Source organism: Caulobacter sp. GW821-FHT10A10, from assembly GCF_059415745.1.
This window is the reverse complement of the sequence record NZ_JBWKNV010000002.1, coordinates 500,426-556,662: the sequence shown is the minus strand read 5'-3', so window position 1 is coordinate 556,662 and position 56,237 is coordinate 500,426. Positions and strand designations below refer to the sequence as shown.

Annotated in this window: 50 protein-coding genes and 1 pseudogene (2 of these 51 running past the window's edge); 29 read left to right on the top strand and 22 right to left on the bottom strand. The window is 69.3% G+C overall.

Annotated elements, in window-relative coordinates; translation table 11 throughout:
* Positions 1-1,499, top strand: partial view of a phospholipase D-like domain-containing protein gene (locus AC07NS_RS07455; RefSeq protein WP_494602512.1) — the 3' portion only. Its footprint begins 10 nt before the window's first position; 1,499 of the gene's 1,509 nt are visible here — the last part of the coding sequence; the start codon falls outside the window, past its left edge; the stop codon is at positions 1,497-1,499.
* Positions 1,500-1,825: 326 nt separating this feature from the next.
* On the opposite strand, the gene AC07NS_RS07450 is transcribed toward AC07NS_RS07455, so the two are convergent.
* The 3 genes from AC07NS_RS07450 to metX all read right to left on the bottom strand — a co-directional run bounded on the left by AC07NS_RS07450 (position 1,826) and on the right by metX (position 4,537).
* Positions 1,826-2,572, bottom strand: coding sequence for an endonuclease/exonuclease/phosphatase family protein (locus AC07NS_RS07450; RefSeq protein WP_492854364.1), 747 nt, complete (start codon positions 2,570-2,572; stop codon positions 1,826-1,828).
* Positions 2,569-3,231, bottom strand: coding sequence for a methionine biosynthesis protein MetW (gene metW / locus AC07NS_RS07445; RefSeq protein WP_494602510.1), 663 nt, complete (start codon positions 3,229-3,231; stop codon positions 2,569-2,571). The genes AC07NS_RS07450 and metW overlap by 4 nt, the downstream gene beginning before the upstream one ends.
* A gap of 148 nt (positions 3,232-3,379) precedes the next feature.
* Positions 3,380-4,537 carry a homoserine O-acetyltransferase MetX gene (gene metX / locus AC07NS_RS07440; protein WP_494602509.1) on the bottom strand — a complete coding sequence of 386 codons (1,158 nt, stop codon included), beginning with the start codon at positions 4,535-4,537 and terminating at the stop codon, positions 3,380-3,382.
* A 135-nt stretch (positions 4,538-4,672) separates the two neighbouring features.
* Here metX and AC07NS_RS07435 point away from each other — a divergent pair, with 135 nt between their 5' ends.
* From AC07NS_RS07435 to AC07NS_RS07415, 5 genes are read left to right on the top strand one after another with little or no spacing between them, the layout of a single operon-like run.
* The gene (locus AC07NS_RS07435) at positions 4,673-5,185 is read left to right on the top strand and encodes a SixA phosphatase family protein (protein WP_110120109.1); all 513 of its coding nucleotides are present in this window, start codon (positions 4,673-4,675) and stop codon (positions 5,183-5,185) included.
* On the top strand, positions 5,182-5,526 hold the full coding sequence (locus tag AC07NS_RS07430) for a DUF952 domain-containing protein (RefSeq protein ID WP_494602508.1): 345 nt from the start codon (positions 5,182-5,184) through the stop codon (positions 5,524-5,526). Before AC07NS_RS07435 ends, AC07NS_RS07430 begins: the two co-directional genes overlap by 4 nt.
* Complete coding sequence (locus AC07NS_RS07425) at positions 5,523-6,590, top strand: quinone-dependent dihydroorotate dehydrogenase (protein ID WP_494602506.1); 1,068 nt, start codon at positions 5,523-5,525, stop codon at positions 6,588-6,590. Before AC07NS_RS07430 ends, AC07NS_RS07425 begins: the two co-directional genes overlap by 4 nt.
* Positions 6,587-7,321, top strand: a complete 735-nt coding sequence (locus tag AC07NS_RS07420; RefSeq protein ID WP_494602505.1) for a TVP38/TMEM64 family protein — start codon at positions 6,587-6,589, stop codon at positions 7,319-7,321. The genes AC07NS_RS07425 and AC07NS_RS07420 overlap by 4 nt, the downstream gene beginning before the upstream one ends.
* A 9-nt stretch (positions 7,322-7,330) precedes the next feature.
* Entirely contained in the window at positions 7,331-8,827 is a 1,497-nt protein-coding gene (locus AC07NS_RS07415) for a sensor histidine kinase (protein ID WP_494602504.1), read from the top strand.
* Between the two features lie 171 nt (positions 8,828-8,998).
* Here AC07NS_RS07415 and AC07NS_RS07410 read toward each other — a convergent pair whose 3' ends face one another.
* Complete coding sequence (locus AC07NS_RS07410; RefSeq protein ID WP_487290005.1) at positions 8,999-9,193, bottom strand: hypothetical protein; 195 nt, start codon at positions 9,191-9,193, stop codon at positions 8,999-9,001.
* 268 nt (positions 9,194-9,461) lie between these two features.
* Here AC07NS_RS07410 and polA point away from each other — a divergent pair, with 268 nt between their 5' ends.
* The 3 genes from polA to AC07NS_RS07395 all read left to right on the top strand — a co-directional run bounded on the left by polA (position 9,462) and on the right by AC07NS_RS07395 (position 15,347).
* Positions 9,462-12,368 carry a DNA polymerase I gene (gene polA, locus AC07NS_RS07405; protein ID WP_494602835.1) on the top strand — a complete coding sequence of 969 codons (2,907 nt, stop codon included), beginning with the start codon at positions 9,462-9,464 and terminating at the stop codon, positions 12,366-12,368.
* Positions 12,369-12,647: 279 nt separating this feature from the next.
* Entirely contained in the window at positions 12,648-14,585 is a 1,938-nt protein-coding gene (locus AC07NS_RS07400; RefSeq protein WP_494602503.1) for a methyl-accepting chemotaxis protein, read from the top strand.
* Between the two features lie 171 nt (positions 14,586-14,756).
* Complete coding sequence (locus tag AC07NS_RS07395; RefSeq protein WP_494602502.1) at positions 14,757-15,347, top strand: hypothetical protein; 591 nt, start codon at positions 14,757-14,759, stop codon at positions 15,345-15,347.
* Positions 15,348-15,354: 7 nt separating this feature from the next.
* Here AC07NS_RS07395 and AC07NS_RS07390 read toward each other — a convergent pair whose 3' ends face one another.
* Positions 15,355-16,056 (bottom strand): LytTR family DNA-binding domain-containing protein, encoded by a 702-nt coding sequence (locus AC07NS_RS07390; RefSeq protein WP_494602500.1) that lies wholly within the window; start codon positions 16,054-16,056, stop codon positions 15,355-15,357.
* Between the two features lie 181 nt (positions 16,057-16,237).
* Here AC07NS_RS07390 and AC07NS_RS07385 point away from each other — a divergent pair, with 181 nt between their 5' ends.
* From AC07NS_RS07385 to AC07NS_RS07355, 7 genes are all read left to right on the top strand, one after another.
* Entirely contained in the window at positions 16,238-16,765 is a 528-nt protein-coding gene (locus AC07NS_RS07385) for a DUF2306 domain-containing protein (protein WP_494602499.1), read from the top strand.
* A 56-nt stretch (positions 16,766-16,821) separates the two neighbouring features.
* The gene (locus tag AC07NS_RS07380; protein WP_494602498.1) at positions 16,822-17,304 is read left to right on the top strand and encodes a DUF2141 domain-containing protein; all 483 of its coding nucleotides are present in this window, start codon (positions 16,822-16,824) and stop codon (positions 17,302-17,304) included.
* Between the two features lie 24 nt (positions 17,305-17,328).
* Positions 17,329-18,780 carry a carotenoid oxygenase family protein gene (locus AC07NS_RS07375; protein ID WP_494602497.1) on the top strand — a complete coding sequence of 484 codons (1,452 nt, stop codon included), beginning with the start codon at positions 17,329-17,331 and terminating at the stop codon, positions 18,778-18,780.
* 91 nt (positions 18,781-18,871) lie between these two features.
* Complete coding sequence (locus AC07NS_RS07370; protein ID WP_494602495.1) at positions 18,872-19,567, top strand: TetR/AcrR family transcriptional regulator; 696 nt, start codon at positions 18,872-18,874, stop codon at positions 19,565-19,567.
* A gap of 325 nt (positions 19,568-19,892) precedes the next feature.
* Positions 19,893-22,094: a TonB-dependent receptor gene (locus AC07NS_RS07365; RefSeq protein ID WP_494602494.1), complete on the top strand. Its 2,202-nt coding sequence runs from the start codon at positions 19,893-19,895 to the stop codon at positions 22,092-22,094.
* Between the two features lie 88 nt (positions 22,095-22,182).
* A complete protein-coding gene (locus AC07NS_RS07360) occupies positions 22,183-23,508 on the top strand; it encodes a spinster family MFS transporter (protein ID WP_494602493.1) in 1,326 nt (441 codons plus the stop codon).
* A 288-nt stretch (positions 23,509-23,796) separates the two neighbouring features.
* Positions 23,797-27,153: a glycosyltransferase gene (locus tag AC07NS_RS07355; RefSeq protein WP_494602491.1), complete on the top strand. Its 3,357-nt coding sequence runs from the start codon at positions 23,797-23,799 to the stop codon at positions 27,151-27,153.
* Positions 27,154-27,364: 211 nt separating this feature from the next.
* Here the strand turns inward: AC07NS_RS07355 and AC07NS_RS07350 are convergent, their stop codons facing one another.
* The gene (locus AC07NS_RS07350) at positions 27,365-29,137 is read right to left on the bottom strand and encodes a methyl-accepting chemotaxis protein (protein ID WP_494602490.1); all 1,773 of its coding nucleotides are present in this window, start codon (positions 29,135-29,137) and stop codon (positions 27,365-27,367) included.
* Between the two features lie 549 nt (positions 29,138-29,686).
* Here AC07NS_RS07350 and sucC point away from each other — a divergent pair.
* The 4 genes from sucC to odhB all read left to right on the top strand — a co-directional run bounded on the left by sucC (position 29,687) and on the right by odhB (position 36,337).
* Complete coding sequence (gene sucC / locus AC07NS_RS07345; protein WP_494602489.1) at positions 29,687-30,886, top strand: ADP-forming succinate--CoA ligase subunit beta; 1,200 nt, start codon at positions 29,687-29,689, stop codon at positions 30,884-30,886.
* A 2-nt stretch (positions 30,887-30,888) separates the two neighbouring features.
* The gene (sucD, locus tag AC07NS_RS07340) at positions 30,889-31,773 is read left to right on the top strand and encodes a succinate--CoA ligase subunit alpha (protein ID WP_494602488.1); all 885 of its coding nucleotides are present in this window, start codon (positions 30,889-30,891) and stop codon (positions 31,771-31,773) included.
* Between the two features lie 271 nt (positions 31,774-32,044).
* Positions 32,045-35,008, top strand: coding sequence for a 2-oxoglutarate dehydrogenase E1 component (locus AC07NS_RS07335; RefSeq protein ID WP_494602487.1), 2,964 nt, complete (start codon positions 32,045-32,047; stop codon positions 35,006-35,008).
* Positions 35,009-35,119: 111 nt separating this feature from the next.
* The gene (gene odhB, locus AC07NS_RS07330; RefSeq protein WP_494602486.1) at positions 35,120-36,337 is read left to right on the top strand and encodes a 2-oxoglutarate dehydrogenase complex dihydrolipoyllysine-residue succinyltransferase; all 1,218 of its coding nucleotides are present in this window, start codon (positions 35,120-35,122) and stop codon (positions 36,335-36,337) included.
* 215 nt (positions 36,338-36,552) lie between these two features.
* Here the strand turns inward: odhB and AC07NS_RS07325 are convergent, their stop codons facing one another.
* The 3 genes from AC07NS_RS07325 to AC07NS_RS07315 are packed head-to-tail and all read right to left on the bottom strand — an operon-like array spanning position 36,553 to position 38,400.
* Positions 36,553-37,395 (bottom strand): aldo/keto reductase, encoded by an 843-nt coding sequence (locus AC07NS_RS07325; protein WP_494602484.1) that lies wholly within the window; start codon positions 37,393-37,395, stop codon positions 36,553-36,555.
* 23 nt (positions 37,396-37,418) lie between these two features.
* A complete protein-coding gene (locus AC07NS_RS07320; RefSeq protein WP_494602482.1) occupies positions 37,419-38,069 on the bottom strand; it encodes a Pr6Pr family membrane protein in 651 nt (216 codons plus the stop codon).
* Positions 38,053-38,400 carry an MmcQ/YjbR family DNA-binding protein gene (locus AC07NS_RS07315; RefSeq protein ID WP_494602480.1) on the bottom strand — a complete coding sequence of 116 codons (348 nt, stop codon included), beginning with the start codon at positions 38,398-38,400 and terminating at the stop codon, positions 38,053-38,055. The genes AC07NS_RS07320 and AC07NS_RS07315 overlap by 17 nt, the downstream gene beginning before the upstream one ends.
* Positions 38,401-38,435: 35 nt before the next feature.
* On the opposite strand from AC07NS_RS07315, the gene AC07NS_RS07310 reads away from it, so the two are divergent.
* The gene (locus AC07NS_RS07310; RefSeq protein WP_494602479.1) at positions 38,436-39,296 is read left to right on the top strand and encodes an NAD-dependent epimerase/dehydratase family protein; all 861 of its coding nucleotides are present in this window, start codon (positions 38,436-38,438) and stop codon (positions 39,294-39,296) included.
* 198 nt (positions 39,297-39,494) lie between these two features.
* Here the strand turns inward: AC07NS_RS07310 and AC07NS_RS07305 are convergent, their stop codons facing one another.
* Positions 39,495-39,752 (bottom strand): hypothetical protein, encoded by a 258-nt coding sequence (locus AC07NS_RS07305; RefSeq protein WP_494602478.1) that lies wholly within the window; start codon positions 39,750-39,752, stop codon positions 39,495-39,497.
* A gap of 93 nt (positions 39,753-39,845) precedes the next feature.
* Positions 39,846-41,306, bottom strand: coding sequence for a catalase (locus tag AC07NS_RS07300; RefSeq protein ID WP_494602477.1), 1,461 nt, complete (start codon positions 41,304-41,306; stop codon positions 39,846-39,848).
* A 172-nt stretch (positions 41,307-41,478) separates the two neighbouring features.
* On the opposite strand from AC07NS_RS07300, the gene ubiA reads away from it, so the two are divergent.
* Entirely contained in the window at positions 41,479-42,405 is a 927-nt protein-coding gene (gene ubiA / locus AC07NS_RS07295) for a 4-hydroxybenzoate octaprenyltransferase (protein WP_494602476.1), read from the top strand.
* A gap of 168 nt (positions 42,406-42,573) precedes the next feature.
* Here the strand turns inward: ubiA and AC07NS_RS07290 are convergent, their stop codons facing one another.
* The gene (locus tag AC07NS_RS07290; protein WP_494602475.1) at positions 42,574-42,915 is read right to left on the bottom strand and encodes a lysozyme inhibitor LprI family protein; all 342 of its coding nucleotides are present in this window, start codon (positions 42,913-42,915) and stop codon (positions 42,574-42,576) included.
* 74 nt (positions 42,916-42,989) lie between these two features.
* Between AC07NS_RS07290 and AC07NS_RS07285 the strand changes: the two genes are divergently transcribed.
* The 7 genes and pseudogenes from AC07NS_RS07285 (at position 42,990) to AC07NS_RS07255 (ending at position 47,370) form a co-directional block, all read left to right on the top strand.
* The gene (locus AC07NS_RS07285; RefSeq protein WP_494602473.1) at positions 42,990-43,937 is read left to right on the top strand and encodes a fatty acid desaturase family protein; all 948 of its coding nucleotides are present in this window, start codon (positions 42,990-42,992) and stop codon (positions 43,935-43,937) included.
* Positions 43,938-43,943: 6 nt separating this feature from the next.
* A pseudogene (locus AC07NS_RS07280) lies at positions 43,944-44,088 on the top strand (hypothetical protein); the annotation flags it as partial.
* 51 nt (positions 44,089-44,139) lie between these two features.
* Positions 44,140-44,799, top strand: a complete 660-nt coding sequence (locus tag AC07NS_RS07275) for a class I SAM-dependent methyltransferase (protein WP_494602472.1) — start codon at positions 44,140-44,142, stop codon at positions 44,797-44,799.
* Between the two features lie 43 nt (positions 44,800-44,842).
* Positions 44,843-45,196, top strand: coding sequence for a VOC family protein (locus AC07NS_RS07270; protein WP_494602471.1), 354 nt, complete (start codon positions 44,843-44,845; stop codon positions 45,194-45,196).
* Positions 45,197-45,435: 239 nt separating this feature from the next.
* A complete protein-coding gene (locus AC07NS_RS07265; protein ID WP_494602470.1) occupies positions 45,436-45,897 on the top strand; it encodes a YkgJ family cysteine cluster protein in 462 nt (153 codons plus the stop codon).
* On the top strand, positions 45,894-46,424 hold the full coding sequence (locus tag AC07NS_RS07260; protein WP_494602468.1) for a YkgJ family cysteine cluster protein: 531 nt from the start codon (positions 45,894-45,896) through the stop codon (positions 46,422-46,424). The genes AC07NS_RS07265 and AC07NS_RS07260 overlap by 4 nt, the downstream gene beginning before the upstream one ends.
* Positions 46,425-46,530: 106 nt before the next feature.
* Positions 46,531-47,370: an SDR family oxidoreductase gene (locus AC07NS_RS07255; protein WP_494602467.1), complete on the top strand. Its 840-nt coding sequence runs from the start codon at positions 46,531-46,533 to the stop codon at positions 47,368-47,370.
* Positions 47,371-47,553: 183 nt separating this feature from the next.
* Here AC07NS_RS07255 and AC07NS_RS07250 read toward each other — a convergent pair whose 3' ends face one another.
* From AC07NS_RS07250 to cyoE, 10 genes are all read right to left on the bottom strand, one after another.
* Positions 47,554-49,221 carry a putative bifunctional diguanylate cyclase/phosphodiesterase gene (locus AC07NS_RS07250; protein WP_487292558.1) on the bottom strand — a complete coding sequence of 556 codons (1,668 nt, stop codon included), beginning with the start codon at positions 49,219-49,221 and terminating at the stop codon, positions 47,554-47,556.
* A 58-nt stretch (positions 49,222-49,279) separates the two neighbouring features.
* The gene (locus AC07NS_RS07245) at positions 49,280-49,858 is read right to left on the bottom strand and encodes a GNAT family N-acetyltransferase (RefSeq protein ID WP_494602466.1); all 579 of its coding nucleotides are present in this window, start codon (positions 49,856-49,858) and stop codon (positions 49,280-49,282) included.
* A gap of 37 nt (positions 49,859-49,895) precedes the next feature.
* Positions 49,896-51,170, bottom strand: a complete 1,275-nt coding sequence (locus tag AC07NS_RS07240) for a M16 family metallopeptidase (RefSeq protein WP_494602465.1) — start codon at positions 51,168-51,170, stop codon at positions 49,896-49,898.
* A gap of 177 nt (positions 51,171-51,347) precedes the next feature.
* Positions 51,348-52,745: a threonine synthase gene (gene thrC / locus AC07NS_RS07235; protein WP_494602464.1), complete on the bottom strand. Its 1,398-nt coding sequence runs from the start codon at positions 52,743-52,745 to the stop codon at positions 51,348-51,350.
* Positions 52,745-53,446 (bottom strand): SURF1 family protein, encoded by a 702-nt coding sequence (locus tag AC07NS_RS07230; protein ID WP_494602462.1) that lies wholly within the window; start codon positions 53,444-53,446, stop codon positions 52,745-52,747. Before AC07NS_RS07230 ends, thrC begins: the two co-directional genes overlap by 1 nt.
* A complete protein-coding gene (locus tag AC07NS_RS07225; protein WP_494602461.1) occupies positions 53,439-53,801 on the bottom strand; it encodes a DUF983 domain-containing protein in 363 nt (120 codons plus the stop codon). The genes AC07NS_RS07230 and AC07NS_RS07225 overlap by 8 nt, the downstream gene beginning before the upstream one ends.
* 327 nt (positions 53,802-54,128) lie before the next feature.
* Entirely contained in the window at positions 54,129-55,004 is an 876-nt protein-coding gene (locus AC07NS_RS07220) for a cytochrome c oxidase subunit 3 (RefSeq protein ID WP_494602460.1), read from the bottom strand.
* Between the two features lie 78 nt (positions 55,005-55,082).
* Complete coding sequence (locus AC07NS_RS07215; protein WP_494602459.1) at positions 55,083-55,724, bottom strand: cytochrome c oxidase assembly protein; 642 nt, start codon at positions 55,722-55,724, stop codon at positions 55,083-55,085.
* Positions 55,705-55,821, bottom strand: a complete 117-nt coding sequence (locus AC07NS_RS07210; protein ID WP_233245330.1) for a cytochrome c oxidase system small membrane protein — start codon at positions 55,819-55,821, stop codon at positions 55,705-55,707. Before AC07NS_RS07210 ends, AC07NS_RS07215 begins: the two co-directional genes overlap by 20 nt.
* A gap of 47 nt (positions 55,822-55,868) precedes the next feature.
* A protein-coding gene (gene cyoE, locus AC07NS_RS07205; protein ID WP_494602458.1) for a heme o synthase crosses the window boundary here: on the bottom strand, positions 55,869-56,237 show its 3' portion. The gene runs 681 nt beyond the window's last position; only the last 369 of its 1,050 coding nucleotides appear in the window; its start codon lies beyond the right edge, outside the window; the stop codon is at positions 55,869-55,871.

Genomic DNA, 56,237 nt, shown 5'->3' with positions numbered 1-56,237 from the left:
CCGAATCCGTCTTCTGTCCCGGCTCGACCTGCTGGCGGGTCGAGACCGCCGACCGTCTGGCGCTGTTCATCGACAACGACGAGGCCTTCGACGCGTTGAAGGCCCTGCTGCTGTCGGCCAAGCACTCGATCTGGATCCTGGCCTGGGTGTTCGATCCGCTCACCCGGCTCGATCCCGACCGGGTGAAGAAGAGCCGCGATCCCGAGCACGCCGACCGCATCGGCCTGTTGCTACGCCGGCAGGCGGCGCTGAACCCGGCGCTGGACGTGCGGGTGCTGGCCTGGGACATGCCGTTCCCGATCGCCGCCTCGCAGCTGTTCGGCCCGCAGCGCGGCGCAGCCTTCTTCGCCGGCTCCAAGGTCAAGTACCGCCTCGACAACACCCTGCCGGCCAGCGCCTGCCATCACCAGAAGGTGGTGGTGGTCGACGGGGTCACGGCCCTGGTCAGCGGCGGCGACATCGGCGTCGATCGCTGGGACACCACCGCCCACCTCGACAACGATCCGCGCCGGCGCCTGCCCACCGGCCATCACTATCCGGCCCGCCACGAAGTCGCCGCCCTGGTCGACGGCCGCACGGCCGAGGCGCTGGGCGAGCTTTTCGCCGAGCGCTGGCGCAAGGCCACCGGCGAGGCCCTCGATCCGCCGCAGCGTCCGGCGATCACGCCCTGGCCCGAAGGCCTGACGCCGCTGCTGCGTCGCGTGCCGGTGGCTATCGCCCGCACCCAGCCGGCCTGGCGCCACGACCCCGAGATCACCGAGTGCCTGCAGCTGCACCTGCAGACCATCCGCACTGCCCAGTGGCTGATCTATGTGGAGAACCAGTACCTGACCTCGCCGATCGTGGTCGAAGCCCTGGCCGAGCGCCTGGCCGAGCCCGACGGCCCCGAGGTGGTGACCATCGGCCCGGCCCGCAGCCCGAGCTATTTCGACCAGGTCACCATGGACAGCGCCCGCACCGCGGCGATCAACCGTCTGCGCGAGGTCGACGTCCACGGCCGCTTCTACGCCTTCAGCGCCCGCACGCCCAAGGGCGCGCCGATCATCGTCCACTCGAAGGTGGCGGTGGCCGACGACCGGGTGCTGCGGCTGGGCTCGGCCAATCTCAACAACCGTTCGATCGGGCTCGACACCGAATGCGACATCGGCTTCGAGGCCCGCGACGAGGACGAGCGCCTGGCCATCGCCGCCTTCCTGGGCCGGCTGGTCGGCCACTTCCTGGGGGTCGAGACCGAGGTGCTGCTGGAGGCCTTCCTGGAATATGGCGGCCTTGGTCCCGCCATCGAGGCCCTGGACGGCAAGACCGGCCCGCGCCGGCTGGAGCCGGTGGGCGTGGTCCCGCTGACGGGCCTCAAGAAGTTCGTCGCCGACTGGAGCCTGGGCGACGCCATCGCCCCCGACGACGCCTGGCGTCCCTGGGGCCGCCGCAAGCGGCTGCGGCACGACCTGGCGCGGCTGACCGCGCCGCCGCCCGAGCCGCCGGAGCATTTGCAATTGTAGACCCCTCTCTCATGGAGAGAGGGAGGGGCCCACGCCGTAGGCGTGGGAGGGTGAGAGGGTACACCCTCGCAGAATTGAGCGCCCAATCATCGTCATCCCGGAAAGCCCGCAGGGCTTATCCGGGACCCAGAGGGACTGGGCTCGACGGTCAGTTCAAACACCCAGCAGACACCGGCACATTGCCGTTGCCCCTAGGTCCCGGGTCTCCGCTTCGCTCCGCCCGGGATGACGGGATGAGGAAGGGGTCGAGGCTTTCCGGCCAAAGGTGAAACCTCTCACCCTCCCACCGCTTCGCGGCGGGCCCCTCTCTCAAAGAGAGAGGGATTTCATCCCTCCTCGATCTCCAGATCCACCACCAGCGGCAGGTGATCCGACGCCACGCGCGCCAGGGCGTCGTAAGGCGAGAAGACGTTCACCGTGCGCAGGCCCTTGGTCAGGAAGACGTGGTCGATGCGCATGAACGGGAAGTTCGAGGGGAAGGTCGCGGTCGGGGCCTTGCCCCAGCCCGAGGCCAGGGTCTGGGCGTCGCGGGCGGCGGCCTTCAGCAGGCGATAGGTGGCCGAATAGGGCGTGGCGTTGAAATCGCCTAGCAGCACGCCCGGGGCGGTCCAGCGGTCGGACGCCATCCAGGCCTCGCCGACCAGGGCGGCGGCCTGGCGCTTCTGCTCCTGGGGCACCAGGCCCAGGTGAGTGTTGATGATCTGCACCGGCTTGCCGCCCACCATGACCTCGACCCACAGCGCCCCGCGCGGCTCCAGCCCCGGCACGGCGCGATAGAACGGCAGCGGGCCGGACTTGATCAGCTTTTCCGGCAGGTGGGTGAGGATGGCGTCGCCATAGAGCTCCTCCTCCACCGTCATGGCCGGGTGGAAGTGGAAGCCCATCTTCAGGAGTTCGGCCAGACGATGGGCCTGATCGACGTTGCCGGTGCGCAGTCGGCCGACGTCGAGTTCCTGCAGGGCCACGACGTCGGGCTCGTGCGCCGAGATCACCTCGGCCACGCGTTCCACGTCGAGCCTGCGGTCGCCGCCCACGCAACGGTGGACGTTGTAGGTCATCAGCCGCAGCTTCATGGGATCAGAAGATCGCCTGAAACGGCGCTAGGTTCCACACGCTGCGCGGGCGCGCCGCGACTGAGCAGGAAGAGGCAGGTCTCCGAGCGCCAGTTCTCCAGGGCCTTGGTCGGGTCGATCGTCCGCGCGGGACCGTTTCCGGCGAAGGCGGCGCTGGAATCCACCCGCACGCCGAGATCCTCGGTCAGGGCCATGAAGTCGGCCAGGGTGCACAGGTGGATGTTCGGCGTCGCCCACCAGGGCGTGGGCAGGGCCTTGGTCTCGGGCATCCGCCCCCGGCTGAGCAGCGACCAGCGCACGCTCCAGTGGCCGAAATTGGGGAACGACACGATCGCCCGGTCGGCGATCCGCAGCAGCTCGTCCAGCACGTGGCGCGGATTGCGGGTGGCCTGCAGGGTCTGGGACAGGATGGCGTAGTCGAAGGTCTTGTCGGGGAAGTGGTCGAGATCCTGGTCGGCGTCGCCCTGCACCACCGACAGCCCCCGCGCCATGCAGGCGGCCACGCCGTGGGCGCTGATCTCCAGCCCCCGGCCGTCGACCTCCTTCTGCTGGGTCAGCAGTTCCAGCAGCGCCCCCTCGCCGCAGCCGACGTCCAGCACCCGCGCGCCGGGGCGCACGAGCCGCAGGATTTCCCGGAAGTCCTCGCGGATGAGGGTCAAAGGAACCTCCCCCTCTGGGGGAGGCGGCCGAAGGCCGGTGGGGGGCCGTTTTCAGCTTCCGAGGCGACGGATCGTCCTTGCGAAACTCCCCCCACCGATCGCTGCGCGATCGCCTCCCCCAGAGGGGGAGGTTCCCGAAGTACAGCCCTCATCGCCCGATCCCCCGTTCCCGCTCCACCGACGCCATGAACCCCGTCAGCGCCGCGTCCATCACCGGCTCGTCCAGCAGGAAGGCGTCGTGGCCCTTGTCGCTGTCGATCTCGGCGAAGGCCGCGCGGCAGCCGGCGGCGGTCAGGGCGCGGACGATGTGGCGGCTCTCCGAGGTCGGATAGAGCCAGTCGCTGGTGAAGCTGAGCACGCAGAACCGCACGTCGCGCGCGGCCTTGAAGGCGTTGGCCAGCACCCCGCCATGCGGCGCGGCCAGGTCGAAATAGTCCATGGCCCGGGTGATGTAGAGGTAGGAGTTGGCGTCGAACCGATCGACGAACGCCGCCCCCTGGTGGCGCAGATAGCTCTCGACCTGGAAGTCGGCGTCGAAGCCCCAGGACAGGCCGTCGCGCTGCAGCTCGCGCCCGAACTTGCGCTGCAGGGCCGGCTCGGAAAGGTAGGTGATGTGGGCGGCCATCCGGGCCACGGCCAGGCCCTTCTCGGGCCGCGCGCCCTGGCTGGCATAGGCCCCGCCGCGCCATTCGGGATCGGCCATGATCGCCTGGCGGCCCACCTCGTGGAAGGCGATGTTCTGGGCCGAGTGCCGCGAGGCCGAGGCCACGATCACGGCGCTGAACATCCGCTGCGGATAGTCGGCCGCCCACTGCTGCACCTGCATGCCGCCCATCGAGCCGCCGACCACCGCCAGCAGGGTGTCGACCCCGAGCGCGTCGATCAGCATGGCCTGGGCCCGCACCATGTCGGCGATGGTCAGGATCGGGAACGACAGGCCCCAAGGCTCGCCCGTCGCCGGATTGATCGAGGCGGGGCCGGTCGAGCCCATGCAGCCGCCGATGACGTTGGAGCAGATGACGAAGTGTCGGGCCGGGTCGATCGGCTTGCCGGGTCCCACCAGCCGCGTCCACCAGCCGGGCTTGCCCGTCGTCGGATTGGCCCCGGCCACGTACTGGTCGCCGGTCAGGGCGTGGCAGATCAGGATGGCGTTGGAGCCGTCCTCGTTCAACGCGCCATAGGTCTGGTAGGCGATCTCCAGGCCGGCGATCTTCGCCCCTGAATCGAGCACCAGCGGACGGTCGGCGGGGAAGCGCCAGACACCGCCGCCGAGCGGCGCGGAAACGTCCAGGTCGAGATCGGCCATGTCGCCTTGGACCGCCTGTCGGCGAAGGTGTCAACCATGCGCTTTGCGCCAGGCTCCCGGCCCCGTATGAGGAGATCGTCGAGACGGCGTTTCTCGCCATTTGCCCCGCTTCGAAACCGCTCTATGGAGGGCGCCATGGACCGTCTGATCCTGATGCGCCACGGCAAGGCCGAGCGGCACGCCGCCCAGGGCGGAGACTTCGAACGCGCTCTGGCCGAGCGCGGCCGCCAGGACGTGGCGCTGATCGCTTCGGCCCTGGCTTCGGAAGGCCTGTCGCCCGATCTCGTGCTGGTCTCGGCCGCCCGCCGCACCCGCGAGACCTGGGACGCCGCCGCCGGCGCGTTTCCCGGCGCGACCGCCGAAATCGACAAGAGCCTCTATCACGCCGAGGCCCAGGAGGTTCTGGCCGCCGTCCGCGAGGCCGACGCGCCCGCCGGCACGGTGATGGTGGTCGGCCACAATCCGGGCCTGCACGACCTTTCCTTGCGCTTGGCCCTGGGCGGCCCTGCCGACGCCGGCGAGCTTTCCAAGCTGCGCGGCCGCTTTCCCACCGCCACGGCGGCGGTCTTCGACATCGACGCGTCCGGCGCCCCGCGGCTGGCGCGCGTCTTCTACGCATCCGAACACGGCGGGCACGGCGGCGAATGACCCTGGTCTACAAGATCCTGCCCAAGGCCCTCTGGGACGAGGCCAAGGCGGCCGGCCGCTTCGACGGCGCCACCATCGACCACGCCGACGGCTTCATCCACCTGTCGGCCGCCGGCCAGGCCCAGGAAACCGCCGCCCTCTATTTCCGCGGCCAGGACGATCTTCTCCTGGTCGGTTTCGACGCCGACGCCCTGGGTGCAGACCTGAAGTGGGAGGCCTCGCGCGGCGGGGCGCTTTTCCCGCACCTGTTCCGCAGCCTCTCGCCGGCCGAAGCCGTTTCGGAAAAGCCGATCCCCCTCGACGCCGACGGCGTGCCGCAACTGGGCGACCTTTCCGCATGAGCCTGCACGACATCGCCTCCCGCGCCCTGCACGTCCTGGACCCCGAAGACGCCCACGGCTGGGCGATCCGCGGCCTGAAGTGGGGTCTCGGCCCCCGCGACGGCGGCGTCGACGACCCGATCCTGGCCACCAGCGTCGCGGGCCTGCAACTGTCGAACTGCGTGGGCCTGGCCGCCGGCTTCGACAAGAACGCCGAGGTTCCCGACGCCATGCTGGCCGCCGGCTTCGGCTTCGTGGAGGCCGGCACGGTCACGCCCCTGGCCCAGGCCGGCAATCCGCGCCCGCGCCTGTTCCGCCTGACCGACGACCAGGCGGTGATCAACCGCATGGGCTTCAACAACGAGGGGCTGGAGCCGTTCGCCGCGCGCCTGAAGGCTCGCAAGCACGCCCATGCCGACCGGCTGGGCGTGTTCGGCGCCAATATCGGGGCCAACAAGGACGCCGACGATCGCATCGGCGACTACGTCACCGGCCTGACCCGCCTGTGGGGCCTGTCGGACTATTTCACGGTCAACATCTCCTCGCCCAACACGCCGGGCCTGCGCGCCTTGCAGACCAAGGCGGCGCTGGAGGAACTGCTGGGCCGGATCGCCGAAGCTCGCGCCGGTCTCGCCAAGGGCGGCGCCGACTATCCAATCTTCCTGAAGGTCGCGCCCGACCTGGAGGACGGCGAGGTCGAGGCCATCGTCGAGACCGTGCTGGCCCAGGGCCTGAACGGGATCATCGTCTCCAACACCACCATCGCCCGCCCCGACAGTCTGAAGTCGGCGCAGAAGGGCGAGGGCGGCGGGCTTTCCGGCGCGCCGCTGCTGGGCGCCTCGACGGCGGTGCTGGCCCAGTTCCACGCCGCCGCCAAGGGCCGCCTGGCGCTGATCGGGGCCGGCGGCATCGCCAGCGGGGCCGACGCCCTGGCCAAGATCAAGGCCGGCGCCTGCGCGGTGCAGCTCTATTCGGCCCTGGTCTATGGCGGCCCGGGCCTGGTGGTCCGCATCAAGAAGGACCTGGCCGCCCGCCTGCGCGCCGAAGGCTTCGCCAGCGTTTCCGAGGCGATCGGGACCGCATGAACCCCGACCAGAGCCTGGCCTGGCTGAGACGCTTCGGACCGCTCGCGGTTCTGGCGATCCTGCTCGCCGCGGCTCTGGGTTCGGGCCTGGCCGGCAAGCTTTCCCTGGAGACCCTGCAGGCCCAGGGCGAGGCCCTGCAAGCCTTCGCCCACGAGCACCCCGTGCGCTGCGGCGCGACCTTCGTGCTGATCTATGTGGCGACCGTGTCGGTGTCGCTGCCCGGAGCGCTGATCCTGTCGCTGAGCAGCGGCTTTCTCTTTGGCCCGCTCGGCGGCGCCCTGGCTCTGGCCGGCGTCACCGGCGGCTCGACCGTGGTCTACGCCGCCTGCCGCACCGCCTTCGGCGACTTCCTGCGGCGCAAACCGGGGGCGCTGCTGACGCGGGTCGAGGAGGGTTTCAAGGCCGACGCCTTCTCCTACCTGCTGACCCTGCGGCTGATCCCGGCCTTTCCGCTGCTGCTGGTCAATGTCGCCTCGGGGCTGATGCGCATCCCGCTGCGCACCTATCTGCTGGCCTCGGTGCTGGGCATGGCCCCCAGCTCGTTCATCTATGCCGGGATCGGTTCGGGCCTGGGCCATCTGTTCGCCGAGGGCAAGCCGGTGACCGTGGCCACCCTGGCCTCGCCGCGCATCTATCTGCCGATCGTCGGCCTGGGCGTGCTGGCGATGATCCCGCCGCTCTGGAAGGCCGCGCGCAGGCGCCGCGTTGCCCCGGCCCCCGACGTGAAGTAACCCAGACACATGGCCGAACCGGTCACGCCGCCCGCCGCACCCGACAAGCCGCCCGGAAGACGCCTTCCGTGGCCCGGCGGCCTGTCGGCGCGCCTGCTGCTCTTGACCGCCCTCTTCGTGTTCCTGGCCGGCGCCTGCATCCTGCCGCCGGCCCTGGCGGACCTCGAAAAGCAGTGGCTGCTCGACCGGGTGCGGGCCGCCGAACTGGCCTCGACCATCGCCGACGCCGATCCCGAGCGCCGGGTCACCGACCAGGTCTCCCAGCGCCTGCTCGACCAGGCCGGCGTGGTCATCGTGGCCCTGCAGGTCGACGGCGCCCGCCGTCTCGTGCTGCCGACCGAGCCGCGCAGCATTGAGCAGCCCTATCTGGTCGACCTGCGCCGCCAGAACTCCGGCTCGTGGCTGGCCGCCCCGTTCTTCACCCTGAAGAGCAAGCCGGGCAGCCTGGTCCGCGTCATGGCCGAGCCGCGCTTCCGCCAGGAGGCCGAGTTCGTCGAGATCGTGCTGCCCGACGCCCCGCTGAAGGCCTATCTGATCTCCAACTTCTGGCGCCTGGCGGGCGTGACCCTGTTCGCGGCGGGCCTGGCCGGGGGCCTGATCTACCTGTCGCTGAACTTCCTGCTGGTGCGGCCGATGCAGCGCATCACCAAGGCCATGGAGCGGTTCCGCGCCGATCCCGAGGATCCCGAGGCCCGGGTCGTGGTCTCGCGCCGCCGCGACGAGATCGGCCGCGCCGAGGCCGAGCTCGACGCCATGCAGACCGACCTGCGCACCGCCCTGCAGGCCAAGGCCCGCCTGGCGGCGCTTGGCGAGGCGGTGGCCAAGATCAATCACGACCTGCGCAACATGCTGACCAGCGCCCAGATGGCGTCGGACCGCCTGGCCGCCCTGGGCGACCCCAAGGTGGCCCAGGCTCTACCGCGCCTGGAGCGGGCCCTCGACCGCGCCATCACCCTGGCCAGCGACGTCATGGCCTACGGCAAGTCCAAGGAGCCGGCCCCGGTGTCGCGCACCGTGGCCCTGCGCGCGGCGCTGGAGATGGCGGCCGAGGACTCCGGCCTGTCGCCCAAGGGCGTGGCGCTGGAGACGGTGATCGACCCGCGCGAGCTGGTGATCGCCGATCCTGACCAGCTGCACCGCATCCTCACCAACCTGCTGCGCAACGCCCGCGAGGCCATCGAGGGCGCGCCCGATCGCGGCGGCAAGGGCCGGGTGTTCGTGGAGCTGCGCCGGGTGGACGGCATGAGCCATCTGCGACTTTCGGACGACGGCCCCGGCGTGCCCGAACGGGCGCGGGCCAACCTCTTCCAGCCGTTCGTCGGCTCCGTGCGCCGCGGCGGCACGGGCCTGGGCCTGGCCATCGCCCGCGAACTGGCCCAGGGCCACGGCGGCGATCTTGCGCTGGTGGAGACGGGGCCTGGCGGCTCGGTGTTCGACCTGACCCTGGCGGGGGTTCCGGAGCCCGCGCCGGTCGAGGAAACGGAAGCGGCGAAGTCGAAGCCTTAGTCTTCGCCCTATTCTCCCGTCATTCCCGCCCTTGTGGCGGGAACCCCTCTATCAGCCGCAAGTGCGATTGAGGCGACGTGCTGAGCACGTCGCTGGCGCCTCACGTGGAAGCGGAACCAGGGCTTCCCGCCACAAGGGCGGGAATGACGGGCGTTTGGAAAGGGCGGAGCCTCAGACCACGTACTGCTTGGGCAGGGGCGCGCCCTGCTCGGCCGGCGCCAAGGGCGCGCGGAGCTCGACCGGTTCGCTGGTCGGATGGTCCGAAACCGGCGGGGGGCTGAAAGTCCCGGTCGCCAGCACGGCGGCGACGACAAGGCTGCAGGTTCCCAGGCCAAGGCCCAGGGCGATGGTCTTCTTCAAGGTCATGGTCAAAAAGGTATCCGCGTCGGGGAGGGCGCTTTTACGTACTGAAACCAAGTCGCAGACATGCCCGTCGGTTCCCGGGCGCGCCATGCGGCACGTGGTCCGCCGGTGAGGCGGACGCGCTTTTGCCTGTAAACTATCCACAGGTCCAGCCTGGGGCGCCTTAAGGGCGATCTCGCCTTATTTGGGCGAACACCGGTTGCAAAGCATCGCCGTGGGCTTTGCGTCAACGCGGTTTCCGGCGCGCCTGGGACCCCTTATGTTCGCCGCCATGACCGACGTCGCCGCGCCCGAATCCGCCCAGACCCGCCCGCTCACCCAGGACGGCCCGACCATGCGCCTGTTCCTGGTGGACGGCTCGGCCTATCTGTTCCGCGCCTATCACGCCCTGCCGCCCCTGACCCGCAAGAGCGACGGCCTGCCCGTCGGCGCGGTGCAGGGCTTCTGCAACATGCTGTGGAAGCTGATGCGCGACATGCAGGGCGACGCGCCCACGCACCTGGCGGTGATCTGGGACCACTCGGAAAAGACGTTCCGCAACAAGCTGTACGATCAGTACAAGGCCCACCGCCCGCCGGCGCCGGAAGACCTGATCCCGCAGTTCCCGCTGGTGCGCGACGCCACCCGGGCCTTCGGCGTGCCCGCCATCGAGCTGCCGGGCTACGAGGCCGACGACCTGATCGCGGCTTACGCCTGCGCGGCCCGCGACGCCGGCGGCGAGGCCGTCATCGTCTCGTCCGACAAGGACCTGATGCAGCTGGTCGGCGACAACGTCTCGATGTTCGACCCCATGAAGGGCGTGCGCATCGGGCGCAACGAGGTGTTCGAGAAGTTCGGCGTCTATCCCGAACAGGTGGTCGATGTGCAGTCGCTGTGCGGCGACAGCGTCGACAACGTACCTGGAGCCCCGGGCATCGGGATCAAGACCGCCGCCCAGCTGATCACCGAATATGGCGACCTCGACTCGCTGCTGGCCCGGGCCGGCGAGATCAAGCAGCCCAAGCGCCGCGAGACCCTGATCAACTTCGCCGACCAGATCCGCCTCTCAAGGGTCCTGGTCACCCTGGACTGCAACACCCCCCTGCCCGAGCCGCTCGACGACCTGGTGGTGCGCGAGCCCGACAAGGCCGTGCTGGCCGACTTCCTCGAGCAGATGGAGTTCCGCACCCTGGCTCGCCGGGTCGGCGACGGCAACGCCGCGGCCGCGCCCCGCACACTGGACGTCCGCCCGTCGGATAAGGCCGTGACCGCGCCGGTCACCACCGTCTCCTACGCCTCGGCCGCCGCCCGCGCCGCGGCCAGCCCGGTGGCCGAGCCGGTCGCCATCGACACCGCCGCTTACGTCTGCGTGCGCGACCTGGCGACGCTTCAGGTCTGGATCGACAAGGCCCGCGCCAAGGGGATCGTCGCCTTCGACACCGAGACCGACGCCCTGTCGTCGGCCAACGCCGGCCTGTGCGGCGTGTCGCTGGCCATCGCGCCGGGCGAGGCCTGCTACATCCCCGTCAGCCACGAGGAGAAGGCCCAGGACGGCGGCCTGGTCTTCGAAGCCCCGGCCAAGCTGGAGCAGATCTCCGAGGAAGACGCCCTGGCCGCGCTGAAGCCGCTGCTGGAAGACCCTTCGGTGCTGAAGGTCGCCCAGAACGCCAAGTACGACATCGCCGTGATGCTGCGCCGGGGGATCAAGGTCGCCCCGATCGAAGACACCATGCTGATCAGCTACGTGCTGGAGGCGGGCCTGCACGGCCACGGCATGGACGAACTGTCGGAGCTGTGGCTGGGCCACAAGCCCATCCCGTTCAAGGAAGTGGCGGGCACGGGCAAGAGCCAGATCAGCTTCAAGCACGTGGCCCTCGACAAGGCGACGGCCTACGCCGCCGAGGACGCCGACGTCACCCTGCGGCTCTACAACGTGCTGCGCCCGCGCCTGGCGGCCGAGGGCCTGCTGACCGTCTACGAGACCCTGGAGCGCCCCCTCCCCGCCGTGCTGGCGACCATGGAGAACGACGGGATCCGCGTCGATCCCGAGACCCTGCGCCGGCTCTCCAACGAGTTCTCGCTGCGCATGGCCGAGTTCGAGGAGCAGGCCCAGAAGCTGGCCGGCCGTCCGTTCAACCTGGGCAGCCCCAAGCAGATCGGCGACGTGCTGTTTGGCGAAATGAACATGAAGGGCGGCAAGAAGACCGCCACCGGCCAGTGGTCGACCGACAGCGACGTGCTGGAAGGCCTGGCGAACGAACACGAGCTGCCGCGCGTGCTGCTCGACTGGCGCCAGCTGTCGAAACTGAAGGGCACCTATACCGAGAACCTGATCGCCGCGATGAGCGAGCGCACGGGCCGGGTGCACACCTCCTATGCGCTTGCGGCGACCACGACGGGCCGCCTGTCGTCGTCGGATCCCAACCTGCAGAACATCCCGGTCCGCACCGAGGAAGGCCGCAAGATCCGCAAGGCCTTCGTGGCCGCACCGGGCAAGGTGCTGATCAGCGCCGACTACAGCCAGATCGAGCTACGCCTGCTGGCCCACATCGGCCAGATCCCGCAGCTGCAGCAGGCCTTCCGCGACGGGCTGGACATCCACGCCATGACGGCCTCGGAGATGTTCGACACCCCGATCGAGGGCATGGACCCGCTGATCCGCCGCCGGGCCAAGGCCATCAACTTCGGCATCGTCTACGGCATCAGCGCCTTTGGTCTCGCCAACCAGCTGGGCATTGGCCAGGGCGAGGCCGGGGCCTACATCAAGACCTATTTCGAGCGCTTCCCCGGCATCCAGGCCTATATGGACGCCACCCGGGCCTTCGTGCGCGAGCACGGCTACGTGACCACGATCTTCGGCCGCAAGATCAACATCCCCGACATCCACGCCAAGTCGGTGGGTCAGCGGCAGTTCTCGGAGCGCGCCGCCATCAACGCCCCGATCCAGGGCGCGGCGGCCGACGTCATGCGCCGGGCCATGGTGCGCATGCCGGGCGCGCTCGAAGAGGCAGGCCTGGAGGCGCGCATGCTTTTGCAAGTTCACGACGAACTGGTCTTCGAGGCTCCCGAGGCCGAAGCCGAGGCCGTCTGCGCGCTCGCCCGCCGGGTGATGGAGGGCGCGGCCGAGCCGGCCGTGGCGCTTTCCATTCCCCTCACGGTGGAGGCGAGAGCCGCCAGCAACTGGGACGAAGCCCACTAAATCAACGCCGCAGGCAAAAAACTTCACTGCGCCTTTGTCGCACGCCCGCTCCGCCCCAGGTGGAGCGGGCGTCGTGTTATCAGTGGTAATCCCTTACGCAGCGCAATCCTGAGTATCCGCAGGTCGAGCCAGCTGCGAATGGCTGACATTTTCAGTCTCCAGGGTGCGACGTTCCGCCACAGTACGGTTAATGTCGTGGAAACCGCGAACTCGCCAGAGCTTCCGTCGTGACATGTGCTCGTGGGCACAGATGTCGGGAATGAACTCTGGAGGCGGGCTGTGCGGTTTGGTGACTTGAAGATTCCCCAGAAGCTGATGGTCGTGTTCGGCGTGATGCTGGCCGCGATCCTGGCGATGGGTGTTACCCTCTACGTCAACCAGGAGGTCTACGAGGCCTCGGTGAAGCAGTCGACGCTGGCCCAGAAGAGTCTGCGCGCCGCCGACACGGCCGCCTTTCGCCTGACCCGCCAGGAAAACTCGCTGCGCGGCTTCCTGCTCTCGGGCGACGACTACTACGTCAAGCGCCTGGAAGAGGCCCACAAGCCGAAGTTCCTCGGCGCGCTGGACGACCTGCGCAAGCTGGCCGGCAGCGACGAGGCCGACCTGAACCGCATCGCCGCCGTCGAGGCCGCCTACGCCAACTACCGCAAGCTGGCCATCGAGCCGGCCGAGCAGCTGGGCGCCGATCCGGCGACCCGCGCCCAGGCCGTCGAACTGGTCAAGCATGACGGCGTCGCCGACAAGGCCGTCGAGCCGGTCGAAGACGCCATCCAGGCCATCACCGACGACGCCGAAGCCGTGGTCACCGCCCAGACCGAAGCCCAGGCCGCCGCCTCGCTGCGCAACACCCTGGTGCTGGCCGTCGGCATCGCCATCGTCCTGGCGGTCGCCATCGCCGGCGGGCTGATGCTGACGGGCGGCATCGCCGCTCCGGTCGCCGCCATGACCACCGCCATGCGCCGCTTGGCCGCCGGCGACAACACCGTCGCCGTGCCCGCCGCCGGCCGCAAGGACGAGATCGGCGAGATGGCCGGCGCCGTCGCCACCTTCAAGGACGCCGCCATCCACAAGCTGCGCTTGGAAGAAGAAGCCGCCGCCGCCGCCGCCCGCACCGAGCGCGAGCGCGCCGAACGCGAAGCCGAGAAGGCCGCCGAGGCCGAGACCGACCGCATCGCCATCCAGGCCCTGGGCTCGGCCCTGGGCGCCATGGCCGACGGCGACCTGACCTACCGCATCGACGCCCACTTCGCGCCCAAGGCCGAGCAGCTGAAGTCCGACTTCAACGCCGCCGCCGGCCGCCTGCAGGACGCCATGCGCGGCATCAACGGCGCCACCGGCGGCATCCGCGCCGGTTCGGAAGAGATCGCCCAGGCCTCCGACGACCTGTCGCGCCGCACCGAGCAGCAAGCTGCCAGCCTGGAAGAGACCGCCGCCGCCCTCGACGAGATCACCGCCACGGTCCGCAAGACCGCCGCCGGCGCCAAGGAAGCCTCCAGCGTGGTCGCCGCCGCCCGCGCCGACGCCGAACGCTCGGGCCAGATCGTCAGCCAGGCCGTCAGCGCCATGGCCGGCATCGAGCAGTCCTCGGGCCAGATCGGCAACATCATCGGCGTGATCGACGAGATCGCCTTCCAGACCAACCTGCTGGCCCTGAACGCGGGCGTCGAAGCCGCTCGCGCCGGTGACGCCGGCAAGGGCTTCGCGGTCGTCGCCCAGGAAGTCCGCGCGCTGGCCCAGCGCTCGGCCGAAGCGGCCAAGGAGATCAAGACCCTGATCTCGACCTCGACCCAGCAGGTCGGTTCGGGCGTGTCCCTGGTCGGCCAGACCGGCGAGGCCCTGCAGCGCATCGTCGACCAGGTCGCCACCATCGACAGCCTGGTCAACGAGATCGCCGCCTCGGCCACCGAGCAGTCGACCGGCCTGCACCAGGTCAACAGCGCCGTGAACCAGATGGACCAGGTCGTTCAGCAGAACGCCGCCATGGTCGAGGAAGCCACCGCCGCCACCCACTCGCTGAAGGGCGAGACCGGCGAGCTGGCCGCCCTGGTCGGCCGCTTCCGAGTGGGCGGTGAAAGCGCCATCCGCGCGCCGGCCGCATCGGCGCCCAGCCCGGTGCACGCCGCCCAGGCCCGCGCCCAGACCTTCGTCCGCCCGGGCCGCTCCGGCGGCGCGGCGACCTCCGCCGCGACCAAGGTCGACGAGTGGGAGGAGTTCTGAGCCGACAGGTTCAGGCATTGACGGAAAGGGCGGCTCGCGAGAGCCGCCCTTTTTGTTTCCGGCCCCTCGCCTCCAGCCATGGTGACCGTGCAGCGACGACTCCGCTTGTCGGCGCTTCCGACGGCCCACGCCGCACTAATGTCCAGGACGACGAATCGGACGGAGCGCCCCGTGATCCCAATCGTGTTCTGGCTGCTGGCCGCCGGCATGCTGGCCGCCGCCGCCTTCGCCGGCGCCCTGCGCGTGTGGCTGCTGGCCCTGATCGCCGCCACCCTGTGCTGGGACAACCTGATCATCGCCGCCGGTTCCTCGATCGGGGCCGGCGAGCTGCTGCGCAACCTGTCGATCCCGCGCTACGTCGCCCACGCCGTGTTGACGCCGATGCTGATCCTGGTGGTGTTCGGCGTGGCCGGACTGCGCCGCCGGCTGTGGGTGTGGGTGCTGACCGCCGCGCTGATCGCCGTCGGCGTCTGGACCGACCTCGTGCACATGAGCCTGGAGGTGCGCGAATACGCCGGCACCCTGCGCTACGCCTACGCCCACGCCAGCCCGCCCATCCCCTCGATCGTGACGGTGGTGGTGCTGATCGGGGTCGGCGCGATCCTCTGGCGACGTGAAAAACTGCCCTGGCTGTGCCTGGGCGCCCTGGCCATGTTCGGCGCGGCCGGCAGCGGGATCTTCTGGCTGGGCAACGCCGGCGAGCTGGCGCTGATCTCGTCGATCGTCCTGACCGCCGCGCTGCTGAAGCGCCGCCAGGCCTGACGAACTGTCAGAACCAGCCGGCCTCGCGCAGGGCCTTGGCGTAGGCGCGGCTGACCGGGACCTCGGCGCCCGAGGCCAGGGTCAGGGTGGCGCGGCCGTCGCCGCGTTTGGCCTCGACCACCGCCTCGCGCGCCACCCACCAGGAGCGGTGGGTCTGGGCCCCTTCGATGCCTTCCAGCTCGGCGACCGCGTCGGACAGGCGCATCAGGATCAGGTCCTCGCCCTTGGAGGTGTGCAGGCGCAGATAGTGGTCCTCGGCGGCGACGGCGTAGAGGGTCGCGCCGCGCAGCTTGACCGGCAGGCGCTCAAGAAAGCGCGGCGGCGGGGCCTCGGGCGCGGCGGCGTGGGTCTCGACCGGCTGGCGGGTGGTGAGGAAGTTCAGGGCCGTGATCGCCGCGGTGATCACCAGCACCGGCAGGAAGAAGCGCGGCAGGGTCGCCGCGTGCGGGACCTGGCCGAACAGCAGGCTCGACACCGCCCAGACATAGACCGTGCCCGGCAGGGCCACGCCCAGGGTGATGACCACCCCGCCGACGAACGGCCGGCGCTCGGTCAGGCCGCTGTTCTGGACGAGGGCGCTGACGCCCGCCCCCGCCGCCGCGCCCGACCAGCACAGCACCAGCCAGTAGGCGATGCGGATTCCCAGCGGCGCGTCGCCGGTGCCGAAGGCGCCGACCACGGCCAGGAACACGCCGGCGATCCCCGCCACCAGAAAGCCGCGCCCGTGCCGGGCGACGAGGGCCGCCGTTCGCGAAGCGTGAACGGCGCCCGGCGGCGATTGGCGAAGCGGGGCCGTCGGCTGGCGTAACGTCGATTGAGGCACGGCCCGGCGGGCTCCTAAAGCGGTCTTCGAAAGCGGCGACGCAAGCCCGCCGCCCACGGAGATCAAGATGTCCGAGACCGCCCTGTCAATGCATGACGCCGACGCCCGCCGCATCCGCCGCCGCGGCGTGGCCGGCGTGCTCGTCGCCACGGCGCTGGCCGCCGCCCCCGTGCTGCTGGCGAGCCGGAGCGGCGCGCACCTGCCCGACCTGTCGCTGGTGCTGGCCGCCCCGACCAAGATCCAGATCCACCTGACCGCGGCCATCAGCGCTCTCGCCATCGGCGTGGTGCTGATGATCGGGGTCAAGGGCTCGGCCCTGCACCGCACGCTCGGTTGGGCCTGGGTGATCGCCATGGCGACCACGGCGATCAGCTCGCTGTTCATCCACGAGATGAACCACGGCGCCATGAGCTGGATTCACCTGCTGTCGGGCTGGACGATCATCGCCCTGCCGATCGCCGTCTACGCCGCTCGTCGCCACAAGGTCAGCCTGCACCGCCGCTTCATGACCGGCCTGTTCGTCGGCGGGCTGATCGTCGCCGGCGGCTTCGCCTTCCTGCCCGGCCGCCTGATGTGGCGCGTGTTCTTCGGCTGAGCGTTGTCGCTCTGACCAATCGCTTTTCATCACCCCTCCAACCAAGGACCCTTCCGATGCGCCTTCTCCCGTTCCTGGCCTGCGCCGCCCTGCTGACCGCTCCCGCCGCCGGCTTGTGCCAGACCGCCGTGCCGGACGCCGGCCCGGCCACCTCCGCTCCCGCCGCCCCCGTCCCCGACGCCGCCAGCCTGGCCGTGACCTTCCCCGACCTGAAGTCGCACGAGGGCGTGCTGATGGTCGCCCTGTTCGACAGCCAGGCGGCCTGGGCCGGCGGCAAGCCCGTACAGGTCACCTTCGTCCCGGCCGCGGCGGCCGAACCCGTCGCCAAGCTCGACGGCCTGGCCGCCGGGACCTACGCCGTCCGGGTGTTCCAGGACCTCGACGGCGACCAGCGCCTGAGCATGAACCCCTTCGGCCTGCCGGTGGAGCCCTACGGCTTCTCGGGCGGCGCCAAGGCCAACATGGGCCCGCCGGCCTTCGCCGCGGCCGCCTTCACCGTCACGCCGGGCGACAACGCCCAGGCCATCGCCCTGCGCTGAAAACCAGAGACAGACGGAAGACCCATGGATCGCCGCGCCTTCCTCCGCGCCGCCGGCCTGACCGGCGCCGCAGCCCTGCTGACCCCCGAGACCGTGTTCGCCGCCGGGGCCGCCGACTGGACCCTAGGCTTCCGCGACGTCGAGGCCGACATCGCTCCGACCCGCCTGGCCAGGGTGCGCGGCAAGGCGCCGGAGGGACTTTCCGGCGCCTTGGTCCGCAACGGTCCGGCCCGCTTCCGCCGGCCGGGCCGGTCCGCCGGCCACTGGTTCGACGGCGACGGCCTGGTGCGGCGCTTTTCGATCGAGGACGGCGAGGCCAGCCTGGCCGCCCGCTTCGTCGACACCCCCAAGCGCCGCGCCGACACGGCCGCCAACGCGGTGATCACCCCGGGCTTCGGCACCAGCGCTGGCCCTGGCGCCGCCCTGGGCGGTCCCGACGACGCCAACGCCGCCAACACCTCGGTGATGATGGCCGGCGGTGAGCTGTGGAGCCTGTGGGAGGCCGGCTCGCCCTGCGCGCTGGACCCCGTGACGCTGGAGACCAAGGGCTTCAAGACCCTGCGGCCAGACCTCAAGGCCATGCCGTTCCTGGCCCATCCGCGCCGCGAGCCGGACGGCCGCATCTGGAACCTGGGCCTGGCCGGCCGGCGCGCCATCGTCTGGCGCCTAGCCTCCGACGGGAGCCTGGAGGACGCCCAGCTGATCGCCCTGCCCCGCGCCAGCTACATCCACGACTTCACGGCCACGGAGCGGCATCTGGTGATCGTGCTGCAGCCCTGGATCCAGGAGCGGCTGGAAATGCCCTACATCTCCAGCATGGCCTGGAAACCCGAGTTGGGAACCCAGGTGCTGGTGCTCGACAAGGCCGACCTGACCAAGCGCCGGGTGTTCGACCTGCCGCCGTTCTTCTTCTTCCACCTGGGCGACGCCTGGGAGGACAAGGACGGAACCATCCGCTTCGACGCCTGCGTCGATGACGATCCGCGCGGCACGGCGGCGGCCGGCGAGCAGCTGCTGCGCGGCGTGCCGTTCAAGGGCGTGGCCCCGCCCAAGCTCGGCTTCGTCACCCTGCGCGCCGACGGCAAGGCCGAGCTGCAGCGGTTCGAGACCGTGGCCGAGTTCCCGCGCTCGGACGAGCGCTTCGCCGGCCAGGGCCGCCGCTTCAGCGTCCACGCGGCGATCGGCGAGGTCGGCAAGCCGGCCTTCCACGGCCTGGCCGTGCGCGACTGGAAGACCGGCCGCGAGACCGCCTTCGACTTCGGCCGTCGGCATCTGGTCGAGGAGATGGTGTTCGTTCCCCGCCCCGGATCCTCGGAAGAGTTCGACGGCTGGCTGGTCGGCACGAGCCTCAATCTCGACGCCCAGGCCACCGAACTGCACGCCTTCGACGCCCGCCGCGTCGCCGACGGACCGCTGGTCACCTGGCGGGCGAACACGGCCTTGCCGCTGGGATTCCACGGGATTTTCACGGCCTGACCGGACGTCCACGGAACGGCGGCGCTCTTGCCAGGGTAGCGAAAGCAGGCCTATCCGGGGACAGCGAAGTTCTCGGAGAGGCCTCCCCGACATGACCGCCGCCAAGCCCCGCGCCCGTTCCGGCGGGCGGGGCCGTCCTTCCAAGGCCACCGGCCTGGACCTGAAGGAGACCATCCTCGACTCCGCCGAGGGGCTGTTCGCGCGCCACGGCTTCCATGGAGTGACCACCCGCCAGGTGGCCGCCGAGGCCGGCGTCGACACCGCCCTGATCCACTACTATTTCGGCGCCAAGCGCGAGCTGTTCGACGCGGTGTTCCTGCGCCGCGCCGAGATCCTCAACCAGGCCCGCAGCGTCTCGATGAACGCCTATGTCGAGACCCACGGCCAGGCCATGACGGTGGAAGGCGTGATCGAAGCCTTCATCGACCCGCTGCTGCGCATCTCGCAGGACGGCGGCCAGGGCTGGAAGAGCTACTTCGCCCTGGTGGCCCAGGTGAACAATACCCCGGCCTGGGGCGGCGAGACCATGGCCCGGTTCTTCGACCCCGTCGTCCACCAACTGGTCGACACGCTGAAGGTCGTCCGTCCCGACGCGGAATATCGCGACCTCTACTGGTGCTACCAGTTCCTGACCGGTTCGATGATGCTGGCCCTGTCGGAGACCGGCCGCATCGACTCCCTGTCCGAAGGCCTGTGCCACTCCAGCGACCTGGAGGCCGTGCGGACCCGTCTGTTCGCCTACTGCGCGGCGGGCTTTGAAGCCGTGGTCGCCAAGCGCAAAGCCTAGCTCCCTTCCCGTTGGCGGATGGGGGAAGGGCCGGGGATGGGGGTGGAGCGGCGGTCCAGGCACGCGCTCGCCGGCCGACGCCGCAACCACCCCCACCCAACCCTCCCCCATCAAGGGGGAGGGCTAAAAACCGTGCTCCTTCGTCCCCGAATTACACTTTTCATCACTTGATGAAAAAACGCTGGCGCAATCTTTCAACCTAGGTGACAGTGCCGTCGAATTCCTGCGGCGGTGAAATCGTGCGGGAAACGCCGGATACGAGGCTGCGTGAGATGGCTCGGTCGGCGAAAGGGACGAAACGCATCTAGGGAAGAGGGGCTTGCCTATGAAAACGATGTGGAAGGCTGCGCTGCTGGCTGGCGCGGCGTGGGGTGCGACCTGCAACCTGGCCGTGGCCCAGGAAAAGCCGGCCGCCGAGCAGGGCATAGGCGTCGAGGAGGTGGTGGTCACCGCCCGCCGGCGCGAGGAAACCCTCAAGGACGTGCCGGTGGCCGTCTCGGCCTTCAGCGCCGACAAGCTGGAAAAGCAGGGCGCGTCGGACATCACCACCCTGCAGCAGACCACCCCCAACATCACCGTCCAGGTGGCCCGGGGCTCGAACTCCACCCTGATCAGCTACATCCGCGGCGTGGGCCAGCAGGATCCCCTGTGGGGCTTCGAGCCGGGCGTCGGCCTCTATATCGACGACGTCTACGTGGCCCGCCCGCAGGGCGCGGTGCTCGACATCTTCGACATCGAGCGCATCGAGGTGCTGCGCGGTCCGCAGGGCACGCTCTACGGCCGCAACACCATCGGCGGCGCCATCAAGTACGTCACCAAGAAGCACGACGACGAGACGGCGCTGAAGCTGAAGGGCACGGTCGGCTCGTACAACCAGCGTGACGGCCTGATCGCCGCCTCGACCCCGCTGGGCGGCGGGCTGTCGGTCGGCGGCGCCTTCGCCGTCTACAAGCGCGACGGCTACGGCAAGAACCTGACCACCGGCGCCGACCAGTACAACAAGGACGTCCAGGCCGGCCGCCTCAGCGTCGAGTACGCGCCGAACGACGACCTGTTCTTCCGCATCGCCTACGACAAGGTGGTCGACGACAGCAACGCCCGCCACGGCCACCGCGAGCTGCCCACTCTGACCGGCGGCTACCAGGTGCTCGACACCTACGACACGCAGGCCGGCCTCGGCGACGACAACCACGTCGAGACCGAAGGCGTCTCGGCGCTGGCCACCTGGAAGGCCAGCGAGCACCTGACCTTCAAGTCAATCACGGCCAACCGCAAGGGCCACACCCAGACCAACATCGACTTCGACGGCACGCCGCTGCCGACGCTGGACGTGCCGGCCACCTACGGCGACCGCCAGTTCTCGCAGGAACTGCAGGCGGTCTACGCCGACGAGACCTTCCAGGGCGTGTTCGGCGTCTACTACATGAACAGCCAGGCCTCGGGCGAGTTCGACACCATCGCCGGCAACCTGGGCGTGGCCATCGCCGCCGCCGGCAAGGTCAACACCCGCAGCTTCGCGGTGTTCACCGACGTCTCGGCCAACTTCACCGACCGCTTCAAGGTCTCGCTGGGCGGCCGCGCCACCCAGGACAAGAAGACCGGCACCGTGGTGCGCCTGTTCTATCTGGGCGCCACCAAGACCCCGTGGCAGGGCGGAACCCAACGGCCGGTGCTGCAGACCCGCACCAACTACACCGCCAGCAAGACCTTCTCGGAATTCACCCCGCGGGTCAGCGCCTCCTACGACTTCAGCGACGACCTGACCGGCTATGTCTCCTATTCCAAGGGCTTCAAGTCCGGCGGCTGGGACATGCGCGGCGACGCCTTCCTGACGCCGCAGACGGTCAACGGCTACGATCCCGAGACCGTCGACGCCTACGAGGCCGGCCTGAAGGGCTACCTCTTCGATCGCCGCCTGTCGTTCGCCTCGGCGGCCTTCCGCTCGAAGTACAAGAACCAGCAGGTCACCACCCAGGTGGCCGTGCCCAGCGGCATCGCCAGCTCGGTCGACAACGCCGGCGCCTCGACCATCTGGGGCCTGGAGTTCGAAGGCACGGCGCGCTTCACGCCCAACCTGTCGAGCACCCTGGCGCTGGGCTACATCAAGGCCAAGTACGACGAGTTCGAGCGCTACGACGCGGTCACCGGCACGATCGTCAACGTCGCCAACCTCTACGGCTTCCAGAACACCCCGGAAAAGACCGCCAACCTCAGCGTCACCTGGACCGGCGCGGTGCTGGACGGCCGCCTGGCCATCACCCCGATGGTCAGCTACCGCGACAAGTACCAGCAGTTCGAGCAGCCCCTGCCGAGCCTCGACCAGAAGGCCTTCACCCTGGTCGACCTCAGCGCCGTGTGGACCGCGCCGGGCGGCCGCTACAAGGTCTCGCTGGTCGGCAAGAACCTGACCGACGAAACCTATCGCATCGGCGGCTACAACTTCGGCGTCGCGACCTATAACAACTCGGTCATCGGCTTCTACGGCCCGCCGCGCAGCGTGTCGGCGAGCCTGGAGTTCAATTTCTAAGTTCTCGGTCGAGATCTGACGGGGCCTGCTGCAACGGGCCCCGTCGTTCTTTTCCGGAAGCGTGCGCGTAGCCAGAGGGGGCGGGGCGATGAGCGAAGCGAACGGCGAGGGCGCCGCGACGAAGGGTAGCCGCTATCGCTACCTGGTGCTGGCGACCCTGATCCTCGTCTACACTCTCAACTTCCTCGACCGGCAGATCCTCGGGATCCTGGCCAAGCCGATCAAGGACGAGTTCGGCCTCACCGACGGCCAGTTCGGCCTGATGGGGGGCCTGGCCTTCGCCCTGCTCTACACCACCCTGGCCATCCCGATCGCCTGGCTGGCCGACCGCGTCAGCCGCGTGTGGATCATGACCGCCGCCCTCACCGTCTGGAGCGGCTTCACCGCCCTGTGCGGGTTCGCCGGCGGGTTCGGACAGCTATTCCTGGCCCGCATGGGCGTGGGCATCGGCGAGGCCGGCGGCGTCGCCCCAGCCTATTCGCTGATCGCCGACTACTTCCCCAAGAGCCAGCGCGCCCGGGCGCTGGCGGCCTACGCCTTCGGCATCCCGCTGGGCTCGGGTCTGGGCACGCTGGTCGGCGGCCTCTTGGCCGCGACCTACGGCTGGCGCACGGCCTTCATCGTCGTCGGGTGCCTGGGCGTGGTGCTGGCTCCGATCTTCCGCGCCATCGTCAAGGACCCGGCGCGCGGCGGGGCCGACCGCGTGGAGGGCGCGCCGCCGGCGCCGCCCGCCCCGGCCATGCCGCTGGGCCAGGCCGCCCGCCTGCTGGCCGCCAAGCCGTCGTTCTGGCTGCTGGCCTTCGGCGCGGCTTCGTCGTCGGTCTGCGGCTACGGCGTCGCCGCCTGGCTGCCCAGCTTCTTCATGCGCAGCCTGGGCCTGACCCTGTCGCAGACGGCCTGGTACTATTCCGGCATCGCCCTGTTCGGCGGGCTGCTGGGCATCTGGCTGGGCGGCGCGGTGGCCGACAGGCTGGGGGCCAAGTCCAAGGCCGGCTATCCGATCACCCCGGCCATCGCCTTCCTGATCTCGGTGCCGTGCTTCCTGCTGGCCATGAACAGCGGCAGCCTGATGGGCGGCCTCGGCGGCAAGGCCTCGCTGGCCGTGGCCTTCGTGATCTTCCTGATCCCCACCGGCCTGAACCTGGCGTGGCTTGGCCCCATCACCGCCGCCGTCCAGCACCTGGGCCCAGCCCCGATGCGCACCACGGCCTCGGCCCTCTTCCTGCTGATCAACAACCTGCTCGGGATCGCCGTCGGCATCTATTATTTCGGCCTGGTCTCCGACCTGCTGAAGCCGACCTTCGGGGCGGAGTCGCTGCGCTGGTCGATCTACAGCGGCATGGGCTTCTACCTGGTGGCGGCCCTGCTGTTCTTCCTGGCCAGCAAGCGCCTGGACAAGGACTGGGTGGACTAGATCCACCACCCGATCCTTCTTCCCGTCATTCCCGCCCTTGTGGCGGGAACCCCTGGTTCCGCTCGCACGTGAGACGCAAGCGGAATGCTCAGCAGTCCGCCCCTCCCGCCCTTGCGGCTGACAAAGGGTTTCCCGCCACAAGGGCGGGAATGACGGGAGCTAGAGGGCCGTTCACAGCCAAAAGGTCGCAGGCGCGTAACGACGGTCCTAGCGCCACCGTTCGGACATGATCCAGGATCATTGCGCCGCCGAAACCGTGTTATTGGCGGGACGGACAGGTTTGGCGCGATGAGCGGCGACGATCGGCATATCTTCCACGACCCCACCGGCAAGCGCCGGCGCAGGTTCACCCTGACGGCGGGGATCGCCCTGTCCGGAGTGGCGGCCGTGGTCGCCGGATTCCTGGCGACCCTGGCCTTCGCGCCGCGCCTGCCGGCGGTAACGCTGAAGGACCCGCACGTGCTGTCGGCCCTGCACGAGGAGACCGTGCACCGCCTCAAGCCCGGCAAGCCGTCGGCCTGGCGCCGCCTGCCCGCCCCCAAGACCCCGGCCGCGATCGGCGCGGCCAAGCCGCTCAGCGTCGGCTTCTATGTGCCGTGGGACGAGGACAGCCGCGAGTCCCTGCGCCGCCACGTCGCCCAGCTGGACGTGGTCTCGCCGCAGTGGGTGGCGCTGAAGGGCCGGACGGGCGACATCACGGCCGATGACGATCCGATCGGCACCGCCCGCATCGCCGCCGCGCCCAACCACCCCACCGTCCTGCCGCTGGTCCACAACTCGGCCGACGCCAAGTTCGACGGCCCGATGGCCGACGCCCTGCTGGCCAGCCCCGCCGCCCGCAAGGCGCTGATCGACAACCTGGCCGCCCTGGCCCAGCGCCGCGGCTTCGGCGGCTACATCTTCGACCTCGAGAACCTGTCGCCCAAGGGCCTGGCCAACTATCCGCTGCTGCTGGACGAGGCCCGCGCGGCCTTCAAGGCCTCGGGCCGCGAGGTCTGGGTCACCGCGCCGTTCGACGAGCAGGGCTGGCCGCTGAAGCGTCTGCAGCAGTCGGCCGACACCATCGTGCTGATGGCCTACGACCAGCACTACGGCGGCGGTGATCCCGGCCCCAACGCAGGGCAGGACTGGTACGAGAGCGAGCTCGACAAGCGCTTCGCCGCGCTCGACCCGGCCCGCACGGTGCTGGCGCTGGGCGCCTACGGCTACGACTGGACGCTGAAGGCCGACGGAACGGCGGCCAGCGGCGACGCGGCCACCTTCCACGAGGCCATCCGCAACGCCCAGGACGCCGGCGCCGACATCCGCATGGACGACGACGCCCTGAACCCCACCTACGGCTACCAGGCCGACAACGGCGACAAGCACGTGGTCTGGTTCCTGGACGCGCCGACCCTGTTCAACCAGGTCAAGGCCAGCGACCCGTTCCGGCCGCGCGGCTATGGCCTGTGGCGCATGGGCGGCGAGGATCCGGGCGTGTGGAGCGTGCTGGGCCAGCCCTACGGCAAGGGGACGACCGGCGCCCTCTCGCACATCCCGTCGGGCCAGAGCGTCGACTTCGACGGCGGCGGCGAGGTGCTGCGCGTCTCGTCCCTGCCCACCCCCGGCAAGCGCTCCCTGGAGACCGACCCCGACACCGGCCTGATCTCGGGCGAGACCTACGACGTCCTGCCCAGCTCCTACGTGATCGAACGCTACGGCCAGCGGCCGGGCCTGGTGGCCCTGACCTTCGACGACGGTCCCGACCCGCGCTGGACGCCGAAGATCCTCGACATCCTGAAGGCCAAGAACGCGCCGGCGACGTTCTTCGTCATCGGCCAGAACATGCAGAAGCATCCGAGCCTGGTGGAGCGCGAGATGCGCGAGGGCCACGACGTCGGCGGCCACACCTGGACCCACCCCAACATCGGCGAGACGCCGCTGCCCCAGACCCAGGTCGAGCTGAACGCCACCCAGCGGCTGTTCGAGGTGGTCACCGGGCGCTCGATGCGCCTGTTTAGGCCGCCGTTCTTCGGCGACGCCGAGCCCTCGACCCCGCGCGAGGTCGACCCGCTCGTCATCGCCCAGACCCTGGGCTACCTGATCGTCGGCCTGCGGATCGACACCGATGACTGGCAGAAGCCGCCGCCCCAGACGATCATCGACCGCGCCCTCGACCGTCTCGACCATCCGGGGAACAACCCCGGCCAGGTGGTGCTGCTGCACGACGCCGGCGGCAACCGCGAGAACACCATCAAGGCCCTGCCAGGCCTGATCGACGGCATCCGCGCCCGCGGCTACCGGCTGGTCACGGTCGGCGAGCTGGCCGGCATGACGCCCGACCAGGTGATGCCGCCGACCACCCGCGATCCGGTCGGCCTGGCGCTGGACCGCCTGGGCTTCGGCTTCTTCCGGGGACTGAACACCCTGCTGACCTGGCTGTTCATCACCGCCATCGCTCTGGGTGTCGCGCGGCTGGTGTTCCTGGCGGCCCTGGCCCTGGTCCACAAGGCGACCGAGCACACGCCGAAGGACCTCGATCCCGCGACCGGTCCGCTGGTCAGCGTGCTGATCCCCTGCTTCAACGAGGAGAAGGTGATCGCCGCCTCGATCGCCCGGATCCTGGAGTCGGACTGGACCAACATCGAGGTGCTGGTCCTCGACGACGGCTCCAAGGATCGCACGGCCCAGGAGGTCCGCGACCACTTCGCCGGCGATCCGCGCGTGACGCTGCTGTCGTTCGAGAACGGCGGCAAGGCGCGTGCCGTGAACCGGGGCCTGGCCGTGGCCAAGGGCGAGTTCGTGGTGGCGCTGGACGCCGACACCCTGTTCCCGAAATCGACGATCGGCCGGCTGGTGCGCTGGTTCGCGGATCCGAAGATCGGCGCGGTGGCCGGCAACGCCATCGTCGGCAACCGCCTCAACATCGTCACCCGCTGGCAGGCCCTGGAATACGTCACCGCCCAGAACCTGGAGCGGCGGGCGCTGGCGGCCCTGGGCGCGGTCACCGTGGTGCCGGGCGCGGTCGGGGCCTGGCGCAAGAGCGTGCTCGACGCCCTGGGCGGCTATCCATCCGACACCCTGGCCGAGGACCAGGACCTGACCATCGCCTGCCAGCGCGCCGGCTGGAAGGTGGCCTTCGATCCGGCCGCCCGCGCCTATACCGAAGCCCCCGACACGGTGGGCGGCCTGCTCAAGCAGCGCTTCCGCTGGTCGTTCGGCACCCTGCAGTGCGTGTGGAAGCATCGCTCGGCGATGTTCAACCCGAAAACCCCGGTGCTGGGCTTCGTGGCCCTGCCGCAGATCTGGCTGTTCCAGATCCTGCTGGCCGTGGCCGCGCCGCTGGTGGATCTGGCCGTGGTCTGGAGCCTGGTCTCGGGCCTTTACGGCGCGGTGGCCCACCCGGTGGAATGGCGTCCCGACGACACGATCCGGGGCCTGCTCTACTGGGCGGTGTTCATCCTCGTGGACCTGTCGGCCGGCGCCCTGGGCATGGCCCTGGAGAAACGCGCCCCCTGGGCCGACCTGCCCTACCTGCCGGTGCAGCGCTTCGGCTACCGCCAGCTGATGTACTACGTGGTGGTCAAGTCGGTGCTGACCGCCGTGCGCGGCGGCCGCGTCGGCTGGGGCAAGCTGGAACGCCGGGCCACGGCGGCGGTGAAGTAAGTGAAGAACCTCCCCCGTTCCCAGTTCCACCTCTCCCATAGGGAGAGGGAGGGGCCCATGCGCAGCATGGGAGGGTGAGGGGTTAGGGACCGTTCCGGACAGGGCAGGGTCGAAGGGGGTGTGACGTTTGACGTCTTACCCCCTCACCCTCCCACGCCTAGCGGCGCGGGCCCCTCCCTCTCCCCATGGGAGAGGTTTCCGAAAAGGCGTCTCAGAACTCCGTCCACTCGTCCGCCGCGACGGCCCCGCCGCCGCTGGCGATCTTGCGCGGGGCCGGGCGCTGCGACTGGCCGGGACGCAAGGCCGGCTGGCGGCGGATCTCGGACGGGGCGACCTGGCCGCCGCCGCTGGTGCTGAACCGCGAGATCAACTGGGCCAGTTCGGCGGCCTCCATCTTCAGGCTGGCCGAGGCCACCGTGGCCTCCTCGACCATGGCCGAGTTGCGCTGGGTCACCTCGTCCATGCGGTTGACGGCGGTGTTGACCTCCGACAGGCCGGTGGCCTGCTCGCGCGAGGACTCGGCGATCTCCAGGATCAGGCCGTCGATGCGGCCGACCTTCTCGACGATGGTCGACAGCGCCTCGCCGGTCTCGCCGACCAGCCGCACGCCGCGGCCGACCTGCGAGGTGCTCTTGGCGATCAGGGCCTTGATCTCCTTGGCCGCCTCGGCCGAGCGCTGGGCCAGGGCCCGCACTTCCGAAGCCACGACCGCGAAGCCCTTGCCGGCCTCGCCAGCGCGAGCGGCTTCGACGCCGGCGTTGAGTGCCAGCAGGTTGGTCTGGAAGGCGATCTCGTCGATCACGCCGATGATGCTGGTGATCTTGCCCGAGCTTTCCTCGATCTCGCCCATGGCCGCGACCGCCTCGCCGACGATCTCGCCCGAGCGGGTGGCGTCGACGCGGGCGGCCGAAGCGACCTGCGAGACCTCGCGCGCGCCCTCGGCGCTGCGGTTGACCGTGGCGGTGATCTGGTCGAGGGCGGCGGCGGCCTCCTCGAGATTGGCGGCCTGGATCTCGGTGCGGCGCGACAGGTCGTCGGCGGCGATCGAGATCTCCTGCGCCCCGGCCCCGACGCTGCGGGTGGCCGACGACACCACGCCCATGGCCCCGTCCAGGGCCGACATGGCGCTGTTGAAGTCGTTGCGCACCTTGTCGAACTGCGGATCGACGGGCTTGCTGATGCGATAGGTCAGGTCGTTGCGGGCCAGGTGATCGAGGCCCTGGGCGATCTCGTTGACCGCGTGCACGCGGCCGGTGACCACGGTGGCGAACTTCACCACCTTGGCGATGCGGCGCTTGTGGTCGAAGATCGGGTTGTACGAGGCCTGGATCCACACCTCGCGCCCGCCCTTGCCCACGCGCTTGAACTCGGCGGCGACGAACTCGCCGCTGTTCAGGCGATCCCAGAAGGCGGCGTAGTCCGGCGAATTGGCGTAGGCGCCCTCGACGAACATCCGGTGATGGCGGCCCTGGATCTCGCTGAGCGTATAGCCCAGGGCGTCGAGGAAGTTCTGGTTGGCGGTGACGATCTCGCCGGCCGGGGTGAACTCGATCATCGCCTGGGCGCGGCTGACGGCCTCCATCTTGCCGTGCTGCTCGGCGGCGCGGCGCTTCTGCTCGGTGATGTCCGTGGCGACCTTGACGATCCGCGTGACGCCCCCGCGCGCGCCGCGGATCGGATTGTAGGAGGCCTGGATCCAGACCTCGCGGCCGCCCTTGCCCACGCGCAGATACTCGCGGGCGTCGAACTCGCCGCGGCCGAGCTTGGCCCAGAAGGCGGCGTAGTCGGCGCTGGCGGCGTAGTCCGGCTCGACGAACAGGCTGTGGTGGCGGCCGACGATCTCCGACAGCGTGTAGCCCATCGCCGTACAGAAGTTCTCGTTGGCGGTGAGGATCCGGCCCTTGGGATCGAACTCGATGGTCGCCAGCGACCGGTCCAGCGCGGCCAGGGTCTCGACGGCCTGGACTTGCGAGCGATTGAACATGGAAGTCTTCCATTGCAGGCCGGGACAAGGGGGTCGCCGGGCGCGTGTCGGGCTAGCAAGAACTTCGATGCGGTAAATAGATTATTTATACTACGGCAGCGTCTCGAAACCTGCAGTAGAACCGGACTCCCGGCAGCCTATTGCGCACGGAAAGCATCGTATTTAAGCCGTTGTTTCTTCGAGAAGCTTCAGCGCCGAATGGCTAAGCTTGATTGGGCGACCAAAGTTCTGCGACAAAAGCGCCGCGCGCTGGCGGCGGCCCGCTCCAAGCCGCCCAGCGCTCATTTCGCAGGCGCCGCACGCACAAAAAAGCGACCGCCGTCGGCGAGCCCTCGAAACCGCCGTTCCAGATAACCGGAGTCTGTGGGCGCTTTCGTAAAAGTGCAGGTTTTTCCTGCCTCTCGCCTTCCCGGATGGGCCGCGGGCGTTCTTTCGGACAATCGATCAGCAGAAGGCGACACCTTATCGCCCCCATGCGGTTGCGCCTGCGAAATCACGCTCCTATAACGCCGCCACATTCAAGAACCGTCGCGGAAGACCGGTCCCCTCATGAACATTCACGAGCATCAAGCCAAAGCCGTCCTCGCGGAGTTCGGCGCCCCCGTCCCGCGTGGCTTCGCGGCGTTCACTCCCGAAGAAGCCGTCGCCGCCGCCGAGAAGCTGGGCGGTCCGGTCTTCGTCGTGAAGAGCCAGATCCACGCCGGCGGCCGCGGCAAGGGCAAGTTCGAGGGCCTCGGCCCCGACGCCAAGGGCGGCGTCCGCGTCGTCAAGTCGGTCGAAGACGTCAAGGCGTCGGCCGAGGAAATGCTCGGTCGCGTGCTGGTCACGCACCAGACCGGCCCCAAGGGCAAGCAGGTGAACCGCCTCTACATCGAGGAAGGCGCCGCCATCGCCAAGGAATTCTACCTGTCGCTGCTGGTCGACCGTGAAACCTCGATGGTTTCGGTGGTCGCCTCGACCGAAGGCGGCATGGACATCGAGGACGTGGCCCACGCCACCCCGGAAAAGATCCACTCGTTCTCGATCGACCCCGCCACCGGCGTGTGGCCGACCCACCAGCGCGCGCTGGCCAAGGCCCTGGGCCTGACCGGCGGCCTGGCCAAGGAAGCCGCCACGCTGCTGACGCAGCTCTACACGGCGTTCCTGGCCAAGGACATGGCCATGCTGGAGATCAACCCGCTGATCGTCACGGCCGACGAGCACCTGCGCGTCCTGGACGCCAAGCTGTCGTTCGACGGCAACTCGCTGTTCCGTCACCCGGACATCCGCGCCCTGCGCGACGAGACCGAAGAAGACCCCAAGGAAATCGAAGCCTCGAAGTACGACCTGGCCTACATCGCCCTCGACGGCGAAATCGGCTGCATGGTCAACGGCGCGGGCCTGGCCATGGCCACCATGGACATCATCAAGCTGTACGGCGCCGAGCCGGCCAACTTCCTCGATGTCGGCGGCGGCGCCAACAAGGAGAAGGTCACCGCGGCCTTCAAGATCATCACCGCCGATCCGGCCGTGAAGGGCATCCTGGTCAACATCTTCGGCGGCATCATGCGCTGCGACATCATCGCGGAAGGCGTCATCGCCGCCGTGAAGGAAGTCGGCCTGAAGGTTCCGCTCGTCGTCCGCCTGGAAGGCACCAACGTCGAGCTGGGTAAGAAAATCATCTCGGAAAGCGGCCTGAACGTCATCGCCGCCAACGATCTGTCTGACGGCGCCGAAAAGATCGTCGCGGCCGTGAAGGGTGCTCGCTAATCATGTCGATCCTCATCGGTTCTGAAACCAAGGTCATCACCCAGGGCTTCACCGGCGCCCAGGGCACGTTCCACTCGGAACAGGCCATCGCCTACGGCACCAAGATGGTCGGCGGCGTCACCCCGGGCAAAGGCGGCCAGACGCACATCGGCCTGCCGGTGTTCGACACCGTCGGCGAAGCCAAGGAAGCCACCGGCGCCGACGCCTCGGTGATCTACGTCCCGCCGCCCTTCGCGGCCGACTCGATCCTGGAAGCCATCGACGCGGAAATCCCGCTGATCATCTGCATCACCGAAGGCATCCCGGTGCTGGACATGGTGCGCGTGAAGAAGGCCCTGAAGGGTTCGCGTTCGCGCCTGATCGGCCCGAACTGCCCGGGCGTCCTGACCCCGAACCAGTGCAAGATCGGCATCATGCCGGGCGGCATCTTCTCGGAAGGCTCGGTCGGCGTCGTGTCGCGTTCGGGCACCCTGACCTATGAAGCCGTGTTCCAGACCACCAACGCCGGTCTCGGTCAGACGACCGCCGTCGGCATCGGCGGCGACCCGGTCAAGGGCACCGAGTTCATCGACGTGCTGGAACTTTTCCTGGCCGACGAAGCCACCAAGTCGATCGTCATGATCGGCGAAATCGGCGGCTCGGCCGAAGAAGAAGCGGCCCAGTTCCTGAAGGACGAAGCCAAGCGCGGCCGCAAGAAGCCCATGGTCGGCTTCATCGCCGGTCGCACGGCTCCTCCGGGCCGTCACATGGGTCACGCCGGCGCCATCATCTCGGGCGGCAAGGGCGGCGCCGAGGACAAGATCGCTGCGATGGAAGAAGCGGGCATCCGCGTCTCGCCGTCGCCGGCGAAGCTGGGCGAGACCCTGCTCGAAGTCCTCAAGGGCTAAGACATACCGAAACCCCGCCCCGTGCGGGGCCCAGGTTTTTTGCGACCGCCAGTCGACGATCCGAAAAAATCACCTGGGCCTCGCCATCCGGCGCGGGCGACGGGAGATTGAGAGACTATATTTACGGGACCGGTCTAACCGGTCCCGTAAACGGATCCGAAGCGTGGCGGCCGAAAATGGATAGCGGCCAACCGGTCGTCGCGCTTCATGTTTCAAACGAGCTCGTGATCCCGCCGGATGGCCTCGGCGGGCGAGCATCGAGGCGAAGACGATGGCGGACGACGCAGGCATCATCAATCAGGTCTTGACCGAGACCTCCTTCCTCTACGGCGCGAACGCCGCCTTCGTAGAGGACCTCTACGCCCAGTGGGCGGAGAACCCCGGGTCGGTCGAGCCCTCTTGGAACGCCTTCTTCTCCTCGCTGGCCGAGCAGGCCGACCAGGTCAAGCGCGCCGCCCAGGACCCGGCCTGGACCCCCAAGAAGGTCCCCAGCGTCCGTCCCGACTGGCTTTCGGCCCTCGACGGCCAGTGGGCCACCGTCGCCCCCGCCGTCGAAGCCAAGATCGCCAAGGCCGTCGAGGCCAAGGCTCCCGGCGTCTCCGCCGAAGCCGTCCGCGCCGCCACGCTGGACAGCCTGCGCGCCATCATGATGATCCGGGCCTACCGGATGCGCGGCCACCTCGCCGCCAACCTCGACCCGCTGGGCCTGGAGCCGCCGAAGTCCGCGCCCGAGCTCGACCCGGCCACCTACGGCTTCACCGAAGCCGACTACGACCGTCCGATCTTCCTCGACTTCGTGCTGGGTCTGGAGACCGCCACGATCCGCGAGATCCTGTCGATCGTCCGCCGCACCTACTGCGACAACGTCGGCGTGCAGTACATGCACATCTCGAACCCCGACGAGAAGGCCTGGCTGCAGGAGCGCATCGAGGGCCGCGACAAGGAGATCGTGTTCTCGAAGGAGGGCAAGGTCGCCATCCTCAAGAAGCTGATCGAGGCCGAGGGCTTCGAACGCTTCCTGCACAAGCGTTTCCCCGGCACCAAGCGCTTCGGCCTCGACGGCGGCGAAGCCATGGTCCCGGCCATGGAGCAGATCATCAAGCGCGGCGGCGCGCTGGGCGTGAAGGACATCGTCCTGGGCATGCCGCACCGCGGCCGCTTGAACGTGCTGGCCGCCGTGATGGGCAAGCCCTACCACGTGATCTTCCACGAATTCCAAGGCGGCTCGTCGGTCCCCTCGGACGTCGAGGGTTCGGGCGACGTGAAGTACCACATGGGCGCCTCGTCGGACCGTGAGTTCGACGACAACAAGGTCCACCTGTCGCTGACCGCCAACCCGTCGCACCTGGAAATCGTCAACCCGGTCGTCATCGGCAAGGCTCGCGCCAAGCAGGCCTTCACCCTGCGCGAACAGCCGGACGCCGGCCGCGGCCACGTGCTGCCGCTGCTGCTGCACGGCGACGCGGCCTTCGCCGGCCAGGGCGTCGTGGCCGAGTGCTTCACCCTGTCGGGCCTGAAGGGCTACCGCACGGGCGGCACCATCCACTTCATCGTCAACAACCAGATCGGCTTCACCACCAGCCCGCGCTACTCGCGCTCGTCGCCGTACCCCAGCGACATGGCCCTGATGGTCGAGGCCCCGATCTTCCACGTGAACGGCGACGACCCGGAAGCGGTCGTGTTCGCCTCGAAGGTGGCCACCGAATACCGCCAGAAGTTCGGTAAGGACGTGGTCATCGACATGGTCTGCTACCGCCGCTTCGGTCACAACGAAGGCGACGATCCCACCATGACGTCGCCGCTGATGTACGCGAAGATCAAGGGCCACCCCTCGACCCGCGAACTCTACGCCACGCGCCTGGTCGGCGAAGGCCTGATCAGCCAGGGCGAGTCCGACGGCTGGGTGTCGGAATTCGAGACCTTCCTCGACAACGAGTTCGAGGCCGGCAAGAGCTACAAGGCCAACAAGGCCGACTGGCTCGACGGCAAGTGGAAGGGCCTGGCCCAGCCCGGCGACGAAGAGCGCCGTGGCAAGACCGACGTGCCGCTCGCGAAGCTGAAGGAACTGGCCGACAAGATCACGGCCATCCCGGAACGCATCGACGCCCACAAGACCGTGCGCCGCGCCATCGAGAACCGTCGCGACGCCTTCACCAAGGGCGAAGGCCTCGACTGGGGCGCCGCCGAGCACATGGCCTTCGCCACCCTGCTCGACGAAGGCTTCCCGGTGCGCCTGTCGGGCCAGGACTCGGTCCGCGGCACCTTCACCCAGCGCCACTCCGACGTCATCGACCAGAAGACCGAAGAGCACTACACGCCGCTGAACAACATCCGTCCGGGCCAGGCCAACTACGAGGTCATCGACTCGGCGCTGTCGGAAGAGGCGGTGCTGGGCTTCGAGTACGGCTTCTCGCTGGCCGACCCGAACACCCTGACCCTGTGGGAAGGCCAGTTCGGCGACTTCGTGAACGGCGCCCAGGTGGTGATCGACCAGTTCATCAGCTCGGGCGAACGCAAGTGGCTGCGGATGAGCGGCCTCGTGATGCTGCTGCCGCACGGCTACGAAGGCCAGGGCCCCGAGCACAGCTCGGCCCGCCTCGAGCGCTTCCTGCAGTCGTGCGCGGAAGACAACATGCAGGTGGTCAACTGCACCACCCCGGCCAACTACTTCCACGCCCTGCGTCGCCAGATGCACCGTGAGTACCGCAAGCCGCTGATCGTGATGTCGCCCAAGAGCCTGCTGCGCCACAAGCGCGCCGTCTCGAACCTGTCGGACCTGGCCGAAGGCACCGCCTTCCACCGCGTGATGGTGGACGGCGCCGAAGCCGGCTGCGACGTCGGCGGGATCACGCTGAAGAGCGACGATCAGATCAAGCGCGTCATCATGTGCTCGGGCAAGGTCTACTTCGACCTGATCGACCAGCGCGCCAAGACCGGCCGCGACGACGTCTACATCCTGCGCCTGGAACAGTTCTATCCGTGGCCGCTGAAGTCGGTCATGGGCGTGCTGAACCGCTTCAAGAACGCCGAGCTGCTGTGGGTCCAGGAAGAGCCGAAGAACATGGGCGGCTGGACCTTCGTCGATCCGTGGATCGAGCTGACCCTCGACAAGATGGACATCAAGGCCAAGCGCGCCCGCTACGTCGGTCGCCCGGCCAGCGCCTCCACCGCGGCCGGCCTGATGAGCCGCCACCTCAAGGAGCTCGAAGCCTTCCTCACCGAAGCCTTCGCCTAAGAGCTCAAACCTTCAAGCCGCCGCGCTCACCGACTTGTTCGATGGGCGCGGCGGTTTAAGTTCGCACCCGACCCTGACCGCCAGATCAAAAAGAGACATCGGAACCTAACCATGGCCGACATCATGACCCCCGCCCTGGGCGAATCCGTCACCGAAGCGACGGTCGCCCGCTGGACCAAGAAGGCCGGGGAGGCCGTGAAGAAGGACGAGCTGCTCGTCGAGCTGGAAACCGACAAGGTCAGCCTCGAAGTCGTCTCCCCCGCTGACGGCGTCCTGGCCGCCATCAGCGCCGAGGAAGGCGCCACCGTGGTTCCGGGCACCGTGCTCGGCGTCGTGACCGAAGGCGCGACCGCCTCGGCCGCTCCTGCCGCCGCCCCGGCCCCGGCCGCTGCTCCGGCCCCCGCCCCGGCTCCGGCCCCCGTCGCCGCTGCCGCCCCGGCTGCTCCGGCCGCCGCTCCGGTCAGCCCGGCTCCCGCCCGCATCGCCGCCGAAACCGGTCTGGACCTGTCGAAGGTCGCCGGCACCGGCAAGGACGGTCGCGTGACCAAGGGCGACGCTCTCGCCGCCCTGGAAGCCCGCGCCGCCGCCCCGGCTCCGGCCGCCGCTCCGTCGGCCCCGCGTCCGATCCACGAGCGCGAAGAGCGCGTGAAGATGACGCGCCTGCGTCAGACGATCGCCCGTCGCCTGAAGGAAGCCCAGAACACGGCCGCCATGCTGACGACCTTCAACGAGGTCGACATGAGCGCGGTGATGGCCCTGCGCGCCCAGTACAAGGACGTCTTCGAAAAGCGTCACGGCGTGAAGCTGGGCTTCATGTCGTTCTTCACCAAGGCCGTCGTGGCCGCGCTGAAGGCGATCCCGGACGTCAACGCCGAGATCGACGGCCAGGACGTCATCTACAAGAACCACTACGACATCGGCGTCGCCGTCGGCACCGACAAGGGTCTGGTGGTTCCGGTCGTCCGTGACGCCGACGCCCTGAACCTGGCCGAGATCGAAAAGACCATCGGCGACCTCGGCAAGAAGGCCCGCACCGGCGGCCTGGCCATCGAGGACATGCAGGGCGGCACCTTCACGATCACCAACGGCGGCATCTACGGTTCGCTGATGTCGACCCCGATCCTGAACGCGCCGCAGTCGGGCATCCTGGGCATGCACGCGATCAAGGAACGCGCCATGGTCATCAACGGCAAGATCGAGATCCGTCCGATGATGTACCTGGCCCTGTCCTACGACCACCGCGTCGTCGACGGCGCCGGCGCCGTGACCTTCCTCGTGAAGGTCAAGGAAGCCCTGGAAGACCCGCAGCGCCTGCTGCTGGACCTGTAAGGGTCTGGTTCAATCCAGAACGACGAAGGGGCCGCGAAAGCGGCCCCTTTTTTTGTTCATCCCTCTCCCGAAGGGGGAGCGTCTACCAAGTCGAACCTCCCCCTGTGGGGGAGGCGGCCGAAGGCCGGTGGGGGGGCGGTTTCAGCCACAGCGAAGTCGGCAAAACTCCCCCCTCCGACCGCTACGCGGTCTCCTCCCCCACAGGGGGAGGTTCCTTACTCAGCATCCCAGCGGAACGCCGCGTCGATCCAGTCGCCGATGCGGCCGTCCGGGCGCGCCAGGGCGAACACCTGGGCCATCTCCTCGTCGGTCAGCGTAAAATCGAAGATCGCGAAGTTCTCGGCCAGCCGCGCCGGGTTCTTCGTGCGCGGAATGGTCACCACGCCCTGCTGCGCCTGCCAGCGCAGGGTCACCTGGCCCGGCGTCTTGCCGTACTTCTCGCCGATCGCCTTCAGCACCGGGTCGTCGCCGACCTTGCCCTGGGCCAGGGGCGACCAGGCGGTGATCGAGGCGCCCAGCTTGTCGGCCGTCGCCCGCAGGGTCTTCTGCGACAGATAGGGGTGGTACTCGACCTGGTTGGTGGCCAGCGGGGCCTCCGACAGGGCCGCCGCCTCTTCCCAGAGCGCCGAGGGGAAGTTCGACAGGCCGATGCCCCGCGTGCGGCCGTCGGCCTTGACCGCGTTCAGCGCGGCGATGGTCTCGGACAAGGCGGGTTTCGGCTTGGGCCAGTGCAGCAGCAAGAGGTCCACCTGATCCACCCGCAGCTTCTTCAGGCTCTCGTCGACCGAGCGCTGGAGGTCGCCGTCGGTGAACTTGTCGATCCACACCTTGGTGGTGACGAAGATCTCGCTCCTGGGAACGCCAGTGGCCGCCAGGGCCGCGCCGACGTCCTGCTCGTTGCCGTAGATCTGAGCGGTGTCGACATGGCGATAGCCGACCTCCAGCGCCTTCTCCGTCACGGTCTGGGCCAGGCCGTTCTCCAGCTGGTAGGTGCCCAGGCCGATGGCCGGGATGTCGATGTCGCCGGAACGGACGCCGGGAACGGGGGACTGGGCCATGGGAGAACTCCTCAAGAAACGGCTCAGGCGGATATAGGCGCCCGGTCCCGCTTCGCCAGCCGAAGTTGCAGATGCTGCATGCCGGTCAGCACAAGCGTGAGCACGAAGAAGCCCGCCGCCATCACCACCATCGTCACCAGCACCGATGGATAGCCCCGCTTGGCCACATTGAGGAACGGATAGGGGTACCAGCCCGACAGCGCGCCATGAATCAGGGTCCAGACCCCGAAGGCCAGCGGCAGGGCTAGCGCCTTCCAGGCCTGTCCCCAACGGGCCGCCTCGCGCGGCGGCAGGACCAGCAGGTCGGCCAGGAACAGCAGCGGCGTCACCGTGTGCAGCAGGGTGTCGGCGACCAGCTGCCAGCCCTTGGGGTCCCACAGCCCCGCCAGCAGCACATGATAGACCAGCGCCGTCACGCCGATATAGACGCCCACCGCCACTCGCGTGCCCGCCCGCCGCGCCCAGACGCCGAGCCGGCTTTCAGGAGCGAGGGCCGAGGCGACCAGCGCCGCCCCGACCAGGATGTTGCTGAGGATCGTGAAGAAGCTGAAGAACTTCACGGTCTGGGCCATAGGGTCCTTGTGCGAGACCATCAGGCCGTATTGCAGGACGACGCCGAACCAGACGATCGCCGCGGCGACCAGGCGCCAGGCGCACTCAGCCTTCTTGGTCATGGGCCTTGGAAACCTTCTTCGGCACGCTGGCGCGCCATTGCCGTTCGAGAAGGCGCTTCACCGTCCCAGGCTCCACCGCCGACAGCCGGGCCAGCACCATCGGATAGTTGCGGTAGTGGTCGGTGAAATAGAACACCTCGGGCGCGGCCTCGATCAGCATCTCGCGCTCGTCGAACGGCACGCCGGTCAGAACGAGGCTGTCGCCATCCTCCTTCAGCCGGGTCAGGAACTTGCCGTTCGCCTTGAGGCAGGCATAGCCGTAGGACGTCCCGTCCGCGACCAACGGCAGGGAAAAGGCGAAGGCGCGGACCTCTTCGTAGGTCATGGGCATGGGCGAAGCTCCCCTGGCGTGACTATAGAAGCAGGATGAGCGCGGAAAACACCCTGAAGACGCCGATCCTGGTGCTGGGCGCCACCAGCCTGATCGGGACCTTCCTGATGGCGCGGCTGCAGGCCGCCGGCCACGAGCCCATGGGCCTGTCGCGTCGCCCCCCAGGCGGCGACGCCTGCTGGATCGACGCCGACCTGCGCGGCGACGATTTGGCCGAACAGCTGCCCGGCGCGGCCACCGTCTTCGCCCTGTCGCCGATCTGGCTGCTGCCCGACGTGCTGCCGCTGCTGCAGGCGCGCGGCATGAAGCGTTTGGTGGCCTTCTCCTCGACCAGCCGCTTCACCAAGGAGGCCTCGCCCGAGCCCGCCGAGCGCGCCGTGGCCAAGGCCCTGGCCGACGCGGAAACCGCCGTCGAGGCCTTCTGTTCGGAACATGGCGTGGCCTGGACCATCCTGCGCCCGACCCTGATCTACGCCGAAGGCCGCGACGGCAATGTCAGCCGCCTGGCCGGCCTGATCCGCCGCTTCAAGGTGCTGCCGCTGTCGGGCTCGGGCGAGGGACTGCGCCAGCCGGTCCATGCCGACGACCTGGCCGCCGGCGCCATCGCGGCGGCTGTCGCCCCGGCGGCGGCGAACCGCGCGTACGATCTCGTGGGCGGCGAGACCCTGGCCTATCGCGACATGGTCCGCCGGATCTACCAGGGCCTTGGAAGACGGCCGCTGATCGCGCCGCTGCCGCCGTGGCTGTTTTCCCTGTTGCTGACCCTGGCCCGACCGTTCTTCCCCGGCGCGACGGCGGCCATGGGCGCGCGGATGAGCCAGGACCTGACGTTCGACGCGGCCGATGCCGTCAGGGATTTCGGGTGGAGCCCGAGGGATTTCCGGCCGCGGTTTTAGGCAAAGGAACCTCCCCCTTTGGGGGAGGCGATCGCGGAGCGATCGGTGGGGGGCGTATCTTCCAGCATCTCGAAAGCTGAAAACGTCCCCCCTCCGGCCCTCCGGGCCACCTCCCCCAGAGGGGGAGGATCCTGAGCGCCTAGATGCTCCCCCTTTGGGGGAGCTGTCGCGGAGCGACTGAGGGGGTCACACGGCGGCTCAAGCCAGCCCCGCCCGTCCGTAATACAGCATCCCTACGCTCTCGCGCTTCAGTCCGCGCGCGATCCGCGGCCCGAACTTGGTCGCCGACAGCAGGCGCTGAACCATCGCCTCATCCCCCGCCCGGCGAAACGCCCGGGCAGCCGCCGACCAGAGCGCCGTGGTCGCCGGATGCGGCGCGACGACGCCGGCGGCGAGACCGAGGGCCAGCAGGCTCCAGCCGGCGGCGCGGGCGGTGATGCGATCGGGACGGGTCATGGTCGTGCTCCTTTCTGATGGGGTCGAGGAGGACCGCCGGGGGGCTGGGCGGTGTGGCGGTCCTCCTCGGGCCGCCGGATAGTCCTTTCCAGGCTATTCGGCGGCGATGGCGATCTCGTCGGCGGAGATCCCCAGTCGGTAGGCGACGCCGGCCCCGTAGGCCGGATCGGCGCGATGGAAGTGCACCAGCTGGCGCTTCTGGATCTCGACCGGCACGCCGTGCATGGCCGCGGCGATGTTGTCGAACAGCTGGCGCTGCTGGTCGGGGCTCATCAGCCGGAACAGGTCCCCCGGCTGGGTGTAGTCGTCATTGCCGTCGCGATGGCTGTAGCGGTCGGCATCGCCATGGATCGGCAGCGGCGGCTCGGCGACCGACGGATCCTCCACCGGCCCGCCGAAGCTGTTGGGCTCGTACCAGGCGTCGGTGCGCGGCGGAGCGTCGAACCGCATCGCGCCGTCGGCATGGTAGTGATGCACCGGGCAGCGCGGACGGTTCACCGGCAGCGCCTCGTAGTGGGTGCCGATCCGGTAGCGGTGCGCATCGGCGTAAGAGAAGATCCGCGCCTGCAGCATCTTGTCGGGCGAGAAGCCGATGCCCGGCACGATGTTGGATGGCGAGAACGAGCTCTGCTCCACCTCGGCGTGGTAGTTGTCCGGATTGCGGTTCAGCTCCAGCACCCCGACCTCGATCAGCGGATAGTCCGCGTGCGGCCAGACCTTGGTCAGGTCGAACGGGTTCCAACGGAACGTCGCGGCCTGGGCCTCGGTCATGATCTGCACGTAGAAGGTCCAGCGCGGGAAATCGCCCTTCTCGATCGACTCGAAGAGGTCGCGCTGGGCGCTCTCGCGGTCGTTGGCGATGACCGTGTTTCCTTCCGCGTTCGTCCAGTTCTTGATGCCCTGCTGAGTCTTGAAGTGGAACTTCACCCACACGCGCTCATTGGCGGCGTTGATGAAGCTGTAGGTGTGGCTGCCGAAGCCGTGGACGTGGCGATAGCTCTGCGGCAGGCCCCGGTCCGAGAACAGGGTCGTCACCTGGTGCAGGCTTTCCGGCGACAGGCTCCAGAAGTCCCACATCGCCGTCGGCGAGCGCAGGTTCGAGACCGGGTGGCGTTTCTGGGTGCGGATGAAGTCGGGGAACTTCAGCGGGTCGCGCAGGAAGAACACCGGGGTGTTGTTGCCCACCAGGTCCCAGTTGCCCTGCTCGGTGTAGACCTTCAAAGCAAAGCCGCGCACGTCGCGCTCGGCGTCGGCCGCGCCGCGCTCGCCGGCCACGGTCGAGAAGCGCAGCAGCACCTCGCTCTCCGCGCCCGGTTGCAGGGCGGCGGCCTTGGTCCAGCCGCTGATGTCGTGGGTGATCTTCAGCACGCCATAGGCGGCCGAGCCCTTGGCGTGGACGGCGCGTTCCGGCACGCGCTCGCGGTTCTGGTGGGCCAGCTTTTCCATCAGCTGGTAGTCCTGCATCAGCAGGGGCCCGCGCGGGCCGGCCGACAGGCTGTTCTGGTTGTCCGCGATCGGCGCCCCGGCCGTCGTCGTCATGATCGTCTTGCTCATCTCGGCCCTCGTCATCTCGTAGCGCCACTGTCCCAGGCGGCGTTCGATAAATCCAATTGATCGTTTTTTCCGACAAGATCGGCTCGATCTATCGAACTCTAGGCAGAGGCATAGACCGGGTCTTGAACGGCCACGCCTCGACCCGGAGCGTCCGGCGGTCTAATCCAGGGCCATGACCGCCATCCTGCCCGACGCCGCCGCCGCCAACTGGGTCGACCGCTACGCGCCCCCGCCCCTGCGGCCGTGGCTGAAGCTGGGTCGGTTCGACCGTCCGGCCGGCATCTGGCTGCTGATGCTGCCGGGCTGGCAGGGCATCGCCCTGGCCGCAGCGGAAAAGGGCCAGTTGCCCAATCCCTGGCTGCTGATCGCCTTCTTCGTCGGGGCGGCGCTGATGCGGGCGGCCGGCTGCGCCTTCAACGACATCGTCGACCGCGACTTCGACGCCCAGGTCGCCCGCACGGCCCTGCGCCCGATCCCGGCCGGCCTGATCACCGTCAAGCAGGCCTGGCTGTTCCTGGTGGGCTGCAGCCTGACAAGTTTCCTGATCCTGATCTGCCTGGGCTGGCTGGCGATCGGTCTGGGGGTGGCCTCGCTGCTGCTGGTGGCCGGCTATCCGTTCATGAAGCGCATCACCTGGTGGCCACAGGCGTGGCTGGGCCTGACCTTCAACTGGGGCGCCCTGCTGGGCTACGCCGCCGCCACCCATTCGCTGAGCTGGTCGGCCGCGCTGCTCTACGCCTCGGGGATCTTCTGGACCCTGGGCTACGACACCATCTACGCCATCCAGGACATCGAGGACGACGCCCTGGCCGGGGTGAAGTCATCGACCCGCCGCCTGGGCGCCAAGGTCCGCCAGGGCGTGGCGATCTTCTACGTCCTGGCCTTCGTGCTGGCCCTCGCCGCCGCCTGGGTCGGAGGCCTGGGACCGCTGTTCCTGCCGCTGCTGGGCCTGTTCGGCCTGCACCTCTCCCGCCAAGCCGTCGCCGTGAAGCTCGACGACGGGCCGGGCGCGCTGAAGCTCTTCAAGTCCAACGCCCAGGCCGGCGCGATCCTGGTGCTGGCGCTGGTGGCGGGCGCGTGGACGCCGGCGGGCTTTTGATCCCTCTCCCCTTGCGGGAGAGGGTGGCCCGCGAAGCGGGTCGGGTGAGGGGTCGATAGCCCTGTCCGCCGCGACGACCGATCGACCGGGCGAGGCGTTGGAGTTTTGAGAGACCCCTCATCCGTCGGCTATCGCCGACACCTTCTCCCGCAAGGGGAGAAGGAAAAACTAGAACGGCCCCGCTCGATAGATCCGCTCCATCGACCGCTCCAGCTCGCCGAGGCGGCGGTCGTAAACCCGCGCCAGGCACGCCCGGTTGGCCTTGCAGCCCGCCCGCGCGTTCAGCCAGGCCTGCTGCTCGTCCATCAGCGCCCCGCGCGCGCCCATGCCCATGGTGCGCTTGTTGACGTCGTAGAGCACGCTCATCCGCACGTCCTTGTTGTCGAGGCTGCGGTCGGCGCAGATCGCCCGCTCGTCGGCCCGCCTGGCCTTGGCGCAGTCGAAGCTGGCGGCGTGCGAAGCGCCGGCGAAACCAAGCGCGGCAAGGGCGACGATGATGGGCAAGCGCATGAAAAACCTCCGGAAAAGGACCTGACCTAACGGCATTCTGTCGGCCAGAACCTGAATGTGCGATGATCCGTTCCATGGCCGTCGCCGCTCGCATCAAGCCGCAGGAGCTGTTCTGTCCGGAAGACTGGGCCCGCCTGTCGCGCCGCTCCTCCTGGCGCGGGATCGCCATGGTCGCCCACGCCTGGGGCGTGATCCTGCTGGCCGGGGCGCTCTTCGTGGTCTGGCCCAACCCGCTGACCTACCTCGTCGCCGTGATGCTGATCGGCGCGCGGCAGCTAGGCTTGGCGATCCTGATGCACGAGGCGGCCCACGGCGGGCTGCACCCCAATCTCAAGGTCAACGACTGGCTGGGCGAGTGGCTGTGCGCAGCCCCGCTGGGCGCGTCGCTGAACGCCTACCGCCCCTATCACCTGACCCACCACAAGTTCGCCCAGCAGGCCGAGGATCCGGACCTCGTCCTGTCGGCCCCGTTCCCGACTACCCGGGCCTCCCTGCGCCGCAAGATCATCCGTGACCTGACGGGCCAGACCTTCTTCAAGCAGCGGTTCGGGCCGATCCTCGCGGGCCTGAAGAAGCGCCAGCACGGCCAGGCGCCGGGCGCGATCTTCGCCCGCGCCGCGGCGGGCCAGAAGCGGTTCCTGCTGATCAACCTGGCCATGCTGGTCGCGCTAAGCGCCGTCGGCCTGTGGTGGGCGTGGTTCGCACTGTGGCTGGTTCCGATGGCCACCTGGTTCCCGCTGGTCACCCGGCTGCGCAACATCGCCGAGCACGCCCTGGTGGCCAAGGACGAGCCCGACCCCTTCCGCCACGCCCGCACCACCAAGGCCAACTGGCTCGAGCGGGCCCTCGTGGCCCCCTACCACGTCAATTTCCACGCCGAGCACCACCTCTTCATGCACGTGCCCTGCTGGAACCTGCCCCGGGCGCACCGGCTGCTGGTCGAGAAGGGGCTGACCGAGGGCATGCTGAACGCGCCGGGATACCTGACGGTGCTGAAGGCGGCGTCGAGCAAGGTGGCCTGACTCTATATTTTCCCGTCATTCCCGCCCTTGTGGCGGGAACCCCTCTATCAGCCGCAAGGGCGGGAGGGGCGGACTGCTGAGCAGTCCGCTGGCGCCTCACCTGCGAGCGGAACCAGGGGTTCCCGCCACAAGGGCGGGAATGACGGGAGGATAGGTTTGGGTTCTACTGGCCTGGCTCTCGCGCCGATGCTCTAACCGCCTCATGATCGTCCAGACCCTGGAAGGCCGCCGGGCCTTCATTCGCGACAACACCCGCCTGCTGCCCACGCCGCACGCGCCCGAACTGCTGCTGCACCTGGCCGACGAAATCACGCCGATCTGGAAGCTGACGGAAGAGGCGCTGGAGGAGATCGGCCTGCCGCCGCCGTTCTGGGCCTTCGCCTGGGCAGGCGGCCAGGCCCTGGCGCGCTATGTGCTCGACCATCCGGAGATCGTGCGCGGCAAGCGCGTGATCGACTTCGCCACCGGCTCGGGCATCGTCGCCGTCGCGGCCATGAAGGCCGGCGCGAAGAGCGTGCTGGCGGCCGATATCGACGTCTTCTGCGAGGCCGCCGTGGCGATGAACGCGGAGGCCAACGGGGTCGAGATCGCCTTCACCGACCAGAACCTGCTGGACGCCCCGCCGCCGGCCGCCGACGTGCTGCTGGCCGGCGACATCTGCTACGAGGGTCCGATGGCCAAGGCGGTCATGGCCTGGCTGGCCCAGGGCCGCGCGGCCGGGGCGGCGGTGCTGGTCGGCGATCCGGGCCGCACCTACTTCCCCAAGGACGGCCTGGTGAAGCTGGCCGAATACCAGGTGCCCACTACCCGCGAACTGGAAGACCTGGCGGTGAAGCGCACCAGCGTCTGGACTCTGCCCTGACGCCAAACTAGAACAGAATGAGAACATTCTGAGGAACACGCCCATGCGCGAGGACGGCAAGATCGACTATATCGAGTGGGCGGGCGGCGAGCTGCCGGCCACCAAGGCCTTCTATTCGGCCGCCTTCGGCTGGACCTTCACCGACTACGGCCCCGACTACGCGGCCTTCGAGGGCCAGGGCGCCGACGGCGGCTTCGTCGGCGACGTCACCGAGGAACCGGCCAAGCCCCTGGTGGTGCTGTACGCCAACGACCTCGAAGCCATGGAGGCCAAGGTCACGGCGGCCGGCGGCGTGGTGGTGAAGCCGATCTTCGAATTTCCGGGCGGCCGGCGCTTCCACTTCCTGGATCCGGCCGGCAACGAACTGGCCGTGTGGAGCGCGACGGGGTTCGAATAAGCGATCCTCCCCCTCTGGGGGAGGTGGCCCGGAGGGCCGGAGGGGGGCCGTTTTCAGCTTGCGAGGGGGCGGATGGCCTTCCCCCCACCGATCGCTGCGCGATCGCCTCCCCCACAGGGGGAGGTTCCTTCCCCCTCAGTCGCTTCGCGACAGCTCCCCCTTCAGGGGGAGCATCTGGAACCTGAAAAACCGTCACAAACCCTGGCTAAGTTCCGCACCCTGACGATTGGGGAATCCAGGTGGGCCAGCGGAGCTGCGGCGACTGCGGGATGTGCTGCAAGCTGATGGGCGTCGAGGCCATCGGCAAGGCGCCGCACGCCTGGTGCGGCCACTTCCGCAAAGGCGCCGGCTGCGCGATCTATGCCGACCGCCCCAAGGCCTGCGCCGACTTCTCCTGCTACTGGCTGAACGCCGAGGGCCTGGGCGACGACTGGCGGCCCGACCGCGCCCGCTTCGTCCTGCACCGCGAGGACGGCGGCCGGCGGCTGATCGTCGAGGTCGATCCCGCCCAGCCCCAGGCCTGGCGCAAGGCCCCCTACCACGCCACCTTTCGCGACTGGGCCCGGCGCGGCGCGGCCGGCGGCCTGACCCTCAACGTGCTGGTTGGCCCGCGCGCCTTCGAGATCCGCGCCGACGGCGACGTCGATCTCGGGATCGTCCGCGACATGGCTGCCAAGCCCTTCGCGGGAGCCGCCCAATGACCGACGTCGTCCCCGGCCCCGCCCCAGGCAAGGCCTGCGGCTCCTGCGGCATGTGCTGCAAGGTGCTGGCCATCGACGAGCTGAACAAGCCCGACGGCGTCTGGTGCGGCCACTTCAGGAAGAGCGGCGGCTGCGGCTCCTACGAGACCCGTCCGGGCGCCTGCCGGGGCTTTCACTGCCTGTGGCTGACCTCGGAAAAGCTCGACGAGACCTGGCGGCCCGACAAGGCCGGCTTCCTGATGTATTCCGACCGCGACGGAAAGCGCCTCAACGTGGTGGTCGATCCGGGCAAGCCGGCGGCCTGGAAGCGCGAGCCCTACTACCGCCGCATCAAGGCCATGTCGCAGCGGGCCTATGACGGCTACGAGCTGGTGGTCTGCGTCGGCGACCGCCGCACCGTGGTCTTCCCCACCGAGGACGTGGACCTGGGCGTGCTGAACCCCGGCCACAAGCTGGTCAGCGGCTATGTGAACCGCGACGGCGCCCAGGTCCCCTTCGCCATGGTGTTGAGCGACGCCGAGGGCTGATCTCCCTGACTGCTGAAACAGGTTCAGCAGCCCATGGACAAGCCCATGGCTAATCCCATCGCCTGAAGAGCGTTATCTGGGCCTCCTGAACCAAGGAGAGGCTCCCATGAGCAAAGCCGAGCGCGACGTCATCGTGGTCATCGGGGCCGGCCAGATCGGCCAGGCGATCGCCCGGCGCGTGGCCGTCGGCAAGCGCGTGCTGCTGGCCGACATGAAGCGCGAGAATGCGCAGGCCGCCGCCGAGGTGCTGGCCGACGCCGGCTACGAGACCCACATCGCCGTGGTCGACGTCGCCTCGCGGGAGGGCGTGCAGGCCCTGGTGGCGACCGCCACGGCCCTGGGCGCGGTCACCGGCCTGATCCACGCCGCCGGCGTCTCGCCCAGCCAGGCGCCGCCCGAGGTGATCCTCAAGGTCGATCTCTACGGTACGGCCCTGGTGCTGGAGTTGTTCGGCGAGGTGATCGCCCCCGGCGGCAGCGGCGTCGCCATCGCATCGCAGTCGGGCCACCGCCTGCCGCCGCTCAGCCTTGAGCAGAACCACGCCCTGGCCGCGACCCCGACCGAAGACCTGCTGGCCCTGCCCTTCCTGGCCCCGGACCAGGTCACCGATCCGCTGAACGCCTACCAACTCTCCAAGCGCGGCAATTCGCTGCGCGTGGCGGCCCAGGCCGTGCGCTGGGGCCAACGCGGCGCGCGGATCAACGCCATCAGCCCCGGCATCGTCATGACGCCCCTGGCCCGCGACGAACTCACCGGTCCGCGGGGCGAAGGCTATCGCCGGATGATCGAGGGATCGGCGGCGAAACGCGCCGGAACGCCCGACGAGGTCGGGGCGGTCGGCGCCCTGCTGATGGGCCCCGACGGCGGCTTCATCACCGGCAGCGACATCCTGATGGACGGCGGGGTGACCGCGGCTTGGCTCTACGGGGATCTGGCGAAGGGGTGAGCGGCTCCCCTCCCCCTTTTCTCCCGTCATTCCCGCCCTTGTGGCGGGAAGCCCTGGTTCCGCTCGCACGTGAAGCGCCAGCGGCGTGCTTAGCACGCCGCCCCATTCGCCCTTGCAGCTGACAGAGGGGTTCCCGCCACAAGGGCGGGAATGACGGGAGTTAGTGGGCGAAGGTGCGGAGCCTCAGCCCCGCGCCTTCACCGGTGCGGCGCCGTCGACATAGGCCTCGTTGAGATAGACCTCGGCCTCCTGCGGCGACAGGGCCGGCGCGTAGCCGAAGCCCTGGCCGTAGTCGCAGCCCAGCTTCTGCAGCGCGTGGGCCATCTCGGCGTTCTCGACGCCCTCGGCCACCACTTCCAGGTCGAGATCCTGGCCCAGCTTGACCACCGAGCGGACGATCTTGGCCGAGCCGGCGTTGCCGCCCATGGTCCGCACGAAGTAGCGGTCGATCTTCAGCGTGTCGAACGGCAGGCGCGTCAGGTAGGACAGCGACGAGAAGCCGGTGCCGAAGTCGTCCAGCGCCAGGCCCGCGCCCGCTTCGCGCAGGCTGCGCAGGATCACCGCGGCCCGCTCGGGGTCGCGCATGATGTCGCTTTCGGTGACTTCCAGCTTCAGCGCCCCGCGCGGCAGGCCGTTCTCGCGCAGCACCTGGGCCACGTCGTGCACCAGGCCCGGACGGTCGATCTCGCCGGTCGACAGGTTGACGCTGACGGTCAGGGCGCCGACGGCCGGGTGGGTGTGACGCCAGGCCGCCAGCTGCTTGCCGGCGCTGCGCATCATGTGCTCGCCGAGCTCGGCCATCAGGCCCATCTCTTCGATCAGCGGCAGGAATTCGTCGGGCGGCAGCAGGCCGCGGCGCGGGTGGATCCAGCGCGCCAGGGCCTCGAAGCCCGACAGGGCGCCGGTCGACAGACGCACGACCGGCTGGAAATAGGGGATGATCTCGCCACGGCCGATGGCGCCGCGCAGGTCGGCTTCCAGCGCCAGGCGCGACAGGCCGTCGGTCTCCATCGAGCGGCCATAGGCGGCGGCGGAGCCACGACCGTTGGCGGCGGCGGCCTCGACGGCCAGCTCGGCCCGGCGGACCAGCTCGGCGGCCTCCGGCGCGTCCTCGCCGCCCTCGGCCGAGACGGCGCCGATGGTCAGGGTCGGGTGGATGTCGAAGCCGGCGATGCGCAGCGGCTGTTCCAGCGCCGAACGCAGCAGCTCGGCCGGCTCGTAGCCGTGCGGCTCGCACAGCACGGCGAACTCGTCCTCGCCGATGCGGCCCAGGATCGAGCCCTCAGGGAAGGCGGCGGCCAGGCGTGAGCCCAGGGCGGCCAGAACGAGGTCGGCGCGCTCGTGGCCCAGGGCCTCGTTCAGGCGGCGCAGGCGGTCGAGGTCGGCGACCACCAGCTCGTGCACGCCGGTGTGGGTCAGACGCTCGCGGGCGCGGGCGATGAAGCTGCGGCGGTCGAGGAGGCCGGTGAGGTCGTCCTTGCCCGAGGCGGCGAATTTCACTTCCGGAGCGATGACGCCGGCGGCGCGCAGGCCCTCTTCCAGCCAGACGCCCCGCCAGATGCAGGTCTCGCCGCCGCGCATGCGCATGCGCACCACGATCTCGGAGCCGGCCTCGCGCACCCGCAGCAGTTCTTCGGCCTGGGCGCGGTCCTGCGGCAGGGCCAGGGCGCGGAAAGCGGCCGAGGCGCATTCGGGAGCCAGGGGCGACAGGCCCAGGGCCCGGGCCGCGCCGTTGATGCGCAGCCGGTCGGTCTCGGGGTCCCAGTGCCACAGCGCGACCTCAGCGGCGCCCAACGCTTCCAGCGTGGTCGTCGCGTCCCAGATCCTACGCTCGGCTACCTTGAAAGACATGCCCGTTCCCGCGCCGCCCGATCCCCCATGGATGGACGGCGTGCGGTCCAGGCGAAACTCACGACGGAGCAATCAACCCGAACAGACGATGATCTCGCCACTCGCCGTTAATTTTAAGATAAGCGCGCGCATATCCCTCCTCGGAAAACCCGCATCTCGTGAGCAGGCCGGCCGAGCGCGCGTTATGCGGCATGCAGGCCGCTTCCAGCCGGTGAAGGCCCAGCGGACCGAAGGCGAAATCGATCACCGCCCGCACCGCCTCGCTCGTATAGCCCTGCCCCGCATGCGCCTCGCCGGCCCAGTAGCCGACCACTCCGGTCTGGGCGACGCCCCGGCGGATGTTGAACAGCCGCACGCCGCCGACGATGGCGTCGTCCGACTTCCGGAACACGAAGAACGGAAAGGCTTCTCCCAGTTCGAGTTCGCGGGCGTAGGCGGCCAGCCGCTGGCGAAAGGCGGCCCGCGTCAGGTCGTCGGCCGGCCAGGTCGGCTCCCACGGCGTCAGGAAGGCGCGCGAGCCGCCGCGCAGCTCCGCCCACGGCTTGTGATCGGCCAGGCGCGGCAGGCGCAGATAGACCCGATCACCCTCGATGCGCGGGCCCTGGTCGATGCGGAGAAGGCGGAGAATGGCGGACAAAGACGGGTCTCGAACAGCAGGGCCGCACCATTGCGGCTTATTGTCCGCCGAACAACGTCCGCCGGAAGATTTCCCCCGCGCCCAGCGCGCCCTTGGCCCCCAGGACCGCCGTGGCGGCCTTCTCCGGCGCCAGCATCCGCCGGCCCAGGCGCGCGATGTCGGCGGCGCCGACCGCATCGACACCGGCCGCCAGCTCGGCGGGCGAGAACAATCGGCCGAAGGTCAGGGCCTGGCCGGCGGCCTGCTCGGCGCGGGCCAGCGGCTGCTCGCGGGCCATGAACATGTGCGCCTTCAGCTGGGCCTTGCAGCGGGCCAGCTCGGCCTCGTCGATGCGCTCGACCAGGGCCAGCAACTGCTCGGCGCAGACCTGGGCGGTTTGCCCTGCGTCCTTGGCCGCGCAGCCGGCGTAGATGCCAAGCGCCCCGATGTCGGCATAGGTGTCGGCGTAGGCGTCGATGTTGTAGGCCAGACCGCGCTTTTCGCGGGCTTCCTGGAACAGCCGCGACGACATGCCCCCGCCCAGAGCCTCGGCGAAGACCCGCAGGCCAAAATAGTCGTCGTCGCGCGAACCGGCGGCCGGCAGCATCAGCACCAGATGCGCCTGCTCCAGCTTGCGGGTCTCGGCGAAGGCGCCGCCGACGAACGGGGCCGGATCGGGAACCGGCGCGCCGGGCGTGGCCGGCAGGTCGCCGAAGGCCTTCTCCGCCAGGTCCAGCAGCTCAGCCTCCTCGACCGCGCCGGTGGCGCTGACCATCAGCCGGTCGGCGGCGTAGAGGCTGGCGCGCCAGTCCGACAGGGCTTCCGGCGTCGCGGCCTCGACGGTGTCGACCGTGCCCAGGATCGGCCGGCCGACCGGATGGTCGCCCCAGGCGCCCTTCTGCAGCAGGTCGAAGACGTAGTCGTCGGGCGCGTCGGCGGCCTCGGCGATCTCCTGGGCGACCACCTGCTTCTCGCGGGCGAGGTCGGCGGCGTCGAGCGTCGGCCGGCGCACGAGGTCGGCGATCACCTCGACGCCCAGCGGCAGGCCGCCCTTCAGGGCGCGGATCTGGAAGCTGGTGCGCTCATAGCCGGTGGCGGCGTTGATCTGGCCGCCCTGGGCCTCGACCACCTCGACGATGTCGCGCGCGCTGCGCCCGCCCGCGCCCTTGAACACCATGTGCTCGAGCAGGTGCGACCAGCCCGACCGCGCCGGATCCTCATAGGCCGCCCCGCGCCCGGCGACGACGGAAAGCGCCAGGGTCTCGAGCCCCGGCATCGGATCGCAGACGACGCGGACGCCATTGGGCAGGGTATGGAGGGTCGGAAGGGTCATTTCCCTCCGTGTAGACGCGTAAGCGCCCGAAAGCGACCCTCCCCCTGAAGGGGGAGGTGTCGGCGAAGCCGACGGAGGGGGACGTAGCTTGTGAGCCAGCAGGTCCCACCAAGTCAGCAGGGACTTCCCCCACCGGCCCTCCGGGCCACCTCCCCCTTCAGGGGGAGGGTCTTAGCTTCACTTCCCCGCGAACGCCCGCACGTGAGCCTTCACCGCCGTCGCGTCGGCCGGCAGGCGGTCGAAGCGTTCGGGCTTGGCCGACAGGTCCGGCGCGCCGCGCGGCACGCCCTGGACGACGCCGGTGGCGGCCAGCACGGCTTCGGGGAACTTGGCCGGGTGGGCGGTGGACAGCACCACGACCGGGGTCGTGGGATCTTCCAGGCGCAGGCGGGCGGCGGCGGCCAGGCCGACGGCGGTGTGCGGATCGACGACCTCGCCGGTCTCGTTCAGCGTGGCCAGCATGGTCTTGGCGGTGTCGGCTTCGCTGACCGAGGCCCCGGCGAACAGCTCGCGCATCATCGTGTGAGCGCTGGGCGGGATGTCGAGCACGCCGGTGGTGGCGAAGCCCCGGAAGGCCCGCCCGGTCTCGATGCCGTCGCGGCGCACGGCCTCGAAATAGAGGCGCTCGAAGTTGGAGGCGACCTGGATGTCCATGGCCGGGCTCTGGGTGGCGGCCACGGCGCCGCGCGAATAGCGACCGTCCTCGAAGGCGCGGGCCAGGATGTCGTTGCTGTTGGTGGCGGCCACGACCTTGGCGATCGGCAGGCCCAACTGCTTGGCGACGAAGGCGGCGTAGGCGTCGCCGAAGTTGCCGGTCGGCACGACGAAGGCGATCTCGCGAGCCGGCGCGCCCAGGCTGACGGCGGCGGTGAAGTAGTAGACGCTCTGGGCCGCGATCCGCGCCCAGTTGATCGAGTTGACGCCGGAGAGATCAACGGCGTGGCGGAACTGGTCGTCCTGGAAGGCCTGCTTGACGATGGCCTGGCAGTCGTCGAACGAGCCCTGCACCGACACGCACGACACGTTGGCGTCTTCCGCCGTGGTCATGAACCGGCGCTGGACCTCGCTGATCCGGCCTTCGGGGAAGAGCGCGACGATGCGGGCGTTGCTGCGGCCGCGGAAGGCCTCGACGGCCGCGCCGCCGGTGTCGCCCGAGGTGGCGCAGATGATGGTCATGGTCCGCGACTGGCGCGACAGCACGTAGTCGTACAGCCGGCCCAGGAGCTGCATGGCCACGTCCTTGAAGGCCAGGGTCGGGCCGTGGAACAGCTCCAGCAGGTAGCGGTTGGCGGCCAGCTGCTTCAGCGGCGTCACCGCCGCGTGGGTGAAGCTGGCGTAGGCCTCGTCGCACATGGTCTGCAGGTCGTCGGCCGGGATGTCGTCGCCGACGAACCGGCCGAGCACGGCCGCGGCCACCTGGGCGTAGGACTTGCCGGCGAAGGCGGCGATCTCTTCGGGCGTGAAGGTCGGCCAGGCTTCCGGCACATAGAGGCCGCCGTCGGGGGCCAGACCGGCCAGCACCGCGTCCAGGAAACCGATCGAGGGGGACTCACCCCGGGTCGAGACGTAACGCATCAGGGCCTCATCCTCCGCCAGAGCATGGCGGCATAGATAAAGAGCAGGGTGACGGCAAGACCAAACCACGTAAGCGCGTATTCCAGGTGCCGGTTGGAAATTTCTGCCGGAAGGGGCGCGGGGGTGACGCCTGGAAGGGCCGGGGTGATCGTCTCAGCCATCAGGACGTACGAGGTCGGCCGGGCATAGGCGGCCTCCTGGAGGATCCGCGCGCGCTCATCCCCCCCGAGTTGGGCCAGGGAGGCCAGCACGCCGGTCACGCGCCGGGGGTAGCCGAACATCCGGCTGTGCCCGGGCTTGACCTGGCCCGTCAGTTCGTCGGCCACGCCGAGATCGATGACGATCCCATCGTAGGGCGCGGCGTCTAGCCCGCACACCAACTGAGGCCGCCAGACTATGGCGCCGTCGCGCACCCCATAGACCAGCGGCGCCGGCACAGGCGGCGTTAACGGCCGGCAGATCGTCTCGACCCGCGTCCAAGCGACATCCTCGCCGGTCTTGGCCCGACCGAGGACGGGACCGATAGGCACAGCCGGCGCCGTCTTCAGCTTTTCGATCCGCGCCAGCAGGTCTTCCTTCCAGGCCAGGCGCTTCACCTGCCAGGTTCCCAGGCCGCAGAGGATGGCGAAGGCGATCAGGGTGGCGATCGTCAGGCCGATCGGGAAGCCGGGCTTCTTCGGGGCGGCAGGAGCCTCAGACATCGTCGCGCCCCGCTTCGGAGGCCCTGTTGGCGATCTGGGCGGCCACCATCAACCCCTTGGCCGGCCGCATCAGGAAGAGGCAGGCCAGACCCGTCAGCGGCAGCCAGACCACCAGCAGCAGCCACACCGGCCAGTTCCAGGCGAACATCGAGAACAGCGCCCCGAACGCGCACAGGAACCCGGCGATCAGGATGACGAAGGTCGACGCCCCGTCGCCGGTCTCGAGCTTGGCGAGGTCGTAGCCGCAGGCCTCGCAACGCGGCGCGATCTTGAGGAAGCCCTCGAACAGGAAGCCCTCGCCGCAGACGGGGCAACGCCCGGCGGCGCCGGCGGCGTAGGGGTTGGTCTTGGGCATGGGTGCTGCACCATCCGACAAATTCGCCGCCCCTCCTTATCGCCTTCCTCGCCCTCGTGGCGAGGATCCATGCGTCAGCTGGCGAGACGGAGATCGACCTGCACGGTCTGAGCGGCGGAACGATGGACCCTGGGCACGAGGCCCAGGGAGGCGGCTGTGTTGCGGAGCGGGATAGGTCCCTTCCGCCGAAAACGAAAAAGGCCCGGAACGCTGGTCGGCGTTCCGGGCCTCTCGGAAGCGGCGACCCCCGGAGCCTGCTAAGCAGGCTCCGGCTTCCAAGAGCTAGCGCGCCGGACGGGTTAGCCGCGCGCACCTAACCCTGGCGCGCTAGTGCGTCGAGGCGCCGAAGATCACGTAGATGAAGGCGAACAGGAACAGCCAGACCACGTCGACGAAGTGCCAGTACCAGGCGGCCGCTTCGAAGCCGAAGTGCTGCTTGGGCGTGAAGGCGCCGTTCATCAGGCGGATCAGGCAGACGATCAGGAACAGCGTGCCCACGAAGACGTGGAAGCCATGGAAGCCGGTCGCCAGGAAGAAGGTCGAACCGTACAGGCCCGAATTGGCGGCGGCTTCGTTGTAGAACAGCTGCTCATGGTTGATGTGGGCGTATTCGTAGACCTGGATGCAGGTGAACAGCGCGCCGAGCAGGATGGTCAGGATCAGGCCCCACTGGGCGCCCTTGCGGTCGCCTTGCTGCAGGGCGTGGTGCGACCAGGTGATGGTCGTGCCCGAGAGCAGCAGGGTCAGGGTGTTGACCAGCGGCAGGTGCCAGGGCGAGACGGTCTCGACGCCGGCCGGCGGCCAGGCGGCCCAGGCGGTGCGCACTTCCTCGATGCCCGACAGGGTGCGGTGATGATGGAACAGGGCCATCTCGAAGAAGATCCAGAACCACGCCACGAAGAACATCACTTCCGAGGCGATGAACAGCACCATGCCGTAGCGCAGGCCGATCGAGACGACAGGGGTGTGGTCGCCGGCGTTGGCTTCCTTGATGACGTCGCGCCACCAGCCGAACATCGTGTAGAGCACGCCGGCCAGGCCGGTCGCGAACAGCCACCACTGGCCCTTCTCGATGCCGAACACCCCGCCCTTGATCCAGGCGATCAGGCCGAGCGCCATGACCGTGGCGGCCGCCGAGCCGACGAACGGCCACGGGCTGGGCGGCAGGATGTGGTAGTCGTGTTTGACGGCGCCGTGGGCCATGTGTCGCGAACCCTCTTTAATCTTATTGATGGCGCGTCGCTTGGGTCCCCCCGGCCCGCGCCTCTCCCTTATGAATTGCTATAGTCTGTTGGACGCTGTTCCGCCAAGAGGCTCGACGATGCGGGGCACGTCGGTCTTGCCTTCCTGGCCATCGACGGCCGGGAAGAAGGTGTAGGACAGGGTGATCTCGGACTTGCCCTTGGTCTCCGGATCCTCGGCGAAGCGGGGATCGACGAAGTAGACGACCGGGAACTCGACCGTCTGGCCGGGCTGGATCGTCTGGTTCGAGAAACAGAAGCACTCGATCTTCTGGAAGTACGGGCCGGCCTGCTCGGGCACCACGTTGTAGATCGCCCGGCCGGTCTGGGGTTTGTCGCTGGTGTTGGTGACCTTGAAGAAGGCCAGCCCCGAGGCGCCCAGCTTGATGTCCTGGCTGACCTGCTCGGTGGTGAAGGTCCAGGGCAGGTTGCGGATATTGGCGTCGAAGCGGATCTGGACGGTGCGGTCGAGCACCTTGGTCGGGGCCGCCTCGGCGCGGCGCACCGTGCCGTCGAAGCCGGTGGCCTGGCAGAACAGCTTGTACAGCGGCACCGCCGCATAGGCCGCGCCGACCATGCCGACGAAGGCGACGGCGCAGATCAGCGCGACGCGCTTGTTGCGGCGGGCCTGAGCCGTGTCGCCGGCCTTCGCCGGCGGCGTGTCAGAACCGGTTTCCGACATTGGCGCCCAGCCTCACCAGGGTGACCACGAACACCAGCACGACGAAGGCGACCAGGCCGACGGCGAGGGCGATATTGCGGCCGTTGCGGGCCTTGATGGCGTCGGCCTTGTCCGGCTGGACGGAGACGGTCTTCTTCGGGTCGGTCAAGAAATGAGCTCCAGAGCCTTCACGCCGATCATGGCCTCGGCCAGCAGGGCGGCGAACAGGGCGAAGAGATAGAGGATCGAGAAGGCGAACAGGTTGCGGGCGTCCTTGGCCCCGCCCACCGGCGGCGGGCGCTTGCCTTCGACGGCAGGTTCAGCGGCGGGAGCGGGCGCGGCCTCCACCTCGTAGAGGGCGCGGTCGGCCGCGCGCGGGTCGGCCGCGTCGCCGGCGTCGCTGCGGAACACCCGCCAGGCCAGGGTCAGGAACACGAGGCCCCCCAGGCCCGAGACGGCCAGGTACAGCGGGCCGCCCAGGCCCGTGAAGGCCGGCGCCAGGCAGACGGGGATGAAGATCAGGCTGTAGATCAG

Coding starts and splice junctions, on each gene's coding strand:
- AC07NS_RS07450 (WP_492854364.1), bottom strand. CDS start 2,572: ATGAAGCTGCGGCTGATGACCTACAACGTCCACCGTTGCGTGGGCGGC.
- metX (WP_494602509.1), bottom strand. CDS start 4,537: ATGGCCGATCTCGACCTGGACGTTTCCGCGCCGCTCGGCGGCGGTGTC.
- AC07NS_RS07435 (WP_110120109.1), top strand. CDS start 4,673: ATGGACCGTCTGATCCTGATGCGCCACGGCAAGGCCGAGCGGCACGCC.
- AC07NS_RS07430 (WP_494602508.1), top strand. CDS start 5,182: ATGACCCTGGTCTACAAGATCCTGCCCAAGGCCCTCTGGGACGAGGCC.
- AC07NS_RS07425 (WP_494602506.1), top strand. CDS start 5,523: ATGAGCCTGCACGACATCGCCTCCCGCGCCCTGCACGTCCTGGACCCC.
- AC07NS_RS07420 (WP_494602505.1), top strand. CDS start 6,587: ATGAACCCCGACCAGAGCCTGGCCTGGCTGAGACGCTTCGGACCGCTC.
- AC07NS_RS07415 (WP_494602504.1), top strand. CDS start 7,331: ATGGCCGAACCGGTCACGCCGCCCGCCGCACCCGACAAGCCGCCCGGA.
- AC07NS_RS07410 (WP_487290005.1), bottom strand. CDS start 9,193: ATGACCTTGAAGAAGACCATCGCCCTGGGCCTTGGCCTGGGAACCTGC.
- polA (WP_494602835.1), top strand. CDS start 9,462: ATGACCGACGTCGCCGCGCCCGAATCCGCCCAGACCCGCCCGCTCACC.
- AC07NS_RS07385 (WP_494602499.1), top strand. CDS start 16,238: ATGTCCGAGACCGCCCTGTCAATGCATGACGCCGACGCCCGCCGCATC.
- AC07NS_RS07380 (WP_494602498.1), top strand. CDS start 16,822: ATGCGCCTTCTCCCGTTCCTGGCCTGCGCCGCCCTGCTGACCGCTCCC.
- AC07NS_RS07375 (WP_494602497.1), top strand. CDS start 17,329: ATGGATCGCCGCGCCTTCCTCCGCGCCGCCGGCCTGACCGGCGCCGCA.
- AC07NS_RS07370 (WP_494602495.1), top strand. CDS start 18,872: ATGACCGCCGCCAAGCCCCGCGCCCGTTCCGGCGGGCGGGGCCGTCCT.
- AC07NS_RS07365 (WP_494602494.1), top strand. CDS start 19,893: ATGAAAACGATGTGGAAGGCTGCGCTGCTGGCTGGCGCGGCGTGGGGT.
- AC07NS_RS07360 (WP_494602493.1), top strand. CDS start 22,183: ATGAGCGAAGCGAACGGCGAGGGCGCCGCGACGAAGGGTAGCCGCTAT.
- AC07NS_RS07355 (WP_494602491.1), top strand. CDS start 23,797: ATGAGCGGCGACGATCGGCATATCTTCCACGACCCCACCGGCAAGCGC.
- AC07NS_RS07350 (WP_494602490.1), bottom strand. CDS start 29,137: ATGTTCAATCGCTCGCAAGTCCAGGCCGTCGAGACCCTGGCCGCGCTG.
- sucC (WP_494602489.1), top strand. CDS start 29,687: ATGAACATTCACGAGCATCAAGCCAAAGCCGTCCTCGCGGAGTTCGGC.
- sucD (WP_494602488.1), top strand. CDS start 30,889: ATGTCGATCCTCATCGGTTCTGAAACCAAGGTCATCACCCAGGGCTTC.
- AC07NS_RS07335 (WP_494602487.1), top strand. CDS start 32,045: ATGGCGGACGACGCAGGCATCATCAATCAGGTCTTGACCGAGACCTCC.
- odhB (WP_494602486.1), top strand. CDS start 35,120: ATGGCCGACATCATGACCCCCGCCCTGGGCGAATCCGTCACCGAAGCG.
- AC07NS_RS07325 (WP_494602484.1), bottom strand. CDS start 37,395: ATGGCCCAGTCCCCCGTTCCCGGCGTCCGTTCCGGCGACATCGACATC.
- AC07NS_RS07320 (WP_494602482.1), bottom strand. CDS start 38,069: ATGACCAAGAAGGCTGAGTGCGCCTGGCGCCTGGTCGCCGCGGCGATC.
- AC07NS_RS07315 (WP_494602480.1), bottom strand. CDS start 38,400: ATGCCCATGACCTACGAAGAGGTCCGCGCCTTCGCCTTTTCCCTGCCG.
- AC07NS_RS07310 (WP_494602479.1), top strand. CDS start 38,436: ATGAGCGCGGAAAACACCCTGAAGACGCCGATCCTGGTGCTGGGCGCC.
- AC07NS_RS07305 (WP_494602478.1), bottom strand. CDS start 39,752: ATGACCCGTCCCGATCGCATCACCGCCCGCGCCGCCGGCTGGAGCCTG.
- AC07NS_RS07300 (WP_494602477.1), bottom strand. CDS start 41,306: ATGAGCAAGACGATCATGACGACGACGGCCGGGGCGCCGATCGCGGAC.
- ubiA (WP_494602476.1), top strand. CDS start 41,479: ATGACCGCCATCCTGCCCGACGCCGCCGCCGCCAACTGGGTCGACCGC.
- AC07NS_RS07290 (WP_494602475.1), bottom strand. CDS start 42,915: ATGCGCTTGCCCATCATCGTCGCCCTTGCCGCGCTTGGTTTCGCCGGC.
- AC07NS_RS07285 (WP_494602473.1), top strand. CDS start 42,990: ATGGCCGTCGCCGCTCGCATCAAGCCGCAGGAGCTGTTCTGTCCGGAA.
- AC07NS_RS07275 (WP_494602472.1), top strand. CDS start 44,140: ATGATCGTCCAGACCCTGGAAGGCCGCCGGGCCTTCATTCGCGACAAC.
- AC07NS_RS07270 (WP_494602471.1), top strand. CDS start 44,843: ATGCGCGAGGACGGCAAGATCGACTATATCGAGTGGGCGGGCGGCGAG.
- AC07NS_RS07260 (WP_494602468.1), top strand. CDS start 45,894: ATGACCGACGTCGTCCCCGGCCCCGCCCCAGGCAAGGCCTGCGGCTCC.
- AC07NS_RS07255 (WP_494602467.1), top strand. CDS start 46,531: ATGAGCAAAGCCGAGCGCGACGTCATCGTGGTCATCGGGGCCGGCCAG.
- AC07NS_RS07250 (WP_487292558.1), bottom strand. CDS start 49,221: ATGTCTTTCAAGGTAGCCGAGCGTAGGATCTGGGACGCGACGACCACG.
- AC07NS_RS07240 (WP_494602465.1), bottom strand. CDS start 51,170: ATGACCCTTCCGACCCTCCATACCCTGCCCAATGGCGTCCGCGTCGTC.
- thrC (WP_494602464.1), bottom strand. CDS start 52,745: ATGCGTTACGTCTCGACCCGGGGTGAGTCCCCCTCGATCGGTTTCCTG.
- AC07NS_RS07230 (WP_494602462.1), bottom strand. CDS start 53,446: ATGTCTGAGGCTCCTGCCGCCCCGAAGAAGCCCGGCTTCCCGATCGGC.
- AC07NS_RS07225 (WP_494602461.1), bottom strand. CDS start 53,801: ATGCCCAAGACCAACCCCTACGCCGCCGGCGCCGCCGGGCGTTGCCCC.
- AC07NS_RS07220 (WP_494602460.1), bottom strand. CDS start 55,004: ATGGCCCACGGCGCCGTCAAACACGACTACCACATCCTGCCGCCCAGC.
- AC07NS_RS07215 (WP_494602459.1), bottom strand. CDS start 55,724: ATGTCGGAAACCGGTTCTGACACGCCGCCGGCGAAGGCCGGCGACACG.